At 62.6% G+C, this 52,616-nt stretch carries 47 protein-coding genes; 21 read left to right on the forward strand and 26 right to left on the reverse strand.

Going from position 1 to position 52,616, the window contains the following annotated elements:
• Window positions 1-448: 448 nt before the first annotated feature.
• Entirely contained in the window at window positions 449-5,347 is a 4,899-nt protein-coding gene (locus TU82_RS26870; RefSeq protein ID WP_057726343.1) for an alpha-2-macroglobulin family protein, read from the forward strand.
• A 136-nt stretch (window positions 5,348-5,483) separates the two neighbouring features.
• Here the strand turns inward: TU82_RS26870 and TU82_RS26875 are convergent, their stop codons facing one another.
• Window positions 5,484-5,777 carry a hypothetical protein gene (locus TU82_RS26875; RefSeq protein ID WP_057726345.1) on the reverse strand — a complete coding sequence of 98 codons (294 nt, stop codon included), beginning with the start codon at window positions 5,775-5,777 and terminating at the stop codon, window positions 5,484-5,486.
• Between the two features lie 90 nt (window positions 5,778-5,867).
• On the opposite strand from TU82_RS26875, the gene pbpC reads away from it, so the two are divergent.
• The 6 genes from pbpC to TU82_RS26905 all read left to right on the forward strand — a co-directional run bounded on the left by pbpC (window position 5,868) and on the right by TU82_RS26905 (window position 13,014).
• Window positions 5,868-8,198: a peptidoglycan glycosyltransferase PbpC gene (gene pbpC, locus TU82_RS26880; protein WP_057726347.1), complete on the forward strand. Its 2,331-nt coding sequence runs from the start codon at window positions 5,868-5,870 to the stop codon at window positions 8,196-8,198.
• Window positions 8,199-8,375: 177 nt separating this feature from the next.
• The gene (locus TU82_RS26885; RefSeq protein ID WP_057726349.1) at window positions 8,376-8,684 is read left to right on the forward strand and encodes a MazG-like family protein; all 309 of its coding nucleotides are present in this window, start codon (window positions 8,376-8,378) and stop codon (window positions 8,682-8,684) included.
• Window positions 8,677-9,426: a methyltransferase gene (locus tag TU82_RS26890; RefSeq protein ID WP_057726351.1), complete on the forward strand. Its 750-nt coding sequence runs from the start codon at window positions 8,677-8,679 to the stop codon at window positions 9,424-9,426. The genes TU82_RS26885 and TU82_RS26890 overlap by 8 nt, the downstream gene beginning before the upstream one ends.
• A 24-nt stretch (window positions 9,427-9,450) precedes the next feature.
• Window positions 9,451-10,053: a DUF4136 domain-containing protein gene (locus tag TU82_RS26895; RefSeq protein ID WP_057726353.1), complete on the forward strand. Its 603-nt coding sequence runs from the start codon at window positions 9,451-9,453 to the stop codon at window positions 10,051-10,053.
• A 44-nt stretch (window positions 10,054-10,097) separates the two neighbouring features.
• A complete protein-coding gene (locus TU82_RS26900) occupies window positions 10,098-10,655 on the forward strand; it encodes a DUF4136 domain-containing protein (RefSeq protein ID WP_057726355.1) in 558 nt (185 codons plus the stop codon).
• Between the two features lie 376 nt (window positions 10,656-11,031).
• Entirely contained in the window at window positions 11,032-13,014 is a 1,983-nt protein-coding gene (locus tag TU82_RS26905) for a pilus assembly protein TadG-related protein (protein WP_057726357.1), read from the forward strand.
• On the opposite strand, the gene TU82_RS26910 is transcribed toward TU82_RS26905, so the two are convergent.
• Together TU82_RS26910 and TU82_RS26915 are read right to left on the reverse strand one after the other, a co-directional pair.
• Window positions 13,011-15,743: an ATP-binding protein gene (locus TU82_RS26910; RefSeq protein WP_057726359.1), complete on the reverse strand. Its 2,733-nt coding sequence runs from the start codon at window positions 15,741-15,743 to the stop codon at window positions 13,011-13,013. The genes TU82_RS26905 and TU82_RS26910 overlap by 4 nt on opposite strands.
• On the reverse strand, window positions 15,740-16,180 hold the full coding sequence (locus TU82_RS26915) for a TadE/TadG family type IV pilus assembly protein (RefSeq protein ID WP_057726361.1): 441 nt from the start codon (window positions 16,178-16,180) through the stop codon (window positions 15,740-15,742). Before TU82_RS26915 ends, TU82_RS26910 begins: the two co-directional genes overlap by 4 nt.
• Window positions 16,181-16,252: 72 nt before the next feature.
• Here TU82_RS26915 and TU82_RS26920 point away from each other — a divergent pair, with 72 nt between their 5' ends.
• On the forward strand, window positions 16,253-16,726 hold the full coding sequence (locus TU82_RS26920) for a prepilin peptidase (RefSeq protein WP_057726363.1): 474 nt from the start codon (window positions 16,253-16,255) through the stop codon (window positions 16,724-16,726).
• A gap of 125 nt (window positions 16,727-16,851) precedes the next feature.
• Entirely contained in the window at window positions 16,852-17,634 is a 783-nt protein-coding gene (locus TU82_RS26925) for a response regulator transcription factor (RefSeq protein WP_057726364.1), read from the forward strand.
• Window positions 17,635-17,753: 119 nt separating this feature from the next.
• Here TU82_RS26925 and TU82_RS26930 read toward each other — a convergent pair whose 3' ends face one another.
• From TU82_RS26930 to cpaB, 8 genes are read right to left on the reverse strand one after another with little or no spacing between them, the layout of a single operon-like run.
• The gene (locus TU82_RS26930) at window positions 17,754-18,023 is read right to left on the reverse strand and encodes a DUF3613 domain-containing protein (RefSeq protein WP_057726366.1); all 270 of its coding nucleotides are present in this window, start codon (window positions 18,021-18,023) and stop codon (window positions 17,754-17,756) included.
• Window positions 18,024-18,025: 2 nt separating this feature from the next.
• A complete protein-coding gene (locus TU82_RS26935) occupies window positions 18,026-18,736 on the reverse strand; it encodes a tetratricopeptide repeat protein (protein ID WP_057726368.1) in 711 nt (236 codons plus the stop codon).
• Between the two features lie 10 nt (window positions 18,737-18,746).
• A complete protein-coding gene (locus TU82_RS26940) occupies window positions 18,747-19,640 on the reverse strand; it encodes a type II secretion system F family protein (RefSeq protein ID WP_082632106.1) in 894 nt (297 codons plus the stop codon).
• Between the two features lies 1 nt (window position 19,641).
• Window positions 19,642-20,523, reverse strand: coding sequence for a type II secretion system F family protein (locus tag TU82_RS26945; protein WP_057726370.1), 882 nt, complete (start codon window positions 20,521-20,523; stop codon window positions 19,642-19,644).
• Window positions 20,524-20,542: 19 nt separating this feature from the next.
• Window positions 20,543-21,805, reverse strand: a complete 1,263-nt coding sequence (locus TU82_RS26950) for a TadA family conjugal transfer-associated ATPase (protein WP_057726372.1) — start codon at window positions 21,803-21,805, stop codon at window positions 20,543-20,545.
• Window positions 21,802-23,001: a CpaE/TadZ family protein gene (locus TU82_RS26955; RefSeq protein ID WP_057726374.1), complete on the reverse strand. Its 1,200-nt coding sequence runs from the start codon at window positions 22,999-23,001 to the stop codon at window positions 21,802-21,804. Before TU82_RS26955 ends, TU82_RS26950 begins: the two co-directional genes overlap by 4 nt.
• Window positions 22,998-24,218, reverse strand: a complete 1,221-nt coding sequence (locus TU82_RS26960) for a type II and III secretion system protein family protein (RefSeq protein WP_057726376.1) — start codon at window positions 24,216-24,218, stop codon at window positions 22,998-23,000. Before TU82_RS26960 ends, TU82_RS26955 begins: the two co-directional genes overlap by 4 nt.
• Window positions 24,219-24,233: 15 nt before the next feature.
• The gene (cpaB, locus tag TU82_RS26965) at window positions 24,234-25,157 is read right to left on the reverse strand and encodes a Flp pilus assembly protein CpaB (protein WP_057726378.1); all 924 of its coding nucleotides are present in this window, start codon (window positions 25,155-25,157) and stop codon (window positions 24,234-24,236) included.
• 329 nt (window positions 25,158-25,486) lie between these two features.
• Here cpaB and TU82_RS26970 point away from each other — a divergent pair, with 329 nt between their 5' ends.
• A complete protein-coding gene (locus tag TU82_RS26970) occupies window positions 25,487-25,678 on the forward strand; it encodes a Flp family type IVb pilin (protein WP_057726380.1) in 192 nt (63 codons plus the stop codon).
• 31 nt (window positions 25,679-25,709) lie between these two features.
• Window positions 25,710-26,135 (forward strand): response regulator, encoded by a 426-nt coding sequence (locus tag TU82_RS26975; RefSeq protein ID WP_057726382.1) that lies wholly within the window; start codon window positions 25,710-25,712, stop codon window positions 26,133-26,135.
• 56 nt (window positions 26,136-26,191) lie between these two features.
• On the opposite strand, the gene TU82_RS26980 is transcribed toward TU82_RS26975, so the two are convergent.
• Window positions 26,192-27,040 (reverse strand): MaoC/PaaZ C-terminal domain-containing protein, encoded by an 849-nt coding sequence (locus TU82_RS26980; RefSeq protein WP_057726384.1) that lies wholly within the window; start codon window positions 27,038-27,040, stop codon window positions 26,192-26,194.
• 2 nt (window positions 27,041-27,042) lie between these two features.
• On the reverse strand, window positions 27,043-28,395 hold the full coding sequence (locus TU82_RS26985; protein WP_057726386.1) for a 3-oxoacyl-ACP reductase: 1,353 nt from the start codon (window positions 28,393-28,395) through the stop codon (window positions 27,043-27,045).
• A gap of 105 nt (window positions 28,396-28,500) precedes the next feature.
• Between TU82_RS26985 and TU82_RS26990 the strand changes: the two genes are divergently transcribed.
• The gene (locus TU82_RS26990) at window positions 28,501-29,778 is read left to right on the forward strand and encodes an acetyl-CoA C-acetyltransferase (protein ID WP_057726388.1); all 1,278 of its coding nucleotides are present in this window, start codon (window positions 28,501-28,503) and stop codon (window positions 29,776-29,778) included.
• Between the two features lie 216 nt (window positions 29,779-29,994).
• Entirely contained in the window at window positions 29,995-30,891 is an 897-nt protein-coding gene (locus TU82_RS26995; protein WP_057726390.1) for a PA4780 family RIO1-like protein kinase, read from the forward strand.
• A 204-nt stretch (window positions 30,892-31,095) separates the two neighbouring features.
• Here TU82_RS26995 and cueR read toward each other — a convergent pair whose 3' ends face one another.
• The 3 genes from cueR to TU82_RS27010 form a co-directional block, all read right to left on the reverse strand.
• Entirely contained in the window at window positions 31,096-31,497 is a 402-nt protein-coding gene (cueR, locus tag TU82_RS27000) for a Cu(I)-responsive transcriptional regulator (protein WP_057726392.1), read from the reverse strand.
• Window positions 31,494-33,686, reverse strand: coding sequence for a heavy metal translocating P-type ATPase (locus TU82_RS27005; protein ID WP_057726394.1), 2,193 nt, complete (start codon window positions 33,684-33,686; stop codon window positions 31,494-31,496). The genes cueR and TU82_RS27005 overlap by 4 nt, the downstream gene beginning before the upstream one ends.
• A 78-nt stretch (window positions 33,687-33,764) precedes the next feature.
• Entirely contained in the window at window positions 33,765-34,136 is a 372-nt protein-coding gene (locus tag TU82_RS27010; RefSeq protein ID WP_057726396.1) for a hypothetical protein, read from the reverse strand.
• 146 nt (window positions 34,137-34,282) lie between these two features.
• Between TU82_RS27010 and TU82_RS27015 the strand changes: the two genes are divergently transcribed.
• Together TU82_RS27015 and TU82_RS27020 are read left to right on the forward strand one after the other, a co-directional pair.
• Window positions 34,283-34,474, forward strand: a complete 192-nt coding sequence (locus TU82_RS27015) for a heavy-metal-associated domain-containing protein (RefSeq protein WP_057726398.1) — start codon at window positions 34,283-34,285, stop codon at window positions 34,472-34,474.
• A gap of 85 nt (window positions 34,475-34,559) precedes the next feature.
• Window positions 34,560-35,753, forward strand: coding sequence for a multidrug effflux MFS transporter (locus TU82_RS27020; RefSeq protein WP_057726399.1), 1,194 nt, complete (start codon window positions 34,560-34,562; stop codon window positions 35,751-35,753).
• A gap of 8 nt (window positions 35,754-35,761) precedes the next feature.
• On the opposite strand, the gene TU82_RS28965 is transcribed toward TU82_RS27020, so the two are convergent.
• The 3 genes from TU82_RS28965 to TU82_RS27030 all read right to left on the reverse strand — a co-directional run bounded on the left by TU82_RS28965 (window position 35,762) and on the right by TU82_RS27030 (window position 37,526).
• A complete protein-coding gene (locus TU82_RS28965) occupies window positions 35,762-35,935 on the reverse strand; it encodes a hypothetical protein (protein ID WP_164485079.1) in 174 nt (57 codons plus the stop codon).
• A gap of 145 nt (window positions 35,936-36,080) precedes the next feature.
• Window positions 36,081-37,094, reverse strand: coding sequence for a zinc-binding alcohol dehydrogenase family protein (locus TU82_RS27025; protein WP_057726401.1), 1,014 nt, complete (start codon window positions 37,092-37,094; stop codon window positions 36,081-36,083).
• A gap of 138 nt (window positions 37,095-37,232) precedes the next feature.
• Window positions 37,233-37,526, reverse strand: a complete 294-nt coding sequence (locus TU82_RS27030; RefSeq protein WP_057726403.1) for a putative quinol monooxygenase — start codon at window positions 37,524-37,526, stop codon at window positions 37,233-37,235.
• Window positions 37,527-37,643: 117 nt separating this feature from the next.
• Here TU82_RS27030 and TU82_RS27035 point away from each other — a divergent pair, with 117 nt between their 5' ends.
• From TU82_RS27035 to TU82_RS27045, 3 genes are all read left to right on the forward strand, one after another.
• On the forward strand, window positions 37,644-38,570 hold the full coding sequence (locus TU82_RS27035; RefSeq protein WP_057726405.1) for a LysR family transcriptional regulator: 927 nt from the start codon (window positions 37,644-37,646) through the stop codon (window positions 38,568-38,570).
• A 137-nt stretch (window positions 38,571-38,707) separates the two neighbouring features.
• A complete protein-coding gene (locus TU82_RS27040) occupies window positions 38,708-39,409 on the forward strand; it encodes an ArsR/SmtB family transcription factor (RefSeq protein WP_057726407.1) in 702 nt (233 codons plus the stop codon).
• An 84-nt stretch (window positions 39,410-39,493) separates the two neighbouring features.
• Window positions 39,494-40,864: an MFS transporter gene (locus TU82_RS27045; RefSeq protein ID WP_057726409.1), complete on the forward strand. Its 1,371-nt coding sequence runs from the start codon at window positions 39,494-39,496 to the stop codon at window positions 40,862-40,864.
• A 135-nt stretch (window positions 40,865-40,999) separates the two neighbouring features.
• Here the strand turns inward: TU82_RS27045 and TU82_RS27050 are convergent, their stop codons facing one another.
• A complete protein-coding gene (locus tag TU82_RS27050; protein WP_043051475.1) occupies window positions 41,000-41,953 on the reverse strand; it encodes an adenosine deaminase in 954 nt (317 codons plus the stop codon).
• Between the two features lie 193 nt (window positions 41,954-42,146).
• Here TU82_RS27050 and TU82_RS27055 point away from each other — a divergent pair, with 193 nt between their 5' ends.
• Entirely contained in the window at window positions 42,147-43,238 is a 1,092-nt protein-coding gene (locus TU82_RS27055) for a calcium:cation antiporter (RefSeq protein WP_057726410.1), read from the forward strand.
• 75 nt (window positions 43,239-43,313) lie between these two features.
• Here TU82_RS27055 and TU82_RS27060 read toward each other — a convergent pair whose 3' ends face one another.
• The 6 genes from TU82_RS27060 to TU82_RS27085 form a co-directional block, all read right to left on the reverse strand.
• Window positions 43,314-44,672, reverse strand: coding sequence for an 8-oxoguanine deaminase (locus tag TU82_RS27060; protein ID WP_057726412.1), 1,359 nt, complete (start codon window positions 44,670-44,672; stop codon window positions 43,314-43,316).
• Window positions 44,673-44,881: 209 nt separating this feature from the next.
• On the reverse strand, window positions 44,882-45,568 hold the full coding sequence (locus tag TU82_RS27065) for an SDR family oxidoreductase (RefSeq protein ID WP_057726414.1): 687 nt from the start codon (window positions 45,566-45,568) through the stop codon (window positions 44,882-44,884).
• A 57-nt stretch (window positions 45,569-45,625) separates the two neighbouring features.
• The gene (locus tag TU82_RS27070) at window positions 45,626-46,207 is read right to left on the reverse strand and encodes an IMPACT family protein (protein ID WP_057726416.1); all 582 of its coding nucleotides are present in this window, start codon (window positions 46,205-46,207) and stop codon (window positions 45,626-45,628) included.
• A gap of 12 nt (window positions 46,208-46,219) precedes the next feature.
• Window positions 46,220-46,879, reverse strand: a complete 660-nt coding sequence (locus TU82_RS27075) for a TetR/AcrR family transcriptional regulator (protein WP_057726418.1) — start codon at window positions 46,877-46,879, stop codon at window positions 46,220-46,222.
• 87 nt (window positions 46,880-46,966) lie between these two features.
• A complete protein-coding gene (locus TU82_RS27080) occupies window positions 46,967-48,361 on the reverse strand; it encodes a uracil-xanthine permease family protein (protein WP_057726420.1) in 1,395 nt (464 codons plus the stop codon).
• A gap of 87 nt (window positions 48,362-48,448) precedes the next feature.
• The gene (locus tag TU82_RS27085) at window positions 48,449-49,369 is read right to left on the reverse strand and encodes a LysR family transcriptional regulator (RefSeq protein ID WP_057726422.1); all 921 of its coding nucleotides are present in this window, start codon (window positions 49,367-49,369) and stop codon (window positions 48,449-48,451) included.
• A gap of 126 nt (window positions 49,370-49,495) precedes the next feature.
• Here TU82_RS27085 and aptA point away from each other — a divergent pair, with 126 nt between their 5' ends.
• Window positions 49,496-50,845 carry an omega-aminotransferase AptA gene (aptA, locus tag TU82_RS27090; RefSeq protein ID WP_057726424.1) on the forward strand — a complete coding sequence of 450 codons (1,350 nt, stop codon included), beginning with the start codon at window positions 49,496-49,498 and terminating at the stop codon, window positions 50,843-50,845.
• A gap of 39 nt (window positions 50,846-50,884) precedes the next feature.
• Window positions 50,885-52,378, forward strand: a complete 1,494-nt coding sequence (locus TU82_RS27095; RefSeq protein ID WP_057726425.1) for a CoA-acylating methylmalonate-semialdehyde dehydrogenase — start codon at window positions 50,885-50,887, stop codon at window positions 52,376-52,378.
• Window positions 52,379-52,616 lie beyond the last annotated feature (238 nt).

A 52,616-nucleotide genomic window follows, 5' to 3' on the forward strand; every position in this document is an offset into this window, starting at 1 on the left:
TTGCCCCACCACTCGGCACCTCGCCTAGGCTCGGTGTGCCCGAACGCAGGCTTGAATCCGTGGGCCGCCGCCACGCGCCATCCATGGCGCGGGGCGGCTAACCCGGCGTCCTGCCGGGTTACCCACGGATTCAAGCCTGCGTTCGGCCAGCGTGGTTTAACGGGGCGCCTGAGATCAAGATCAAAAGCGACTCGCTTCGCATCGTGGTTACGGTTGGGCTACAGCGTTGGGTAGATACGTCAGGCAACTGATTTGTTGCTGATGTAACGCTATCGGGGGCAAGCGCCCTCCCACATTTTGATCTTCAGTGGCTGTGGGATTTGGCTTGGTTCAAGCGCCCTTAGAAACCAACACTCCCTCCGTCGGTCAATGTGATCGGCGCCACAGCAGCTTGAGCGGCGCTGATATATAGTTCACCTCCCCGGTCCCCTCTGACTACGAGTGCCCCATGCTTAACAAAGGATTGTTCCTGGCCTGTGCGCTGGCCCTGCTGAGCGCCTGCGATTCTTCCGATAAACCGTCCGCGCCCTCTGCCCCGGCGGCAAGCGTGGCGCCCAAGCCGGCCAAGGCGGCGGTGGATGTGGCGGCGTTGAAGCAGCGTTACGCCGGGCGTGAGTTAAGCGTGGTGGATGTGTCCGAGGTGCAGTTGGACGGGGCCAGCACCTTGTCGGTGAGTTTCTCCATTCCCCTGGACCCGGATCAGAAGTTCGCCGACAAAGTCCATCTGGTCGACAGCAAGTCGGGCAAGGTCGACGGCGCCTGGGAGCTCTCGGATAACCTGATGGAATTGCGCCTGCGCCACCTGGAGCCGCAGCGCAAGCTGGTGCTGACGGTCGACGCCGGGGTCAAGGCGGTCAACGCCAACACCCTCGCCGCCGAGTACACCGCCCGCCTGGAGACCCGCGACCTGCAAGCCACCGTGGGTTTTGCCAGCCGTGGCACGCTGTTGCCGACGCGCCTGGCCGAGGGGCTGCCGGTGATCGCGCTGAACGTCGACAAGATCGACGTCGAATTCTTCCGCATCAAGGCCGAGTCCCTGCCGGCGTTCCTGGCGCAGTGGGGGCGCAATACCAGTCTGCAAAGCTACGAATCCCGCGAACTGCTGCCGATGGCCGATCTGGTCTACGGCGGGCGTTTCGACCTGAACCCGGCGCGCAACACCCGCGAGACTCTGTTGCTGCCGATTGCCGGCCTCAAGCAATTGCAGCAGCCCGGTGTGTACCTGGCGGTGATGCGTGCTTCGGGCACCTACAACTATTCGCAACCGGCCACCTTGTTTACCTTGAGTGACATCGGCCTGTCGGTGCACCGTTACGCCAATCGCCTGGATGTGTTTACCCAGGCGCTGGAAGGCGGCAAGGCGTTGAATGGCGTCGAACTGGAAATCCTCGATGCCGAAGGCCGTGTGCTCGGCCAGGGCAAGACCGAAGACGGTGGCCACGCCGAGTTGCCACTGCCGAAAAAAGCCCAGGTGCTGCTGGCCAAGCAGGGTGAACAGACCAGCTTGCTGCGCCTGGACAGTGCCGCGCTGGATCTGGCCGAGTTCGATATCGGTGGTCAGCCGTCCCATCCGCTGCAGTTCTTTGTGTTCGGCCCGCGTGACCTGTATCGCCCCGGCGAAACCGTGCTGCTCAACGCCCTGTTGCGCGACAAGGATGGCAACGCCGTCAAGCCGCAACCGGTGAGCGTCGAAGTGCGGCGCCCCGATGAACAGGTCAGCCGCAAATTCGTGTGGGAGGCCGACGCCTCAGGCCTCTATCAATACCCGCTGCAATTGGCCGGCGAAGCGCCGACCGGACGCTGGCAACTGGTATTCGACCTGGGCGACGGCAAGCCGCAGCTGTATGAATTCCTCGTCGAAGACTTCCTGCCCGAGCGCCTGGCGCTGGAGCTCAAGGGCAGCGACACCGCGCTGAGCCCGGCGGATGACGCGGTCATCCAGGTCAATGGCCGTTATCTGTACGGCGCGCCGGCCTCGGGCAATCGAGTCAGCGGGCAGGTCTATGTGCGCCCGCTGCGCGAGGCGGTAAAAAGCTTGCCGGGCTACCAGTTCGGCTCGGTCACCGAAGAGGAACTGAGCCAGGATTTCGAACTGGACGAAAGCACACTGGACGCCAAGGGTCAGGAAGCGCTGACCCTGGAAAGCAAATGGGCCGAGGCCAAGTCGCCCCTGCAATTGATCGTGCAGGCCAGTTTGCAGGAGTCCGGCGGCCGACCGATCACCCGGCGCCTGGTACAGCCGATCTGGCCGGCCGAGCAATTGCCGGGCCTGCGCGGGCTGTTTGACGGCACTGAAACCAACGGCGACGGACCGGCGGAATTCGAAGTGCTGGTGGCCAACCAGAACGGCCAGAAACTCGCCGCGCAGAATCTCAAGGTGCGTCTGGTGCGCGAGCGCCGCGACTATTACTGGAACTACTCCGACAATGACGGCTGGAGCTATCACTACAACGAGAAATTCCTCAACCTCGACGAACAAACCCTCGACATCAAGGCCGGCGACACTGCCAAGGTCAGCTTCCAGGTTGAATGGGGCCCGTACCGCGTCGAAGTCGAAGACCCGCAGACCGGCCTGATCAGCAGCCTGCGCTTCTGGGCCGGCTACCAGGCCCAGGACAACACCGAAGGCGGCGCCGTGCGCCCCGATCAGGTCAAGCTGGCTTTGGATAAACCCGCCTATGGCGATGGCGACACCGCCAACGTCACCGTCACGCCGCCGGCTGCGGGTAAAGGTTATCTGCTGGTGGAGTCCGCCGAGGGGCCGCTGTGGTGGCAGGAAATCGACGTGCCGGCCGAAGGCAAAAGCTTTGCCGTGAAGCTCGACCCGAAATGGTCGCGGCATGATCTGTACGTGAGCGCGCTGGTGATCCGTCCCGGCGAGCGCAAAGCCAATATCACCCCCAAACGCGCGGTGGGCCTGCTGCATCTGCCCTTGGACCGTACTCAGCGCAAGCTTGGCCTGACGCTGACGGCGCCGGAAAAAATGCGCCCCAAACAGCCGCTGACGGTGAAGATCGCCGCCAAAAACGCCGACGGCAGCGTGCCCAAGCAGGTGCATGTGCTGGTGGCCGCAGTGGACGTGGGCATCCTCAATATCACCGAATACCCCACCCCCGATCCGTACTCCAGCCTGTTCGGCCGCAAGGCCTACGGCGTCGACCAGTTCGACATCTACGGCCAGTTGATCGAAGCCGGACAGGGCCGTCTGGCCAGCCTGGCGTTCGGGGGCGATGCGGCACTGGCCAAGGGCGGCAAGCGCCCGGACACCAGCGTGACCATCGTCGCCCTGCAAAGCGCGCCGGTCACGCTCAACGAGCAGGGCGAGGGCGAAGTCAGCGTCAATATTCCGGATTTCAACGGCGAGCTGCGCCTGATGGCCCAGGCCTGGAGCGATGACCGCTACGGCATGGCCGAAGCCAAGACGGTGATCGCCGCGCCGTTGATTGCCGAGCTGTCGGCCCCGCGCTTCCTGGCCGGTGGTGACGAGACGACACTGGCGCTGGACCTGTCCAACCTGTCGGGCAAGGCGCAGAAGCTGCAGGTGCAACTGAGCGCCGAAGGGCAGTTGGAGCTGGTCAACGGCGGCGCACAAAACCTCGAGTTGAAACAAGGCCAGCGCACCACGCTGCGCATCCCGGTGAAAGCCTGGGGCGGCTTGGGCAACGGCAAGGTCAAGGTGACGGTAAGCGGCCTGGACCTGCCGGGTGAAAACCTGCCGCCGTTCAGCCGTGAATGGACCCTGGGCGTGCGCCCTGCGTACCCGGCGTTGCTCAAGCATTACCGCGCCGTGCTCAAGGACCAGCCATGGAGCCTGCCGTCGGGCACGCTGGATCAGTTCGACAGCTCGGGCCGCGAGGCGTTGTTGAGCCTGTCCAGCCGGCCGCCGTTGAACCTCGGCGCGCAGATCAGTGCGCTCAAGGCTTATCCCTACGGCTGCCTGGAACAAACCGCGAGCGGCCTGTACCCATCGCTGTATGCCGATGACGCCTTGCTTAAACGCCTGAGCATCAAGGGCGAGGCGGATGCCGAGCGTAAACGCAAGATCGAGCTGGGCATCGAACGCCTGCTGGGCATGCAGCGCTACAACGGCAGCTTCGGTTTGTGGGGCGCTGACGGCGAGGAAGAATATTGGCTCACCGCCTATGTCACCGACTTCCTGTTGCGCGCCCGCGACCAGGGGTTTGCGGTACCGGCCGAGGCGCTGAAGAAAGCCAGTGAGCGTCTGCTGCGCTATGTGCAGGAGCGCAACCTGATCGAAGTCGACTACAGCGACAACGCCGAACACACCCGTTTTGCCGTGCAGGCCTACGCCGGCATGGTCCTGGCGCGCAGTCAGCAGGCGCCGCTGGGGGCCTTGCGCAGTATCTTCGAGCGGCGCAGCGATGCGCGTTCCGGCTTGCCCCTGGTGCAGTTGGCCATTGCCCTGCAGAAAATGGGCGACCAGCCGCGTGCGGACCAGGCGCTGCTCGCCGGTCTGGCCGCGCAGCGCAGCGCCAAGGAATGGCTGGCCGACTACGGCAGCCCGTTGCGCGATCAGGCGATGATCCTGGCGTTGCTGGAAGAAAATGACCTGGCCAAGGGCAAGCGCGAGGAACGCCTGTTCACGCTCTCGGACCAGTTGGCGGCCAGCCCGTATCTGTCGACCCAGGAGCGTAATTCGCTGTTCCTTGCCGGGCGGTTCGGGCTCGCCCAGCCAGAGGCGAACTGGCAGGTGTCGCTGACCGGCAGTGGTGGTGTGCGTGAACTGAACAACCAGCAATCGACGCTGCAACTGGATGACAAGCTGCTGACCGGCGACTTGAGCCTGAGCAATCAGGGGGACACGCCGGTGTACCAGCAGATGACGATTTCCGGTTATCCGCAAGTGCCGCCGGCAGCGGGCGGCGAGAACCTGAGCATCCGTCGTGAATACCTGGGCATGAACGGCCAGCCGCTGAACCTGCATAGCCTCAACAGCGGCGACCTGGTGCTGGTGCACCTGGCGGTCAGCGCCAAGCAACGCGTGCCGGACGCCCTGGTGGTCGACCTGCTGCCCGCCGGCCTGGAACTGGAAAACCAGAACCTGGCCCAAAGCGCGGCGAGCCTGGAGAATGCGAGCAGCCAGGTGAAGGAGTGGCGCGAGTCGATGCAGAACGCGTCGCTCAAGCATCAGGAATTTCGTGATGACCGGTACGTGGCGGCAATGAACCTGGACGGTTACGGCGGCACCACGCACTTGCTGTACCTGGCACGGGCCGTGACACCGGGCACCTACCGCGTGCCGCCGCCGCAGGTGGAGTCGATGTATCGGCCGAACTGGCAGGCGGTGGGTGAAACCCCGGCGGATATGGTGATCAAGGGCCGCTGATCGCTGAAGTTGAAGGGAGATCAATGTGGGAGGGGGCTTGCCCCCGATGGCAGTGTGTCAGTCACCCGATACATTGACTGAGCAACCGCTATCGGGGGCAAGCCCCCTCCCACAGGAATGTGCGGTGTTGGTTGAATCAGTGCACAACCCAGCTCAGCAACCACAGGCCCAGGATCAGCCAGATGATCCCGATAATGACCGAGGCGCGCATAAAGGCACGCACCGCCGAGTACAGGAACAGCAGCCCGACGATCAGGGTGAGGATGCTGATGATCGAGGTGTCCATGCCCAGGGTGCGCGACAAGCCATCGATAAAGTTGCCGCCGGCGTGGGTCAAGGCTCCGAACAGGCCGCTCAGGCCATCGACGATAAAACGGATGACGGAGCCGAGCGCCTGGCCCAACCATTCGAAAAAGCTTTCTACCTGCATGTGCGTGTCCTGATAAGAAGGTGGGCGTAACTGTGCCTTTGGTCGTTGTTGCCACAGGCTAGTTCCCTGCAAGCATAGAGGTTTACCCGGTTGAATTTGCGTTTTGTTGCCCGCTGGACACTGGCGAGCCTGCTGTTGGTCATTGCCCTGCTATGGCTGGCCGACCGTATCTGGCCCTTGCCCTTGCCCCAGGACGACCTGGCCCGGGTGGTGCTGGCCGAGGATGGCACGCCACTGTGGCGCTTTGCCGATGCCAACGGCGTGTGGCGCTATCCGGTGCACACCCGCGAAGTCTCGCCGTATTACCTGGACGCGTTGCTGACCTACGAGGACCGCTGGTTCTACCGCCACCCCGGGGTAAATCCGTTGGCGCTGGTACGGGCGACGTGGCAGAACCTGACCGGCGCGCGGGTGGTATCCGGCGGCAGCACCTTGTCGATGCAGGTGGCGCGATTGCTCGACCCGCATTCACGCACCCTGCAGGGCAAGTTGCGGCAACTGTGGCGTACCGCGCAGTTGGAGTGGCACCTGTCCAAGGACGAAATCCTCAACCTGTACCTGAACCGTGCGCCCTTCGGCGGGACGTTGCAGGGCGTGGCGGCGGCCAGTTGGGCCTATCTGGGCAAATCCCCGGCGCAGCTGACCCACGCCGAAGCGGCCCTGCTCGCGGTATTGCCCCAGGCACCCAGCCGCCTGCGCCCGGACCGTCACCCGCAACGCGCCCAGCAGGCCCGGGATAAAGTGCTGCGCCGGCTTGCCGAGTTCCAAGTGTGGCCGCAATCGGCGGTTGATGAGGCGCTGGAAGAACCCCTGTTGCTCGCACCGCGCCAGGAACCGAGCCTGGCCCCGTTGCTCGCCCGCCGCCTGAACCGGCCGGACAGCCCGCCGCTGATCCGCACCACCGTGGACGCCACCCTGCAACGCCGCCTCGAAGACCTGCTGCTGGGCTGGCGTGCGCGTTTGCCTGAACATACCTCGGCGGCGATCCTGGTGGTGGAGGAGGACACCATGGCGGTGCGCGCCTACCTCGGCTCGGTGGATATCAACGATGCCAAGCGTTATGGCCATGTGGACATGATCAACGCACTGCGCTCGCCCGGTTCCACCTTGAAACCTTTCCTCTATGGCATGGCCCTGGACGAGGGCCTGATTCATTCCGAATCCCTGCTGCAGGATGTGCCACGACGCTACGGCGATTACCGTCCCGGCAATTTCTCCATGGGCTTTACCGGGGCGGTGCCGGCGAGCACGGCGCTGTCCAGCTCGCTGAACCTGCCGGCGGTGCAATTGCTGGAAGCCTACGGGCCGAAACGCTTTGCCGCGCAGATGCGCATCGGCGGCATGCCGCTGGCGTTGCCGGCGCTGGCCGAGCCGAACCTGGCGCTGATCCTGGGCGGTGCGGGCAGCCGCCTGGAAGAGCTGGTCAGCGGCTACAGTGCATTCGCCCGCGACGGCAAGAGCGCCACCCTGCGCCTGCAACCGGATGACGCGCTGCGCGAGCGCCCGTTGCTGTCGCCAGGGGCGGCCTGGATTGTGCGGCGTATTCTCAGCGGCCAGGCACGCCCCGACCGCGACCCGCGGGCCGAACTGGTGCAACGCCCGACGCTGGCCTGGAAGACCGGCACCAGTTATGGCTTTCGTGATGCCTGGGCGATAGGGGTCGGGCCGCGTTATCTGATCGGCGTCTGGATCGGCCGGCCGGACGGCACTCCGGTGCCGGGGCAGTTTGGCCTGGCATCGGCGGCGCCGTTGATGTTGCAGGTGCATGACGTATTGACCAACCGCGACAGCCAGCGCGGCATCAGCGCCCCGGTCAAACCGGTGCCGGCCAATGTGGGCGTGGCGGCCATCTGTTGGCCGCTGGGCCAGCCGATGAGTCGCAGCGACCCGAATTGTCGTCGCCAGCGGTTTGCCTGGACACTGGACAACACCACGCCGCCGACCTTGCAGGCATTGGATCAGCCGCTGAGCGTGGGGTTGATGGAAAACCTCTGGGTCAACGCCAAGGGTTTGCGCGTGGATGCCCATTGCCCTGGCGCCGAGCCGAAGAATATCGCCCTGTGGCCCGCGCCGCTGGAACCCTGGCTGCCCAGGGTGGAACGCCGTGAAGCGCGCATCCCGGCCGCCGACCCGGATTGCCCGCCACCGGCCCTGGCCGCCGCTTCGCCGTTGTCCATTGTGGGCGTGCGCGAGGGCGACCAACTGCGCTTGCCCGCTGCCAGTCAACAGGCGCTGCACCTGAAAATCTCCGCACTGGGCGGCAGCGGGCGGCGCTGGTGGTTTCTCAATGGTGCGCCGTTGGGGGATAGCGCCAACCAGGACAGCATCAATGCCAGTTTCGAGCGGTTGGGGCGCTATCAGCTCAGTGTGTTGGATGAGGCCGGGCAGACTGCCAGGCTTGAGTTCAGTGTTGTTGATTAGAGCCTCATCGGGGGCAAGCCCCCTCCCACATTTGAACAGTGTTCACAGCTCAAAATTGTGGGAGGGGCGGTGCGACGATTCGACTTGCCCCCGATGAGGCCCTCAAGATCAACACAGCTATTCACTTGCCTTCACTCCCCATCCCCCTGAAGCTATACCCATTCAGGAGCCCCACGCATGAACCTCGAACACCTCACAGAACGCCTGCACCGCATCCGCGATAGCAACGATTGGAAGCAGTTCCACAGCCCGAAGAACCTGGCCATGGCCGCCAGTGTGGAAATGGCCGAACTGGTAGAGATTTTCCAATGGCTGACCGAAGACCAGTCGCGCCAGTTGCCGGCCGATAAGCTCGCTCACGCCGGCCAGGAAGTTGGCGATATCGTGCTGTACCTGCTGTTGCTGTGCAGTGAGCTGGGCCTGGACATGAACGAAGTGGTGCGCGCCAAGCTGGCCGACAGCGAACGGCGGTTTGCCCATGAGTGACCGGCATTTCGACCAGTTGGCCACGCGCTTCGCCGAGAAAATTTATGGCGGCGCCAAGGGCGCGATTCGCCTGGCGGTGTTGCAGGCCGATCTTACCGAGGCATTGCCGGATCGCCCGTTGCGCGTGCTGGATATCGGCGCGGGGTTGGGGCATATGTCGTTGTGGCTGGCCGAACGCGGCCATCAGGTAACCCTGGCCGAGCCCGCCGCGCCCATGCTCGACGGCGCGCGCCAGCGTTTCGCCGACGCCGGGCAGAGCGCCACGTTCATCCATGCGCCCTGGCAAGACTTGCTCGGCCAGCTCACCGAGCCCTACGACCTGGTGCTGTGCCACGCCGTGCTGGAGTGGCTGGCCGAACCCCATGCGATCCTGCCGGTGCTGCATCAATTGACACTGCCCGGCGGCTGGTTGTCCCTGGCGTTCTATAACCGCGATGCGCTGATCTATCGCAACCTGCTCAAGGGTCACTTTCGCAAGATGCGCAAGAACGATATGGCCGGCGAAAAGCAGAGCCTCACGCCGCAACAGCCGCTGGACCCTCGGGAGTTGGCGGCGCAACTCGAAGGGCTGTGGCAGGTCGAAAGCCAAAGTGGCGTGCGCGTGTTCCACGACTATATGCCGGTGGAATTCCAGGCGCGCGCCGAGCTGCAGGATCTGTTGGAGATGGAACTCGCTCACCGTCGTCACCCAAGCTTTGCCGGACTTGGGCGTTATTTGCACTGGGTTTGCCGTCCGGTTTAAGCAGCCCAGTCTGCGGAGGTCGAAATGCGTCGTCTCTGTTTGATCCTGTTGTCTCTCGGGCTGGGGGCATGTTCGGGCCCTAACCCCTACGTGGCCGCTTCGGCGCCGATGCCGCCGGCCCCCGCCCAGGCGGCCAGCACCTTTGATGCCAGCGCCTACCCGGCGCCGGTGCGCGACTATGGCGCCTACCGCAATTGGGCCTGGCGTAATGGCCAACTGCCGGCCGGTACCGCCTGGGCGGATTCGGCCCAGGTGGCCGAAGCCGTGAGCGCTGCGCTGGACCAGCGCGGTCTGCGCCCGATACATGACAAACGTGCGCCCGACCTGCTGGTCAGCGCCGATGTGCGTCTGGAGAAACGCCTGCGCCAGGTCCAGGATGACTATGGCTACGGTTATGGCGGCTACAACCGCTATGGTAATGGCTACGGCATGTACAACTCGGTGCCGATGGTGCGTACCTATGAAGTGCAGGTCGTGGTGGTGCGGGTCAATCTGTTCGATGCCCGCAGCGGCCAGCCGGTGTGGAGCGCGAGTGCCGAAACGGGCAGCCAGGGCAGCCTCAGCGAGCGCGCCGATGCGTTGCGCCAGGCCGTGCAGAAGGCAATGACCGCGTATCCTCCGCGTTAAGCGCTATTCTCAACTGAAGCCGGACCGATTATCGGAGAACCCTCATGTTTCGTCGTATCGCCACGCTTGCCGTTGTCCTGCTGCTGGGCGGTTGCCAGAGTAACCAGGTCAACCATGACTTTGACGCCAGTCGCGACTTTGGCGCCTACCGTAACTGGGCCTGGAAAGATCCGGCGCTGCAATACCGCCCGGATGATCCGCGCATCAAGAGCGACCTCACCGAGCAGCGCATCCGCCAGGCCGTGGGCGAGCAGCTTGACCAGCGCGGTCTGCGCCCCGCCGCGCCCGGCAGCAAGGCCGACCTGAATGTGCAGGCCTATCTGATCGTCGAAGACCGCCAGCAACAAGTCACCACCAACTACGGCGGTGCCTGGGGCGGTCCATGGAATGGCTACTGGGGCGCACCGATGTACAACGAAACGCGCAACATCTCCTACAAGGTAGCGACCCTGCAGATCGACCTGCTCGACGGCAAGGATGGCAAACTGGTGTGGCGTGGCAGTGACGAGCAAATCATGGCCAGTTCGCCGAACCCGCAGGACCGCAGTAATGCCATCCGCAGCACCGTGGCGAAAATCCTCGCCAACTATCCGCCACGCTGACGGCTCACTCGGTCAAATGTGGGAGGGGGCTTGCCCCAATGCCGGTCTGTAGGAGCGAGCTTGCTCGCGAAAAACTCACAGGCACCGCGTTCATTCAGGAAGCACGCGTTATCGTCGACGTTTTTCGCGAGCAAGCTCGCTCCTACAAAAAGCCTTAAATGACTGGCATTGGGGGCTTGCCCCCGATGGCGGCCTCCGGGCCGACCAGGATGCCGGATCAGACCGAGTACATATCTGCTCCTGCGGTAACGGCGGCTATCGGCTGCGCCCTTCCGGCGTATCACATTCGCACGTTGTCAGCCGCCACTCTTGTCTACACTCATCCATACCCTCAGGAGCGTAAGCGCTCGGCGACTCGCCGGCACAGGAGTGCTCGATGTCTCCCCGATTTCATGGCAAGCAACGTGGCGCTATCGGCCTGATGGCGGCGGGTGTGTTGGCGCTGGTGCTGGCGTTTACCCTGCTGGCGGTGGACAGCGGGCGGCTTTACCTGGAAAAGCGCAAGCTGCAAGGGGTGGCGGATACCGCAGCGCTGGAAGCGGTCAGCCGCAGCGGTACCTGTGCGGCGGGTTTGAGCGCGGCGGCGTATGCGGCGCAAAGCGTGGCGCGCAATCACTTCGCCGTGGGTAACGGCAATACCTTGGTCACCCGCTGCGGCGCGGTAACCACCGCAGCTTCCGGCCGGCGTGTGTTCACCGCCAACCCGGCCCTGTCGTCAGCCATTGAGGTGGTGGTCGGCAAAACCGTCACCACGAGCGTGGCCGGTGGCGTCTGGTCGATGATGTCGGGCAACTCGGTCAGCCTCAATACCCAATTGAGCGCGACGGCAGTGGCGGCCAAACCCAGCCCGCCGATGGCGCAGTTGAGCATCAGGAGCACGTTGGTCAGCATTGATACCGCCAATGCCGGCATGCAGAACACACTGGCCGGCGCGCTGCTCGGCGGTGCGGTCAATGTTTCTGTGCTCGGCTGGAATGGCTTGCTTAACAGCGACATCAACATGCTCAGTTATCTCGACCAACTGGCGCTCGACCTGCACGTTAACGCCGGTGACTACACCCAGTTGCTCAACACCACGGTGACCGCCTCGCAGTTGCTCCAGGCTGCAATCACTGTGCTGGGTGATAGCCCGTTGACGGTGGATGCAGTGACCGCGTTGATCAATATCAAGGGCGCCGCGATCAACCCGCTGCCGCTGACGCTGGGCAAAATCCTGCAACTGCAGACGGGCATCACCGCCGCCGCGCTGAATGCCGATCTGCAACTCTTTCAGCTGGTTCAAGGCGTGGTGCAACTGGCAGGCAACCAGAGCGCGGCGGCGGTGACACTGCCTGTCAGCCTGCTGGGGCTGGCCAATATCACCACTCAGATCAAAGTCATCGAGCCGCCGCAGTTATCGGCCACCGGCAATCCGATGCTGGCGGCGGCCGATCCGTTGGGCCCGAATAAAATTTATGTGCGCACCGCCCAGCTGCGCACGCAGATAACCGTGAGTTTGCCGGTGCTCGGCAGCTTGTCCGGCTTGACCACTGCGGTAAATGACCTGGTGGGACCACTGACACCGGTCATCAGCGGCCTGTTGAGCTTGAATCTGGTCACCACGATCAACTCGACGCTTTGCCTGTTGGGCGCCGGTTGCCAACAGTTGGACATCCTGGCATTGCCGGGCAACCTGCCGCTGCAGATCGTGCTGGATGCCGGCGGCGCCAGCAGCTATGTCACCGCTTATAGCTGCCCAGCGGGAGGCGCGGGCACCAAGAGCCTGACGGCTTACACCACCACCTCGGCGGCATCGCTGAACGTGGGTAATATCACCAACGCGTTTTCATCCACACAGCCGATGACCGTGGCGCCGTTGGCCCTGATCGATTTCGGCATCAAGACGTGCCATAAGATCCTCGGCATCGGCAGTTGCGACCCGCGTATACCGTTTGCAGGGGGCGGCGTCGGGATCAAGGTGCAAAGCCCGATTGTGGGCAGCAACAGTACCCAGAGCCTGGTGTTTTCCAGCACCACGCCCTTTGCCACGCCCGCCGACATGGGGCTTGCCCCCAGCTATCAAACGGTCGCGCCGGCCACCAACCTGGTGAATGGCCTTACTACAGCCCTCGGTGGCGTCGGCATTACCGCTTATCAACCCGTGGGGAGCAACCCCTTGGGCAGCGTGATTGCCAGCACAGTATCGTTGCTCAGCGGCGTCAGCACGCTGGTGACGCCCGTGTTGAACAATGTGCTGAGCCCGCTGCTCAATCCGATCCTCAACAACCTGTTGAATAGCCTGGGCATCAGCCTGTCAAGCGTGACCGTGGGCGCCAACCTGAGATGCGGCCAGACCGGCGAAGCCTACCTGGTGATTTAAGCATCGGTGGCCCTGGGCAGTTCCACGCAGAACCGCGCGCCGTGTTCACCGTTGCTGACGCTCAGGCGTCCGCCCATGTTCTCAACGATGCCGTAGCTCACCGACAGGCCCAGCCCGGTCCCCACGCCGATCGGCTTGGTGGTGAAGAACGGCTCGAAGATGCGCTCCAGCAAACGCGGGTCGATGCCGCCGCCGTTGTCTTCGACCCAGATGCGCACGTGGCGGCTGTCGTGTTCGGTGTGCAGGGCGATCCACGGGCGCAGGTCCGGGTGCTTTTCCTTCAAGCCCAACAACGCATCGCGGGCATTGACCATCAGGTTGATCAGCACCTGCTCCAGCTGGTCGGCATAGCCTGTGACCTGCACCGCACTATCCGCCTGGGTCAGTTTGATCTCCACGCCTTTGCCGCGCAGGCCTTCGCTGAGCAGCGACAGGGTGCCTTCCACCGCGTGCGCCGGGTCGAAGGGCTGCTGCTCGACTTCCGAGCGGCGTCCGAACACGCGCATATGGTCGACCACCCGCGCCGCGCGTTGTACCTGCGCGTCAATGCGCTGCAGTTTCTCCGTCAGGTAGTCGATCTGCACGTTGCCACTGCCCAGGCGCTTGAGGACGTTGACGATGGCCATGCGCATCACGTTCAGCGGCTGGTTGATCTCATGGGCCAGGCCGGTGGCCATTTCGCCGAGGGTGGCCATTTTTGCGCTTTGCGTCAGTTGCTGCTGGGAGCGCCGCACTTCGGTGTTGTCGCGGCCCACGGCCTGCACTTCGAGCAGAGTGCCGTGCTCGTCGAACACGCCACGGTCCGACCACACCCACCAGGCATGCTCGCGCCCCGGCAGTTGCAGGCTGATTTCCGCTGTGCTCACGGGAAACTCCGGCGTCAGTTGCTCGATGCGCAGCATAAACGCCGCGCGTTGTTCGGCCGACAACCAATGCCCCAGGTTCAGTCCCGGCAATTGGTCGGCCAGGCATTCCAGGTAATTGGCCAGCGGCGTGTTGCCAAAGGTCAGGGTCAGGTCCGGACGGTAGCGGCAGATCATCGCCGGGGAATCTTCCACGAGGATGCGGTAGCGTTCCTCACTGTCCTTGACCTGTTGTGCGGCCAGGGTGGCCTCGGTGACGTCCAGCCACAGGCCGACCGCCTCCACTGGCAGGCCGAGGTCGTCGCGCAGCAACTTGGCCTCGTCGAGCAGCCAGTGGTAGTCGCCCTGTTTGTCCTGGACCCGGTAGCGGCTGCGCGCACCGCCTTCGCGCAACAGTTGGCGGGTGCGCTGGAAGTACAGGTCGCGGTCATCCGGGTGGATCCATTGCACCAGGCTGTCATGGCTGCATTCGGCGAGCGTGCGGCCCAGCAGCGGCAGCAGGCTGTCGCTGAAAAACACCGGCTGCAGCGCGCCGTTCACGTAGCGCTGCACATAGATCACCGCCGGCGAGCTGGCGATCAGGTTGTCCAGGCGGGCGTGGGCGGCGTCGGCTTGCAGTTGCTGGTTCTTGATGTCGCTGATGTCGAGCATGAAGCCGATCCAGCGGCGCTGCTCACCGGCGCCCAGTACCTGGCCCTGCACGCGGTACCAGGCGGGCGGTTGGTCGCTGTCGCCACGGTTCAGGCGCACGCTGGCGAGCAAGGGTTTGCCGAGCGCCTGCAGGTCGCGCAGGCGGCTGCGCAATTCCTGGCGATCGGCGGGGTGGATGAGGTCCAGCCAGGTTTCCAGGGCTTGCCGGGTCGGGCCGTCTTCGGGGCCCAGGTTGCGCATCAACTGCGGTGCAAGCTGGATCTCGCCGCTGGCGGGCAGCAGTTCCCACCAGCCGGTGCCCAGCAAGCCCTGCAGGGCTTCCTGGCGTTCCAGTTGCAGATGATGGCGCTGTTCGCGCAGACGGCCGAGCAGCGGGGCGGCGAGGGCGGCGGCGAGGTTCAGCCAGTCGCGCTCGCGGGTGTCGGCATTACCGCTGTAGGCCCCGCACAGCAGCCACGCGGCGACGCCCTGGCCATCGCGGTAGGGCACCAGGAAACCATTGGCATTGCCAAACACGCTGTGCAAACGCGGGTGTTCATCGCGACCGTAAGGGGCTTTCAGGCTCAGGGGAGTGGTGCCGTTCAGACTGTCCAGGCACGTCCCGAGGCGCTGCCCGGGGTGCCAGAACAGCGGCGCGTCATGGTGGGCGTACTGGCTGTAGATCACCCAGCCCTGGTCCTCCTGATCGAGCAGCGCCAGCGCGACACACGGGATTCGCCAGCGCTGCGCCACGCTGCACAGCTGTTCGTTGAACACATCGGGCAATCGGCCGAGGCTGCACACGCGCAATTGCTCGCTGACCTGACTGGCCAGTTGCTGATTCTGTTCACGCTGCTCGGCCAGTTGCCGCCCGTTGAGCAGATCGCCGATATCCACCGCATGCAGCCGCCACCCAGAGTCGTGCGGCTCGAGGGTGCCACGGGTGTGCAGCACCTGCCCGGCGACGCCCTGGAAATCCAGGTCAAGGCTATGGCGCTGCCAGTCGGCGGGAACGCCTTCCACCTCAAGGGCGCTATGGACTTGCAGCAAAGCACGCAGCGGCGCCGCCTCGGCATAGGGCGCCAATTGTGAGCGCAGTGCGCCGCTGACACCGAGCACCTGGCCTTGCGCATTCAGTTGCACCTGCAAACCGGGCGAAGGCGGCGCAGCGGGGGCGATTGCCAGCGCGGCGCCACGGCCGAGCAAACGCCCGAGCAGCTTGTCCCCCGAGGTCAAAACTGCAGGCTCGACTGGGCCTGCAGTGTCGCCGGCAACTGCGGCACGCTGCCAATGCCGGGCAGCACAATAAAGGGCATCACTGCGTGCAGATTGGCAGACGGATAGTTGATCTGCACCGACAGCAGGCCACCCACGAACGTGGTGTTGACGTGTGTCGCCGCATTGAAGTTAAAGGCACTGGGGATCCAGCGCAGGCGGTCGCTGATTGCGCTTCTGGCGGTGGTTTGCACGGCAGTGCTGTAACCCTGCATCGCCGGGTCGAGCCCCACGCTCAGGCGCACCGCTTCGGCGGTGGCCTGGTTGAACGACTGCAGTAACAGCAGCGGCAGGCTATAGCTGACCATGCCGTAGAACACCGCGAAAAAAATCACGAACACGGCCGCGAACTCGATCGCGGCCGTGCCTTTCTGCTGGTGGGGGAGGCTAGTTTTCATCACCGCGTCTACCCTGACGGCTACTACTTGATATCAGCATAGAATCAATCGGCGAAAAGGCAGGTTTTTTAAGTGATCCAGGGCGCGGTGGTGCTGTTGTGGCTGGTGGTATGTGCGGTGCAGGACACGCGGCAGCGATTGCTCGCCAACCGCCTGACGCTGGGGGTTGCGTTGCTGGCCGGGATCTACTTGTTCCGGACCGGCAGCACCTGGCTCGGGGCCTCGGTCGGCCAGGGGTTGTGGGCATTTGTCCTGGCGCTGCTGTTGACCTTGCCGGGTTACGCCCTGGGCCGCCTCGGCGCCGGGGATGTGAAGCTGCTCGCAGCCTTGGCATTGGTGTCGAACGCCGAGTATGTATTGGGGGCGTTTATTGGCGCTGCCATGGCGAGTGTGCTCTGGCTGTTGCTGGCGCCAAAGTTCTGGCCGCTTATGAGTCAAAGGCTTGCGGATTGTCTCCGGCACCTGGCACCCGAACCGTCAAGAAAACTGCCGTTTGCCCCCTTCCTGCTGGTGGGATTTACGCTTGTCTGGTTTTGGATCCATTGAGCGTTGCAAGGCACTCACGCTGTGTACAGAGTCGGGAAGTACGTCTACGTTTAATAAGGCGTTGTATAGGAATATTCGTGGTAAAGGATGGGTCAATCTTTGGCTTGCCAGGCATGGAGTAGCGCGTGAACAAGCTTACCTCTGCGGTAAAAGTGCTCGTGGTCGACGATCAGCCGCTGATCGTGGAAGAGCTGTGTGAGTTTCTTGAAAGCAGCGGGTTCCGTTGTGTCCCCTGCGAGTCCAGTCAGCAAGCCTTGCAGCGTTTTGGCGAAGACAGCGAAATCGGCCTGGTGCTGTGCGACCTGCACATGCCGGGCATGGACGGCATCGAGTTGGTCCAGGCGCTGCAAAAGATTGCCGGCAGGCAGCGGGTATTCGAGGCGATCATGCTGACCGGGTGCTCCGACAAGCAGGACGTGATCAAGGCCCTGCGCGCCGGAATCGCGGACTACTACCAGAAGCCGATCAATCTGGACGAATTGCTCGAAGGTTTGCAACGCCAGAAAGTTGCCTTGCAAGAGCGCAGGAAGGAGCTGCAACTGGGCAACCTGAACCGAAAGCTGCAATGTCTCTCCGAAACGATCAACGACCTCTACCAGGACCTCGATACAGTGCGGCGCAGTCCGGCGCGGCCGGACACTGAAGAGGCCTCGACGCCGAATGTTGGCCAGGTTGAAATCCCTGCGATTTTCAGCCAGCTGTCACCGCGCCAAATGGAGGTGGCCAGGCTGGTCGGAAAGGGGCAGACCAATTATCAAGTTGCCTGCGAACTGGGCATCACCGAAAACACCGTCAAGCTGTATGTGTCGCAGGTGCTGCGGCTGACGCATATGAACAACCGCACGCAGTTGGCCCTGGCGTTGTCGCCGGGTAGCTCGGCGATGCGCCAGCGGGTGACGGCGCACTGAGAGGCAACGGGTCAATGTAGGAGCGAGCTTGCTCGCGAAAAACGTCAACGTTAGCGCGTACTTGCTGAACGAACGCGGCGCCTGTGAGTTTTTCGCGAGCAAGCTCGCTCCTGCATTGTTCAGTTGTCCCCTTCGGTTTTTCCGCCGATTTTCTGATCGAAAAACTCCGGAATCTCATGCTTGAAGCTTTCCAGCCAGCGCTGCGCGGCCAGGTCGCGTTCGGTGGCGGAGGCTGCCTGTGGCGCGGTTGACGCCGCTTGCCCACTGATCTGCAACGCCAGCCAGTTCTCCGTGGCGACCTGCTGCGGGGAGTAGGGGCCAGGCTCGATGGCCATGACGCTGAGAGGCAAGGCCAGCACGGCCAGGCTGGCGAGACAGGGCACTTTCATCATCAATTCCTCGGGTTGCTGGTGGCGTCACTGACGGTGGCAATCTGGCCCTTGGCCTTGACGCGTGACGCCTTGAGTTTCTCGGCGCGGGCCTGGGCCTGGGTGACTTGTTCGGGGCCCAGGCCTATCTGGCTGACCACCTGCGCGGCCTGCTTCCAGTTGTCTTGATAGATCAGCAGCGTCACCAGGTTGATCGCCGCCAGCGGATCGCTCTGCTTGAGTTCCATGGCGGTCATGAATTCAAAACGCGCATCTTCCAGGCGCAGTTGGTTGAGGTACACCACGCCCAGGTCATTGCGGATTTTCTCGTCGGTGGGCGCCAGCCGCGCCGCGCGCTGCAAGTGGGTCATGGCCAGGCTGTTGTCGCCTTTGGCCGAGGCCAGTTGCCCCAGGCCGTGTTCGCCTTCGGCGGCCATGCAGGTGCCGAGCAGGCTGCGGTACAAGGGCTCGGCGTTGCGTCCGAGCAAGCGATACGCCTTGGCCTGGCGCAGGCGCACCTGGGGCAAACTGGCCGGCAGGGTGTGCAGGTTGGCCAGGCTGGCGTGCAATTTGCCGTCGTTGGCCATTTCATCGGCCAGGTTCAACGACAGCTCCTGTTCGGCGCTGGGCTTGGGGCAACTGCCGGGGGCCGTCAGGGCGCTCCAGGGGGGTTGACCATCAGTGGCGCAACCACCGAGCAGCAACAGGCTCAAACCGGCGATCAAGGCTTTCATCGAGCATTCCTCATAAGTTACTCAAGGCCCGGGTGATACCGATAAATGCCGGCCCCCCGAGCACGATCAGCAAGGCGGGAAACAGAAACACCATCATCACCACCGACATCTTCGCCGACATTTTTGACACAAACTCCTGGATGCGGGTCAGGCGCCGGTCGTCGAGCAATTGCTTGAGCGCCAGCAACGACTTCATTGCGCCTGCGCCCTGATGCACCAACTGCTGAAGGATGATGCAAGTGTCGGTGAACTCATCCACGGCGAGCAGCCTGGCGGTCTTGCCCAATTCTTCACTGAGCTCAAGGCCGGAGTCGACCCGGTTCAGGATCAGGCGCAATTCATGGGTCAGCGCCGGCAGCAGGCGCTGTGCTTCGACGCTCAACACGCGCAACGCCTGTTCGACCGCCATGCCCGATTCGAACAGGATGCGCAGCAGCGCAATGAATGTCGAAACCTCTTGGGAGACGCGCTGCTGACGGGCCTTGGCCACGCTGGCCAGGATGCGCTTGGGCAACAGGTAGCCGATGCCCAGCGCGATCAGGGGCACCAACCACGGCGAGCCGCCCTTGGGAAACAGCACCTGCTGGGCGATCAGGGCAACGATCAACAGCAGCACCGGCGTGCCGATCTGGAAGGCGGCGAACATCGAGCGCTGGCTGGCTTTGCGCCAACCGACGCGGTTGAGCAAGGTTTGGGTTTCGTTGTCCAGGCTGACCGAACGTTGCGCGAGCGGGCTGTTGCCCAGTTGCCGCATCATCGCACCGAGGCGATGTTCGCGGCCCATCTGCCCTTGCAGGCGCTGGGCAACCAGACGCTGACCACGCCGATGTTTGATCAGGTTGGCCAGCACCAGCGCCAGGGCGGCCAGAAACAACACCGCGCTGATCAGCAACGAAATAGCCATCTCATACGCTCCGCAACATGCGCCAGAGGGTGAAGCAGCCGAGCACCTGCATAATCAGGGCGACGAACAACAGCAGGCGGCCGGTGCCGTCGTTCCACATGGTCATCAGGTAGGCCGGGTTGACCGCCAGGAAATAGCCCACCATCGAAATGGGCAGTGCGGTGAGCACGTAGGCGGTCACGCGGGTTTCGCCGGTGAGGGCACGTAGCTGGCGCGCGGCCTGCTCGCGCTCGCGGATCATCTTGATCAGGTTTTCCAGCAACTCGCTGGCATTGCCGCCGTAGCGGTGATTGACCTTCAAGCCTAGGGCGAACAGACGGAACTCGTCGCGCTCGTAGAATTCGGCAAAATCGTGGGCGGACTCCGGGAGGCTGACGCCCAGTTGCACGTTGCGCCGGACCCGGCCCATGGCTTTTTTCAGCGGGTCTTCGGCCACTTCGATACCGCCCAGCACCGCGTCGGCCAGGGTGCGCCCGGCCTTGAGGCTGCGCACGGTGTGGTCAAGCAACGACGGCAGTTGCTCGATCATGCGTTTGATCCGGCGTTGGTAACGCCAGGCGATGTACAGGCGCAGCAGCACGGGCGGCAACAGCAGCATCACCAGCAGGCCGGCCCAGCCGGCGAGCACCAACCCCAGCACCGCGCCCAGGCCCCAGGCGGTCAGCCACAGGCCCAGGCTGTCACTGGGTTTGCCCAGGCCCGCGCGCAGGAACATGCGCTCCACGCCGCTCCAGGAAACACTTTCTTCGACGAGCTGCGGCTGGCCTTCGGCGAGTCGGTCCAGCACGCGTTCAGTCCGCGCGTGGCGCAAGCCGTTCTGGAATGAGCGGATCGACAGGCCGATCAGGATCAGGCAGAGGAGTAGCAGGATGGCCCCGGTCATGTTCGATTCCCCTCCAGGGCTAGGCTGATTCGCGGCGCAGTTTTTCGCCGGCCGGGTTGAGCGCCTCGCGCACGAAGCCGAAGCCGGTACGCCGGTCATGGCGAAACAGGGTATTGGTCACGTACACGTCTTCGCGGATGCCCACCACTTCGACCACCTCGCTGACGCACCGACGGCCGTCCGGCAGGCGGGTCAACTGGACCACCACATCCAGCGCCGCGCAGATCATCTGGCGCAGGGTCTTTTCCGCGACCACGCGACCGGTCAGGCCCACCAGGGTTTCCAGGCGCAGCAGGGCATCGGCGGCATTGTTGGCGTGCACGGTGCTCATGGATCCGTCGTGGCCGGTGTTCATCGCGGTGAGTACATCGAGCACTTCCACGCCGCGAATTTCGCCGAGAATGATGCGGTCGGGGCGCATGCGCAGGGCATTGCGGATCAGGTCGCTGGCCTTGACTTCGCCATGGCCCTCGGCATTGGGCGGGCGGGTTTCCAGGCGCACCACGTGGGGATGGCCCAGTTGCAATTCGGCCACGTCCTCGATGGTGACCAGGCGTTCATGGGGGTTGATCAACTGGCTGAGAATATTCAGCAGCGTGGTTTTGCCGGTGCCGGTCCCGCCGCTGATGAGGATGTTGCAGCGCTTGCCCACCGCCTCCTGAAAGAAGTCGAAAATGTTCTGGTCAATGGTCTGCATGGCCACCAGGTCGCTGCTTTTGAGCATGTCCTTGCGAAATTTTCGAATCGACAGGCACGGCCCGTCCAGGGCAATCGGCGGGATGATCGCATTGACCCGGCTACCGTCGGGCAAACGTGCGTCGACCATTGGCGACGACTCGTCCAGGCGCCGCCCCAGTGGCGCGAGGATGCGTTGCATGACGCGCTCCACATGGTGCGCGTCGATAAAGCGCAGGTCGCTCTGGTGCAGCAGGCCGTCACGCTCGATAAACACCCGATGCGGGCCATTGACCAGGATTTCGGTGATGGTGGGGTCGCGCAGCAGCACTTCCAGCGGGCCGAAACCGGTCAGCTCGTCGACGATTTCTTCGGCCAGGCGCTCCATCTCGTAGCGCGAGATCGCCAGGTGCATGCGGTTGATGTACTCGGCGACTTTGTCGATGACAAATTGCGCCAACAACTGGCGCGAGCCTTCCAGCAGGTTTTTCCCCGACTCTTCGATGGCATCGATGATGTAGCGGTGCAGCACCAGTTTCAGGCCGTCGTGGTCGGTGTTGCCACCCAGGCCGCGCGCGGGGGCGCCGAAGAGTTTTTCGCTGGTCATTTTTTATCGGCTCCCAACAAACGCTCCAGCCAACGGCTGGAGGATTTTCGGCGGGTGTCTTGCGAACGTTTCGCCAGGCGCTCGCCCAGGGTCTTGAGCGCTTGAGTCAGTGCTTCGCGCGGTGCCAGCGCAAACAGGGTTTGCCCCTGGTTCTTGGCGTTCAGCCGTACCTCCGGGCTCAAGGGCAACACGGCAAGCACTTCCAGGCCGAAGCTTTTGCTCAGGGCGTCGGCGTCCGGCGCGCAGCTTTTGATGTGGCGATCGATCAGCAATTTGGCATGGTCGAGCTTCATGCCTTTTTCGCGCCACAGGCCCAGTACGGCGAGGTTGCGCCGACAGTCCAGCACGCTCTGATCGGTGTACCACAGCAACTTGTCGCAATGGCTGACGAAGGTGCGCAGGGCTTCGCTGTCCGGCTGGCCGGCAAGGTTCACCACGATGTGCTGGAAGTGCTGGCGCAGCGCGCTGAGCAACATGTAGAGCTCCGCGGCGCTGGTGCGCTCCAGGGGCTCGTCGTTGGGCGCGTAGGCGAGAATGCGCAGGCCGTCTGCGACTGCGGTAAAGGCGCTGTTGATCAGGGTGGTGTCCAGCCGCCTCAAGTGGCGCAGGGCATCGCCGAAGTTGAACGAGCTTTCCAGGCCCAGCAGCGCCAGGCTGTCACCGCGTGGCAGGCCCAGGTCGAGCAACAGCGTCTGCTGGCCGCTCTTTTGTACCACCAGCGCCAGGTGGCAGGTGACCAGCGCGCCGTCGGAACTGCCCTGGGTGCCGTAGAGCACCGAGAGGCCGCCCAGTTGCGTGTTGGTCGCGACCGGCGGCAGGCGCTTGCTCAGGCGGCGTACCAGCCCGGCGACTTCGCTGGAGCGCGAGCCGTAGGCGACGAAATCCCGGGCCCCGGCGCGCATGGCATTGAGCACCAACTGGTTGTCCATGCCGTCACCGAGGGCGACGATGGCCAGCATCGGCTTGGCTTCCAGGGCGCCTTCGATCAGCGCGCTCTGGGCCACCAGGTGCTCGCGGTCAAGGCCGATGAATACAAGGCTGGCGAAGGTTACATCGACCAGGGCGAGCAATTCATCGAGCGTGCCGCTGCCGGCGCCGACCACTTGGCCCAGGGGCGCCAGCGCGCCCTGCAGCCATTCCAGGTCGGTGGTGTTACGGGTGATTGCCAGGTAGGTCTGGCTCAGGTTATCGCTCATTGGGACAGCCCGTTGAGACGGTCGAAATTGCCGTTTTCCAGGAAGAACAGGCGGTACCAGTTCGGGTCGTAGTTGCGCATTTTTTCACCGGGCAACGACGGCAGTTGGGCGTTGGCCGCCAGCGGTTGCACCAGGTGCGGCGTGACGATCATCAGCAGCTCCTTGTCTTCGCGCTTGACCGAGGAATCGCGAAAGAACGCCCCCAGGATCGGAATGTCACCCAGGCCTGGGAACTTGCCGATGTTGGTGGTGGTGTTGCTGCTGATCAGGCCGCTGATCACAAAGCTTTCGCCATCGGCCAGGGACACGCTGGTGTCGGTGCGGCGAATGGTCAGGGCCGGCACGCGGATATTTTCGATGACCACGGCGTTGGTGTAGTCGAGCTCGCTGACCTCCGGCGCCACCTTGAGGGAAATGCGGTTACGGTCGATCACGGTAGGGGTGAGGGTCAGGCGGATGCCGAATTCCTTGTACTCGATCGAGATGGCATCGCTGCCGCTGCTCGGCACCGGCACTGGTATTTCACCCCCGGCGAGGAAGGTTGCGCTTTGCCCGCTCATGGCCACCAGGCTTGGCCGCGCCAGGGTGTAGGCGAAGCCGCTGCTTTCCAGGGCGTTGATCATCGCCGAGACGCGGCCACCGCCAAAGCCGATGTTGAAGTTGTCCGAGCTCACCGGCAGCTTGAAGGTGCTGGGTGTGGGGAACAGCAAGTTCGGGCTGCCGAGGAAAAAGTTGTTGCCGATGCCGAGGATCTTGGTGCTGGCCTCCTTGAGCTTGGTACGGCTGACTTCGACAAAGCGGATGTCGGTCTGGACCTGGCTGGGCAGCAGCGGATCATCGCCCGGCGACAGCGACAAGCTGGTCAGGGCGGTGTTGGCCTTGCCCTTGACGAAGACCATGCTCTGGCGCGGCGTGGTCGAGCAAGCGGTCCAGACCATCAGGCTGGTGGTGCCGGGGCCGACGCCGGTGAGCAGGAAGGCGCGGTCGCCATTGAGATGAACGTCGGCGATTTTCGGATCGCCAATGGCCAGGCGTGTGATCGCCACCGGCGATTGCAATTCCTGTTGCAGGCCTTCGCCGACCGACAACGCGGCGGGCAGTTGTGCAAGGCCGGCGCAATTGCCCGTGGCCGCCGTGGCCAGTCCCATGCTCAGGTGCGACAGCAGCAGGGCACAGGCGATTTTCAGCGTGAACACCGGTATGAAACATCGGCTCATGCACAGCATCCTTGTTCAGTCGGGTGTTTGTTGGGTTGCCTGATTGCCACGGATCACCTCGACACCGGTGCGGCGTGGGGCACTGCTCTGGGCGATTTTCCTGGGGGCCTGGGCGAAGGCCAGTTGCGTGAATTGATAGAGGTCGCGGTTTGCGTTCTGCAGGTTGCCCGGCGCATTGCCTTCGCCGGCCCAGTAACGGCTCAGCAGGCGTTCGTCGGCGCTGCGTACGGCCAGGCGCAGGGTGCCGGCCTGGGTGGCCAGCATCAGCCGGCTCAACAGCTGTTCGGGCACGGCCAGCACCACCGTGCGCGAAGGGGCTTGGCGTTGAGCTCTCTCTTCGGCGGTGAGCGCGCGAGGAGACGCCGGGGTGCCGTCGTTGGTCAGGCCCATCTGGTCGCCGACGCTGAGCAGGCGCACGGCGGGGATCACCACTTGGGCCGACTGTTCAAGGTTGGCGGCGTCCTGGCGCAGGTACAGCAGCACGTCCACATAGTCGCCGGGACTCAACTGTCCGGCGGCGCCAATCACTTCATCGACGGCCACGGCCAGGGCGCGTTCATCGGCACGGATCATGCGCGCCAGCGGTCCGCCGGGAGTGAAGCTTTCGTCGTTCAGCCAACTGCCGGCGCTGAGTGCTCGCCACGGTGTACGGCCGATGGCCTGCTCGACAGTGGTCATACTGCCGGCCGGCGCGGTGCGCAGTTTTTCGATGCTCAGATCAGCGGCAACCAGGGGGACGAAGGGGGGCACATCGTGGGCCAGTACGACGACCGATTGACGGGTCTGGTCTTCCACCACGGCAACGGCTTGTTCGGCGGGAGCCGCCGCTGGTGGCGGAGCCGGGGCGGGCTCACGGCTCAGGACCAATCCCCAGTAACCGGCAAACAGCGCACCGACCAGCAACACACCGGCCAGTACCATGCTCAGACGCGTGTTCATGACGGCTCTCCCTTTCCTGTTGCACTACGGCCCGCGTATCCAACAGGCAAACTTCGCAACCCGGCTGCTATGAACGGTGACTAACTATTTTGCTATTTGACGGTAGTTCAGCTAGGACGAAATGCCATTACTGACAGAAAGATTTCTTAAGGGGGTAGGGCGTCTCCTTTGAAAACACAGATTTACGACGTCGTAAAACCCCCTACTACTTTATGACTAATCAGTTCTTACAGTTGTGAGGGTGGGCTTTGTTGTCAATGCTCAGGTGGCACATCGCAATTACCGTGCGGTACCGGAATTAAGGCGCCAATCGCCTGAGGAGAAGTGTTATGGTCCTTGCTCTGTTGATGAAGCTTTACGTTCAATTCCAATTGTTGTTTCATCGTAAAGACGGCGCGACAGCCATCGAATACCTTATTCTTGTGGCGATTGTAGCGCTGGTGATACTCGCCGCCGGGACAACGCTGGAGCCGCAGATCGCTGCCTTCTTTACCAGGATCGGTACAGCAATTTCCCCTTGAGTTCCCGTTGTTGATTGGTCAGGACGTGCCCATGAATGTTGCTGCATCTCCAAGCCAACTGACCCGCCAGCAAATCCTGCTGGTGGACGACGAAGAAGATGCCCTCATTGAGCTGGCGGAATCGCTGGAGGACGAGGGCTTCGTTTGTTTTACCGCCACCTCCGTGACATTCGCCCTGCAGGAACTCACCCTGCACCCCGACATCGCCCTGGTCATTACCGACCTGCGCATGCCCGAGGAAAGCGGTATCTCCCTGATCAAGCGCCTGCGCGAACACACCTCTCGCTCCCACCTGCCGGTGATCGTGATGTCCGGCCATGCCGAGATGGATGACGTCAGCGATATGCTGCGCCTGCAGGTGATGGACTTGTTTCGCAAGCCCATCTACCTCGCACGACTGCTCGATACGCTCAATAGTTTGTTTCCCTTAGCCGCAGCTAAAAATCTCAAGCTTTAAGCGACAAATGGCATTCCCCCTCTGGTAACTCAAAGCCAGCAGCGTGTAGCTGTGGTTCAGGCAATGGGTTGCCATCTCCCAAGCATATGCTCGATAGCCCCCGCGCCGTTCAATACGAACTCGCCACTTGAGCCGGCGCCGCTGGTCATTAAGGTCACTTCGCCGGGCAGGCGTACGGGTTTTTTGAATTCAACTTCAATGTCGACATTGGCGAGCGGCAGTTGCTCGCCCATTGCCGCCAGAGTGCGGGCCTTGTTCCACAGCCCGTGAGCGATGGCCTGGGGGAAGCCGAACAGCTTGGCCGTCGGTGCGCTGAGATGAATCGGGTTGTAATCGCCGGACACGCGGGCGTAGCGGCGGCCGATATCGGCGGGGGCTTTCCAGCGGGACAGTTCGCTGAGGGGCGTGTGCACAGACAACCCATTATCCATGGTCTCGCCCGCAAGCTTCGCACCCCGGCATAACATTGTGCTTTCGGCTTCCCAGAGCAACCCGAGGGCGTCCTCGACCACGGTCACCACATCGAAGGTCGCGCCTTTGGCGTGCGGCTTGAGATTGCACGTATACACGCCGACGGTCAGCTCGTTCACACTGCCCAGGGGCCGATGGATTCGGATGCGGTTGCTCAGGTGGATCAGCCCCAGCAACGGGAATGCAAACGCCTTGTCGGTCAGCAGTTGCATCTGCAGGCCGAACGCCAGGATATGCGGATAGGTCGGCGGCAACATCGGGCTGTCGGCAAACCCGCAGACCTTGCGGTACGCCGCGACAGCCTTGGGATCGACCCGCACCTGGCAGCGCAAGCCGTGTTCGGGCAGTGCGCTGCCGGTGATCTTGCGCTTGAGCGCCGCACGCCAGTACAGCGGTGGTAGAAACGGCGTGCTGTCCAACGTCTGCCATTGCATAGTCACGCTCCCAGAAGACTTTGCCCACACACCCGCAGCGCCTGGCCGCTGACGGCCCCCGAGCCCGGCTGGCTCAGCCAGGCCACGGCTTCGGCGACGTCCTGCGGCACGCCGCCTTGACCCAGCGAACTCATGCGCCGCCCGGCCTCGCGCAGGGCAAACGGGATATGCGCGGTCATTTGGGTTTCGATAAAACCGGGCGCGACGGCATTGATGCTGATCCCACGGGTTTTCAGCAGCGGTGCCCATGCCTGGGCCAAGCCGATCAACCCGGCCTTGCTTGCGGCATAGTTGGTTTGCCCGCGATTGCCGGCAATGCCACTGATGGAGGCCAGCAGCACTACGCGGGCATTGTCGTGCAGGGTGCCGCTGTCGAGCAGTGCCTGGGTCAGCACCTGCGGTGCGTTGAGATTGACCGCCAGCACGGCGTCCCAGTATTCCGGGGTCATGTTGGCCAGGGTCTTGTCACGGGTGATACCGGCGTTGTGCACCAGAATATCGAGGCCGTCGGGCAGGTGTTCGATCAACCGGGCGGCGGCGTCTTCGGCGCAGATATCCAGCGTGAGGGTCTGCGCGTTCAAGCGTGCCGCCAGGGCGTCGAGGTCGGCCTTGGCTTGGGGCACATCCAACAGGGTCACCTCGGCGCCGTCGCGCACCAGGGTTTCGGCGATGGAGGCGCCAATACCCCGGGCTGCGCCGGTCACCAGCGCCCTGCGCCCGGCCAGCGGGCGGGTCCAGTCTTCAACCGGCGTGGCGCAGGCTTCCAGGCGAATCACTTGCCCAGAGATATAGGCACTCTTGGGGGACAGGAAAAACCGCAACGCGCCTTCCAGCTGGTCCTCGGCACCGTCGCCCACGTACAGCAACTGCAGCACACCGCCGCTGCGCAGCTCCTTGGCCAGGGAGCGGCTGAACCCTTCCAGGGCGCGCTGGGCGCTGGCGGCGAACGGGTCGCTGAGGCTTTCCGGCGCGCGGCCAAGAATCACCAGGTGTGCGCTGTGAGCGAGGTTTTTCAGCAAGGGCTGGAAAAATTCGCGCAACTGCTTGAGCTGGTCGGTGTGTTGCAATTCACTGGCGTCGAACACCACGGCTTTGAGTTTGGGACCGTGCCCGGGAATCCACGCCGGCGCGTCCAGCGTTTGGGCACCATAGCTGTACAGCGCATCGGTGAGTTTGTTGGCAAACGGCAGGACCTTGCTCGCCAGCGCGCCGCCGCCCAGCAGCAGCGCCCCTTCCACCGGGCGCAGGCGCCCGGCTTGCCAGCGTTCCAGGCGTACCGGTGACGGCAGGCCAAGGGCGGCGACCAGGCGATGGCCGAGGCTGGAGTTGGCGAAGTCGATATAACGGTCAGACATGGAACGCTCTCCGAAGACTGGGGTTCAAAGGGTTGACCATCCCAGGGTAGCAGTCGTTCGACTAGGCTCAGTGATCAAGCCCATAACAGACAGAGGCAGCTTTCCATGACTCAATTGCGCCGTGTGGCGATCATTGGCGGTAATCGCATTCCCTTCGCCCGCTCCAACGGCCCCTACGCCACGGCCAGTAACCAGGCGATGCTCACCGCCGCTCTGGAAGGCCTGATCGAACGTTTCAACCTGCACGGCCTGCGCATCGGTGAAGTGGCGGCCGGCGCGGTGCTCAAGCATTCCCGCGACTTCAACCTCACCCGCGAATGCGTGCTGGGCTCGCGCCTGTCGCCACAAACCCCGGCCTACGACGTGCAGCAGGCCTGCGGCACCGGGCTGGAGGCGGCCTTGCTGGTGGCCAACAAGATTGCCCTGGGCCAGATCGAATGCGGCATTGCCGGTGGGGTGGACACCACTTCCGATGCGCCGATCGGGGTGAATGAAGGCTTGCGCAACCTGTTGCTGCAAGCCAACCGCAGCAAGTCCATGGCGGATAAGCTTAAAATCCTGTTACAACTTCGTCCGCATCACCTCAAGCCCCAGCTGCCGCGCAACGGTGAACCGCGCACCGGGTTATCGATGGGCCAGCACTGCGAGCTGATGGCGCAGACCTGGCAGATCCCCCGCGCCGAGCAGGACAAACTGGCACTTGAGAGCCACCAGAAAATGGCCGCCGCCTACGCCGAAGGCTGGCACAACGATTTGCTCACGCCGTTTCTGGGCCTTACCCGCGACAACAACCTGCGCCCCGACCTGAGCCTGGAAAAGCTCGCCGCGCTCAAGCCCGCGTTCGAACGCAGCGAAAAGGGCACGCTCACCGCCGGCAACTCCACACCGCTGACCGACGGCGCATCATTGGTGCTGCTGGGCAGCGAGGCCTGGGCCAGGGAGCGCGGCTTGCCGATCCTCGCCTACCTGCGCGATGGCGAAGCGGCGGCGGTGGATTTCGTCAACGGTGCCGAAGGCCTGCTGATGGCGCCGGTGTACGCCGTACCGCGTCTGTTGGCGAGGAATGGCCTGACGCTGCAGGACTTCGATTACTACGAGATCCACGAAGCCTTCGCCGCTCAGGTGTTGTGCACGCTCAAGGCCTGGGAAGACGCCGATTACTGCAAAACGCGCCTGGGCCTGGAGGCGCCGCTGGGCGCCATCGACCGCAGCCGTCTGAACGTCAAGGGCAGTTCACTGGCCGCCGGGCATCCATTTGCCGCAACCGGTGGGCGCATTGTCGCCAACCTGGCCAAGTTGCTGGAGGCGGCGGGCAAAGGGCGTGGCTTGATTTCGATCTGTGCGGCGGGGGGCCAGGGTGTGACGGCGATTATTGAACGATGAACGAGGCTTGACGAATCCCCCTTGCAGGAGCGAGCTTGCTCGCCAAAGATGTCACGGATAACGCGTGCATCCTGGATAAACGCGTTGCCTTTGAGTTCTTCGCGAGCAAGCTCGCTCCTGCAGGAAATTGCGGTAGCCTCTCCCTCCAACGAGTGGATTGCCGTATAACGAGTGCCACACGCGTGTTTGGTAATACAGGACCCACAATAAAAGCTGATGAAGACTCCTAAACGCATTGAACCCCTGATCGAAGACGGTCTGGTCGACGAAGTGCTGCGCCCACTCATGAGTGGTAAAGAAGCAGCTGTTTATGTGGTGCGCTGCGGCAACGAATTGCGTTGCGCCAAGGTTTACAAGGAGGCGAATAAACGAAGTTTTCGTCAGGCGTCCGAATACCAGGAAGGCCGCAAGGTCCGTAACAGCCGCCAGGCCCGGGCCATGGCCAAAGGCTCCAAGTTCGGCAAGAAAGAAACCGAGGATGCCTGGCAGAACGCCGAAGTGGCGGCGTTGTTCCGCCTGGCCGGAGCGGGCGTTCGCGTGCCCAAGCCGTACGACTTCCTTGAAGGCGTGCTGTTGATGGAACTGGTGGCCGATGAGTACGGCGATGCGGCGCCGCGCCTGAACGACGTGACGCTGGAGCCGGACCAGGCGCGCGAATACCACGCCTTCCTGATTTCCCAGATCGTACTGATGCTGTGTACCGGGCTGGTGCACGGTGACCTGTCCGAGTTCAACGTACTGCTCACGCCAACGGGTCCTGTGATCATCGACCTGCCCCAGGCGGTGGATGCGGCGGGCAACAACCACGCATTCAACATGCTGGAGCGGGACGTGGGCAACATGGCTTCCTACTTCGGGCGCTTTGCCCCGGAACTGAAGAAGACCAAGTACGCCAAGGAAATGTGGGCGCTGTACGAAGCCGGCACCTTGCACCCAGCCAGCATCCTCACCGGTGAGTTCGACGAGCCGGAAGAACTGGCGGACGTGGGCGGTGTGATCCGCGAGATCGAAGCGGCGCGGCTGGACGAAGAGCGCAAGCAAGCGATTCGTGCGGCGGATGATGCGCCAACGGCCAAGACGGCAGAAGAACCGCCGCCGCCCTGGATGCAGTGAACTTCGGGTAGATGAAGATCAACATGTGGGAGGGGCTTGCCCCCGATGGCGGATTGTAGGAGCGAGCTTGCTCGCGAAAAACTCACAGGCACCGCGTTCATTCAGGAAGCACGCGTTATCGTTGACGTTTTTCGCGAGCAAGCTCGCTCCTACAGACCGGTATTAGGGCCAGCCCCCTCGCACATGGGTTTTGTGTGCAGCCACTCAGGTGCAGCGCTTGCCTGACGCCAATTCCTTGAGAATCGGGCAATCCGGCCGATGGTCGCCGTGGCAGTGTTCGACCAGGTCCTGCAACGTGTCGCGCAGTTGCTCAAACTCGCGGATCTTCTGATTCAGCTCATCGATATGCTGGCGTGCCAGGGCTTTCACGTCGGCGCTGGCGCGCTGGCGGTCCTGCCACAAGGTCAGCAGCTTGCCGACTTCTTCCAGTGAAAACCCCAGGTCCCGCGAGCGTTTGATAAAGGCCAGGGTGTGCAGATCGTCGGCGCCGTAGAGGCGATAGCCACTCTCGCTGCGATGGGCTGCCTTGAGCAGGCCGATGGATTCGTAGTAGCGAATCATCTTCGCGCTCAGCCCGCTTTGGCGAGCGGCTTGGCCGATATTCATGGGTGTTGATCCTCCAGGTCCTTGGGTTTCCAGGTTTTGAGCAGCAACGCATTGCTCACCACACTGACGCTGGACAACGCCATCGCGGCGCCTGCCAGCACCGGGTTGAGCAGGCCGAAGGCCGCCAGTGGAATGCCGATCAAGTTATACACAAAGGCCCAGAACAGGTTCTGGCGGATTTTTGCGTAGGTCTTGCGGCTGATCTCAAGGGCCGCCGGCACCAGGCGCGGGTCGCCGCGCATCAGGGTGATGCCGGCGGCGTGCATGGCCACGTCGGTGCCGCCGCCCATGGCGATGCCGATATCGGCCGCGGCCAGGGCCGGTGCGTCGTTGATGCCGTCGCCGACCATGGCCACCACGCCGGTTTTCTTCAGCGCGGTCACGGTGGCGGCTTTGTCGGCGGGCAGCACTTCGGCGTGTACATCGTCGATGCCCAGCGCCTCTGCGACCACCCGCGCGCTGCCGCGGTTATCGCCGGTGAGCAGGTGGCTGCTGATGTGCTGCGCCTTGAGTTGCTGCACGGCGTGCAGTGCGCCAGGCTTGAGCGTGTCGCCAAACGCGAACAGCCCCAGCACGCGCGGATGTGCGCCTTGTTCGATCAGCCAGGACAGGGTGCGGCCTTCGGCTTCCCACGCCGTCGCACGCTGACTCAACGAGCCGGCGCCAAGGCCGGTTTCCTCCAGCAGACGCCGATTGCCCAGGGCCAGTTGCCGCCCGTCAAGGGTGCCGGCGATACCGCGTCCGGTCAGGGACTGGCTGGTACTCACATCGGCCAGCTTCAGCCCTTGCTCGTCACAGGCATCCAAAACAGCCTTGGCCAGCGGATGCTCGCTGCCACGCTGCAGGGCTCCCGCCTGTTGCAGCATCAGCGACACGTTGCCATCCACCGCCGCCAAATGGGCGATTTTCGGCGCGCCCGAGGTCAGGGTGCCGGTCTTGTCGAATACCACGGCGCTGACCGCGTGGGCATGCTCCAGCGCCTCGGCATCCTTGATCAGAATGCCGTGGCGCGCGGCGACGCCGGTGCCGGCCATGATTGCCGTCGGCGTCGCCAGGCCCAGGGCGCACGGGCAGGCGATCACCAGTACCGCCACCGCGTTGATGATCGCGCTCTCCAGGGGCGCGCCGTACAGCCACCAGCCCGCCAGGGTGAGCAACGCCACTACCAGCACCGTCGGCACGAATACCTGGCTGACTTTATCCACCAGTTTCTGGATCGGTGCCTTGGCGGCCTGGGCGTCCTCGACCAGGCGGATGATCCGGGCCAATACGCTTTCCGCGCCCAGGGCCTGGGTACGCACCAGCAGGCGACCTTCGCCGTTGATCGCGCCGCCGGTGACCCGGTCGCCCGGTTGTTTCGGCACCGGCAGGCTTTCGCCGCTGATCAGCGCTTCATCGGCATGGCTTTGGCCATCGACGACCTCGCCATCCACCGGGAAGCGTTCGCCGGGCTTGACCATGACCAGGTCACCGAGCTTGAGCGCGGTGATGGCGATCTCTTCTTCACGGCCCTCCAGCACGCGCACCGCCCGCTCGGGGCGCAAGGCTTCGAGGGCGCGAATGGCGCCGGCGGTCTGGCGCTTGGCGCGGCTCTCCAGGTATTTGCCCAACAACACCAGTGCGATCACCACGGCCGAGGCTTCGAAATACAAATGCGGAGCGGGCCGGGTGAGCCATTGATAGACGCTCAGGCCGTAACCGGCACTGGTGCCGATCGCCACCAGCAGGTCCATATTGCCCGCGCCGGCGCGCACGGCTTTCCAGGCGGCACGGTAAAAGCGCGCACCCAGGATGAATTGTACCGGCGTGGCCAGGGCGAACTGCACCCAGGCGGGAAGCATCCAGTGCAGGCCAAAGGGTTCGACCAGCATCGGCAGCACCAGGGGCAACGCCAGCACGATCGCCAGCATCAGCGCCCAGCGTTCGCGATGCAGGCGCCGGGCTTGATCGGCCTGGGTGATGGTTTCAGCCTGGGGCAGGGTGGCGGTGTAGCCGGCTTTGTCGACGGCGGCGATCAGGACGCCGGGGTCCATCTGGCCGAGTACTTCAATGTGGGCACGTTCGTTGGCCAGGTTGACGCTGACGCGCTGCACCCCCGGCACTTTGCCCAGCGCACGCTCCACACGGCCGGCGCAACTGGCGCAGGTCATGCCGCCGATGGGCAGGTCAAAGGTGATGGTTCCATTCATGGGGCAATCCTCCGCAAGACAATGCCCCTAGCATCAACCTTGACCTGTGGGTAAGGTCAAGCGTCTTGATTTACCGGCTTAATAGCCCAGCTCGGCGGCTTTGAGGTACATGCCGTCCGGACCTTGGGCGATACGCAGCTTGCGCACGTCACCGGCCTTGAGCGTGATGTTCTGCGCGGGCGGGGCGAGCAAGCCGGGCAGGCATCCCGGCGATTGCCCCGGCAACAGTTTCAGACGCAGTGACACATTGCCGGCAGGCAGGTTGAATGAAGTGGACTCCTCCTGAAACAGGCGGCCGGCCAGTTGATCCTGGATGTACAGGCCGATTTCACAGGTGGTCGGCACTTCCAGGCGCTCGCGGGAAATGATCAGCACCGCATAGTCTTCAGCGGCGGGCGCAACAGCAGAAAAACTCATCAGGCCGGCAAGGGCAAAAAACGACCAGCGCATGGCGAATGCTCCGTGGGTCACATCGATAAAGTTGAAGCTTGGCCGACGTCGCCGTCGAATACCAGCCCGGCCGTTTTTTTTGAAACTTGACCTTGCCATCATGGCAAGGTCGAGACTGGGTTCCACCTCATCAAAGGAGTCATGTCATGCAAGTATTCAACGTTGAAGGAATGACCTGCGGCCATTGCATTCGGGCGGTGACCCAGGCGGTGCAGAGCCAGGACGCAGGTGCCGAGGTCACCGTCGATCTCGCGGCAAAGCAGGTCAGGGTACAAAGCCAGCTGGAGCGCGAAGCCATCGCACAGTTGATCAAGGAAGAAGGCTACACCGTCGTCTGATTTTTAATAGTTAGCGAGCTATCTTAATGTTCAAGGCACCCAAGCGCGGCTAGACTGTCGGGCTGCCGACTCACTTGGGTGCCTGATGAACCTTCGCATAATTCTGATCCTTGGCGCCTTGAGCGCCTTCGCGCCGTTGGCGATCGACTTTTACCTGCCGGGCTTCCCGGCGATGGCGAGCGCCTTTGCTACCGACGAAAAACATATCCAACTGACCCTGGCGGTGTATTTCGCCGGGCTGGCCATCGGCCAATTGATCTACGGCCCGCTGGCCGACCGCTTTGGCCGGCGCGGGCCGCTGCTCAGTGGCGTCACGCTGTTTACCCTCGCGTCCTTCGCCTGCGCCTATGCGCCGTCCCTGGAATGGCTGATCGGTGCGCGTTTCGTGCAGGCCCTCGGCGGCTGCGCGGGCATGGTGATCTCGCGGGCGGTGGTGAGTGACAAATGCGACGCCGTGGGCTCGGCCAAGGTGTATTCGCAACTGATGCTGGTCACGGGCCTGGCGCCGATCCTCGCGCCGCTGGCGGGCGGGCTGATGGTGGGGCTGTGGGGCTGGCAGTCGATTTTCCTGGCGCTGTCGCTGTTCAGCGTGATGGCGGCCGTTGCGGTGGCGGTGGGCTTGCCGGAAACCTTTCCGGCGCATCAGCCGCGCCAGCCGTTGTCCGGCTCGTTGCGTCGCTACGGCGCGCTGTTGTCGGACCGGGTCTACCTGGGTTACGCCCTGACCGGCGGCATCTCGATTGCCGGGATGTTTGCTTATATCGCCGGTTCACCGTTCGTGTTCATCAAGCTGTATGGCGTCCCCGCCGAGCATTACGGCTGGCTGTTCGGCTCCAACGCCGCCGGTTTTATCCTGGTGGCCCAGTTGAATGCGCGATTGCTGGCCAAGCGTGGCCCGGCGTTTTTGCTCTCGCGTACGGTGTGGGTGTACGTGGCGGCGGCATTGACCCTGCTGGGGATTGCAGCGCTGCGCACCGAAGCCCTGTGGCCGTTGCTGGTGCCGCTGTTTATCTGTATCGCCAGCCTGGGTTGCATTCTGCCCAACACCTCGGCGTGTGCCATGAACGGGCAGGGCGCGCGCGCCGGCAGCGCGTCGGCGTTGCTCGGGTGCATTCAGTTCGGTGTGGCGGCGGGGGCGGCATCGTTGGTCGGTGTGTTGCACGACGGCACGGCGATGCCGATGGCAATGGTCATCAGCCTGTGCGGGGTGCTGGCGGTGACGATTGCGATGGCGACCGTGCGCCTGCAACGGGCCAGGGCCGCGCAGGCGCAGGCCTGAAGGGCCGATCAGCCGGCGGCGCGTTGCTGGCTGAGGGGAAAACGGTGGGGGGCCTGGATGCGGGCTTGCAAGGTGTCGACGAAAGCACGGGCCTCGGCCTCGGTGTGAAAAATAATCGACCTCTGGTCCAGGCGGACCTCCCATTGGGATTTTTTTGCTAACGCTTTTATCAGGATCTTCATTGCTGACTTCCTCACGTAAAAGAATCGTGGCAAAGGCGGCCAATATAAACCCGTATGCGCTCACAGAGATGACAAAGGTCAATTCTCGGACTAATGGTGTCGTCCATTACTTACATCAGTAACAGACGACACTGACAGCCGTTTTTTAGAACCCTTCCAACACGATCTTGCCCTTGGCCTTGCCGCTTTCCAGCAGCGCATGGGCACGGCGCAGGTTCGCCGCATTGATCACGCCGAAGTGCTCGCCGAGCGTGGTTTTCAAGGTGCCGGCGTCGATCAGCGCGGCCACGCGGTTGAGCAGGTTGTGCTGCTCGATCATGTCCGGTGTCTCGAACATCGAGCGGGTGTACATGAACTCCCAGTGCAGCGACAGGCTCTTGCGCTTGAGCGTGCTCACGTCCAGCGCCTTGGGGTCGTCGATCAACGCCAGCTTGCCCTGGGGCTGCAGGGCTTCCACCAGTTGGTCCAGGTGATGGTCGGTCTGGGTCAGGCTGGCGACATGGGTCACTTGCGGGTGACCGGCGTGCTTGAGTGCTTCGCAGAGCGGCTGGCTATGGTCGATCACCAAGTCGGCGCCCAGGGCCTTGGCCCATTCCTGGGTCTCCGGGCGCGAAGCGGTGCCGATGACTTTCAGCGCGGTGAGCTGGCTGGCCAGTTGGGTCAGGATCGAGCCGACGCCGCCCGCTGCGCCGACAATCAGCAGGCTCTGGCCCAGGTCCTGTTTGCCCTCGGGTATTTGCAGGCGTTCGAACAGCAACTCCCAGGCGGTGATGGCGGTCAATGGCAGCGCGGCGGCTTCGGCAAAGCCCAGGCTCTTGGGCATATGGCCGACGATGCGTTCGTCCACGGTGTGCAGTTGGCTGTTGCCGCCTGGGCGAACCAGGGAGCCGGCGTAGAACACCTTGTCACCGGCCGTGAACAGCGTCACTTCGCTGCCGACCGCCTTGACCACGCCGGCCACGTCCCAGCCGAGCACCTTGGCGGCGCCGTTTTCCGGGGCGACGTTCTGGCGTACCTTGGTGTCCACCGGGTTGACCGAGATGGCTTTGACTTCCACCAGCAGGTCACGCGGCCCGGCGACGGGTTCGGGCAGTTCGATGTCTTGCAGGGCGTTCACGTCGCTGATGGGCAGGGACGTGTAATAGGCGATGGCTTTCATGATGTCTCCGGGTAAATACGGTCAATGTAGGAGCGAGCTTGCTCGCGAAAATCGTTAACGATGACGCGATACTTCTGGTTAAACACGTCGTCCTTGCGTTTTTCGCGAGCACGCTCGCTCCTACAAAAAAGGGCGTAGTCAGGCGAGAAACTTCAGGCGCTTGAGTTCGAAGTGTTCGATCACCTCGGCGGCCTGGGCTCGAAACGCCTGGATATGCGCACTCTGGTCGTGGTCGGCCAGGGCCGCGTCGTCACTCCAGCGCTCGAGCATGTAAAAAGTCTCGGGATGTTGCAGATCCTGGTGCAGGTCGTACTGCTCGCAACCGGGTTCCAGGCGAGTCGGTTCGAGCAAACCGCGCAGCAGGGTTTCCAGAGTGGCCTGTTGGCCGGGCTTGGCAATCAGTGTGGCGATGACGTTAAAGGCGGTCGACATATCAACTCCGGGTCGATGGGAAACGGGATGGCTAGATGATTGGCTATTTCCAGCACAGATAAAAGCGGCTAAAACACAGGTCTGTTTCAATAAAAAATTGATAATTGGCGGAAATTGATGCTGCGCTTTGATGATTTGCAGTTGTTTGTCCGGGCCGCGGACCTGGGCAGTCTGTCGGCGGCCGCGCGGGTGATGGACCTGTCCCCGGCGGTCGCCAGCGCCGCGTTGAAGCGCATAGAACACCAACTGGGCACGCGCCTACTGGCACGCTCCACCCGCAGCCTGCGCTTGACCGCCGAGGGTGAGGGGTTTCTCACCTACGCCCGCGCCGCGTTGAATTCACTGGATGAAGGGCGGCGCCTGCTGGCCAGTGGGCAGGACCATGTCAGCGGCATGCTGCAGCTGTCGGCGCCTTCGGATTTCGGGCGCAATCAGTTGTTACCCTGGTTGGATGATTTCCAGCGTGAATACCCGCAACTGAGCGTGCGCCTGCTGCTGGGAGATCGCATCGCCGACCTGTACCGTCAGCCGGTGGACATTGCCTTGCGTTATGGCGAGCCCGAGGACTCCAGCCTGGTTGCCCTGCCCATTGCCCCTGACAATGTCCGGGTGCTGTGCGCGGCGCCCGGTTATCTGGCCCGGCACGGCGAGCCGCGGCAGTTGGAGCAACTGGCCCAGCACAATTGCCTGCTCTATATGCTCGCTGACCGCGTGCACGACCATTGGCGTTTTTTGGACGGCAAGCGCGAGGTCAGCCTGACGGTTTCGGGCGATCGCGTCAGCGACGACGCCGACGTGGTGCGCCGCTGGGCGGTGGCGGGCGTCGGCATTGCGTACAAGTCCTGGCTGGATGTGAGTACCGATGTCGTGGCCGGGCGTCTGCACTTGATCCTGCCGGAGCTGCGCGGTGAGCGCACACCGCTTAACCTGCTGTGCGCGCACCGTGCGCAGTTGAGCAAGCCCGTCAACTTGCTGCGGGAAATGCTCGTGTCCCGTTGTGCGACATTGACGGCGCAACTGTCGGAGCGATTCGCTGTGAAGTAACGGCCTCCAGCAAAGCAGGACATTTCGCTCAAGTGCTGTCCGTATCCAGGCTGTAAGACGTCATGGAACCGGCTGTTTTGGCCCCTATACTTTGGCGCCAACCGCAGCAGAAAAACGGTTCAACGGGGAGTCGAAAGATGGAACAGGCACCATGTATCAGTCGTATCGCCAGCTTGCTTGCCGAGCCTAAGCGCACCGCAATGGTGTGGGCATTGATGGACGGTTCGGCGAAATCTTCAGAGGAGTTGGCCAGGTTCGCCGGGCTGTCGCCGGCGTCGGCCAATGCCCATTTGGCGCGGTTGACCGGCAGCGGCCTGCTGCGGGTCGACGCGCGACGGGGCAAGCGGTTGTTTCGCGTGGCGGCGGCCGACGTCAGTGCCGCCATCGATGCGCTGGCGACGACAACCATGGCCAGTGCGACGCGCACAGCGCCAGATATTCAGCCTCCCGCGTTGCTGGCACCGCCGCTGTTGCGTCGCGCCCGCGTGTGCCACGACCACCTCGGCGGTGAACTGGCGGCCGGGCTGTACCAACGGATGACACAGGCTGGGTGGATCCAGCGCTACGAACAACGTACCGAAGTGACGGTCAAGGGCACCCGGCATCTGGCGGAGCTGGGTATTTTCATCCAGGCATTTTCGTCGCCGCTGGTCTGTGACTGTTTCGACTGGAGCCAGCAGCAACCGCATGTCGGCGGTGCGCTCGGCGCGGGGTTGTTGCGGCTGTTTTTGCAGTCGAACTGGGTGAGTGCCATCGACGAATCCCGGGCCTTGTCTGTCAGCGACGCCGGGCTTGCGCACATCAACCGATTGGCCGCATTGCCGGAGCGTCGCTCCTAGTTTCGGTCAGGTCGCATCCAGCCAGCGCCCGGGCAGGCGATGTCGCACACTCGCCCAAGGGTTTTTTCACGCGTGGGGTGGGGCATGGGGATGCAGGGCTATAGCGCAGCAGAGCGGTTGGAACGGTTGCCCGTCAGTGGTTACCACCGAATCATTTTCATCATCATTGCCCTGGCGTTTTTCTTCGACTCCATGGACCTGGCGATGATGACGTTTCTATTGGGCTCGATCAAAACCGAGTTCGGCCTGAGTACGGCCCAGGCCGGGTTGCTGGCCAGTTCGAGCTTTTTCGGCATGGTGGTCGGCGCTTCGCTCTCCGGAATGCTCGCCGATCGCTTCGGGCGCAAGCCGGTGTTCCAGTGGAGCATCGTGTTGTGGGGCGTCGCCAGCTACTTGTGCTCCACGGCGCAGACGGTCGAGACGCTGACGCTGTTTCGCATCCTGCTGGGTATTGGCATGGGTATGGAATTTCCGATTGCCCAGTCGATGTTGTCGGAGCTGATCCCGGCAAAGCGACGCGGGCGGTATATCGCGTTGATGGATGGCTTTTGGCCGCTGGGATTTGTCGCTGCCGGGGTGCTGTCTTACTTCCTGCTGCCGGTAGTGGGTTGGCGCGACATTTTCCTGGTGCTGGCGGTGCCGGCGGTATTTGTACTGGCCATCCGGTTTTTCATTCCGGAATCGCCGCGCTGGCTGGAACAGGCCGGGCGCCACGAGGCGGCGGACAAGGTATTGCTGGGCATTGAGCAAAAGGTGCGCGACGCCCTTGGCGGCGCCGAGTTGCCTGAGCCTGTCGCCTTGCCGCGGGTGGCGAGTACGCCGGGCACGTTCTTCTCGGCCTTCCAGCAGTTGTGGTCGGCCCGGTACCGTCAACGCACGATGATGATCTGGAGCGTCTGGTTCTTTGCCCTGCTCGGGTTCTACGGACTGACTTCGTGGTTGAGTGCGTTGCTGCAGCAGTCAGGCTTTGCCGTGACGCAATCGGTGTATTACACGGTGATCATTTCCCTGGGCGGGATACCCGGTTTCCTGATGGCTGCGTGGCTGGTCGAGCGTTGGGGGCGCAAGCCGGTGTGCGTGGTGACGTTGCTGGGCGGCGGGGTGATGGCGTTTTTATATGGGCAGAGCGCGGTGTTTGGCGGCAATGTCGGCCTGCTGATTACGACCGGCTTGTTGATGCAGTTCTTTCTATTTGGCATGTGGGCGGTGTTGTACACCTATACGCCGGAGCTGTATCCCACCTCGGCGCGCGCGACGGGGTCCGGGTTTGCCTCGGCGATTGGTCGCGTGGGGTCGTTGCTGGGGCCGCTGGTGACCGGGCTGGTGTTTCCGATAACCGGGCAGGGCGGGGTGTTTGCCCTGGGCGCGTTGTGTTTTGCGGTGGCGGCGCTGGTGGTGTGGGTGTTTGGAATGGAGACCAAGGGCAAGACGTTGGAAGAACTCACTGAAATCTAGGGTTACCGCAAAACCATGTGGGAGGGGGCTTGCCCCCGATCGCGGTGTATTAGTCAATACATGTCTGTCTGACAGACTGCAATCGGGGGCAAGCCCCCTCCCACATTTAGCCTCCATTCATTCAGTAACTGGCGGTCAAGGCTTTACCAGTCGCGCATCCAGGCTGTTCTGCGCCAGGCGTTTGGCCTGGTCCTGGGTCATGCCCAGGGAGGTGTACAGCGCGTGGAAGTTCTCGGTGACGTAACCGCCGAAGTAGGCCGGGTCATCCGAGTTCACCGTGACCTTCACCCCACGCTCAAGCATGTCGAGGATGTTGTGCTGGGCCATGTCGTCGAAGACGCACAGCTTGGTGTTGGACAACGGGCACACGGTCAGCGGGATCTGCTCGTCGATGATGCGCTGCATCAGGCGCTCGTCTTCGATGGCGCGCACGCCGTGGTCGATGCGCTGGATTTTCAGCAGGTCGATGGCTTCCCAGATGTACTCGGGCGGGCCTTCTTCGCCGGCGTGGGCGACGGTGAGGAAGCCTTCGTGACGGGCGCGGTCGAACACGCGCTGGAACTTGCTCGGCGGGTGACCCATCTCCGAACTGTCCAGGCCCACGGCGACGAACGCGTCACGGAACGGCAGCGCCTGGTCGAGGGTTTTCTCGGCTTCGGCTTCGCTCAGGTGGCGCAGGAAGCTGAGAATCAGGCCGCTGGTGATGCCCAGTTGCTGCTCGCCGTCCTTGAGCGCGGCAGCGATGCCGTTGAGCACCACTTCGAAGGGCACGCCTCGGTCGGTGTGGGTTTGCGGGTCGAAGAAGGGTTCGGTGTGAATCACGTTCTGGGCTTTGCAGCGCAGCAGGTAGGCCCAGGTCAGGTCGTAGAAATCCTGGGACGTGCGCAGCACATCGGCACCCTTGTAATACAGGTCGAGAAACTCTTGCAGGTTGTTGAAGGCGTAGGCCTTGCGCAGGGTTTCGACGTCGTTCCACGGCAACGCAATCTTGTTGCGTTCGGCCAGGGCGAACAGCAGCTCAGGCTCCAGCGAGCCTTCCAGGTGCAGGTGCAGTTCAGCCTTGGGCAGGGCGTTGAGCCAATCGTACATATCTAAAATCTCATCAGGTGCAATGGCGGCATTCTACAGGCCATGGCTGAAATAATCGGCAAAACCTGACCAGCAGGAGAGTATTTGATTTATTCGCACAAGTTCGATGTGAACTAAGGTGTAACGAAACGTTAGCGGCGTGGCGCAGTCTGTACCCCAACGATGACTGATTTGCCGTACATAAAGGCCCCCCATGCTCACTTCTCTCAAGCAAGAAAAATTCATGTTGGTGGCGCTGATTGCCGCCATTGCCGCCTACCCCTTGGAACACTGGATGCTCCACAGCGGGCAGGTAGTGGCGTTGCTCGCCGGCCTCGCCTTGATTGCATTTATCGTGATGGCGTCGATGCGCGTGGCCCACCACGCCGAACAACTGGCGGAAAAGGTCGGCGACCCCTACGGCACCATGATCCTGACCCTGGCGGCCGTGCTGGTGGAAGTGGTGATCCTGGCAATCATGATGAGCAACGAGCCTTCACCCACGCTGGTGCGCGACACCATCTATTCGGCGGTGATGCTCGATATCAACGGCATCCTCGGACTGGCCGCGCTGATGGGCGGCATCAAGCATGGCGAGCAGTCCTACAACGATGACTCGGCGCGCACCTACAGCGTGATGATTCTCACCGCCATGGGCGTATCGATGGTGGTGCCTGAATTTATCCCCGAGGCCGACTGGAAAATTTACTCGGCCTTCACTATCGGCGCGATGGTGGTGCTCTACACCTTGTTCCTGAGAATGCAGGTAGGCCCGCACAGTTATTTCTTCAGCTACAGCTATCCGGAAAAACGCCGCAAGAAATCAACCGAAGAAGAGCACGCGCAGCCCGTGAACCTCGCGTTTTCGATCGGCACCCTGGTGTTTGGTGTGATAGTGATTGGCGCGTTGGCCGAGGTGATGTCCAAGACCCTCGACCTGGGCCTGGAAGGCACAGGCGCCCCGCCGGTCATCACCGCGATCGTCGTGGCGGCTATTTCCGCAGCGCCGGAAATTCTTACGGCATTGCGCGCCGCCCTGGCCAATCGCATGCAGTCGGTGGTAAATATCGCGCTGGGTGCGTCGCTGTCGACGGTGATTCTGACGGTGCCGGTGATGGAAGCCATGGCCCTCTATACAGGCCAGCCGTTCCAGATGGCAATGACGCCGGTGCAGACGGTGATGGTGTTTATTACGCTGATTGTCAGTGCGATCAACCTCAATGATGGCGAGACCAATGCCATCGAAGGGATGACCCATTTCGTGCTGTTTGCGACCTTCATCATGCTGTCGCTGCTGGGGCTGTAACCCGATTTCAAGCACACCATAAAACCAAATGTGGGAAGGGGCTAGCCCCCTCCCACATTTTGGACTGTGTTGGGCTCAGGTTCCGGCGATCAACTGCCGGGCCGCCTGGGTGTGATCGGCGATCAGGCCTTTCAGGTCGAGGCCTTCCACCTGTCTGTCGATTACCCGCCATTGACCCGCAATCATTACGCGGTCCGCTCGGTCAGCGCCGCACAGCAGCAGCGCTGAAATCGGGTCGTGGCTACCTGAGAAGCGCAGCTCATCGAGTTTGAACAGCGCTAGATCAGCCTGCTTTCCTACAGCCAACTCTCCGATATCCGTACGCCCCAGCAACTGCGCCGAGCCTTTGGTCGCCCAACCCAACACACCTTCAGGGGTGATTTTTTCGGCGCCGTAACGCAAGCGCTGGATGTAAAGGGCCTGGCGCGCCTCCAAGATCATGTTCGAGGCGTCGTTGGAAGCGGAGCCGTCCACGCCCAGGCCGATGGGGGCTCCGGCGGCGAGCAGGTCGAGGGTCGGGCAGATTCCGGAGGCCAGGCGCATATTCGAACTCGGGCAATGGCAGATGCCCGTGCCGGCAGCGCCCAGGCGTGCGATTTCATCCGGGTTGAAGTGAATGCCGTGAGCCAGCCAGGTGCGCGGGCCGAGCCAGCCGACGCTGTCGAGATAGTCCACGGTGCGCAGGCCGAAACGCTGGAGGCAGAAGTCTTCCTCGTCGAGGGTTTCGGCCAGGTGCGTGTGCAGGCGCACGTCGAGCGTGTTGGCCAGTTCGGCGCTGGCTTGCATGATTTCGGGTGTGACGGAAAACGGCGAGCAGGGCGCCAGGGCAATCTGGATCTGCGCCCCGTCGCCGCGCTCGTGGTATTGGCGGATCAGGCGTTGGCTGTCGTCGAGGATCACCTGGCCCTGTTGCACGGTCTGCTGCGGCGGCAGGCCGCCGTCGGCTTCGCCCAGGCTCATGGAGCCGCGGGTGAGCATGGCGCGCATACCCAGCTCGCGCACGCTGGCGACCTGCACATCAATGGCGTGTTCCAGTCCGTCGGGGAACAGGTAGTGGTGGTCCGCCGCCGTGGTGCAACCGGAGAGCAGCAATTCGGCGAGCGCCACTTTCGATGCCAGGGCCAGTTTTTCCGGGGTCAGTCGGGCCCAGACCGGATACAGGGTTTTCAACCAGGGAAACAGCGGCTGGTTGACCACCGGCGCCCAGGCGCGGGTCAGGGTCTGGTAGAAATGGTGGTGCGTGTTGATCAGCCCGGGCAGGACGACATGCTCGCGTGCATCGAACACCTGCGCACAGGGTTGTGCAGGTGCTTGCCCTTGGGCCAGTACTTCGCTGATGACGCCGTCTTGCAGCACCAGGCCGCCACGGGCATCGAGGCCATTGGCGGTGAAGATCGCGAGGGGATTTTTTAACCAGATACGGGTCGCAGGCATTGGCCGGCTCCTCTGAATGATGGGTTCAGGTTTGCCAGCTCAGTGTTGCCCTGTCTGCTGATCCAGGGTCGCCGGTAAAGGCGAGGTGGCAGTCTAACGCTGTAGGAGCGAGCTTGCTCGCGAAAATCGTCAACGATAACGCGGGCGGTCTGGTTTAACGCGGTGCCTGGGCGTTCTTCGCGAGCAAGCTTGCTCCTACAGTTGGGCCATTACCAGGCTATGGTGTCGCCCTTGTAGTCCACAAAATGATGACCGCCTTTGCCGGTGTACGCATTTACCTGATCCACCAGCCCACGCACGCTGGTCTCGACATCGATGTGCGCATTTTCGCCGCCCATGTCGGTTTTCACCCAGCCCGGGTGCAGCGATAACACCGTTGGTTTGTGCTCGCCCAGTTGGGTGATAAAGCTGTTGGTCATGGAGTTGAGGGCCGCCTTGCTGGCCTTGTACAGCGCCATGTCCGAACCGTCGGGAATAGTGACGCTGCCCAGCACCGAACTCATGAAGGCCAGCACGCCGGTGTCCTTGCGGATCTGCCCGACAAAACGCTGGGCCAGGTTGATCGGGGCCACGGCGTTGGTGAAAAACAGTTGGCCGACTTCGGCCAGTGTGGCGTGACCAGGCTCCTGGTTCGCGGGGCCCTTGACGCCGGCATTGACGAACAGCAGGTCGAAGGTACGGTCTTTCAGGCGCTGGGCCAGGGCGATCACGGCTTGCTGATCGTCCATGTCGAGTTTTTCGATCTGCACCGGGCCTACGGCTTTCAGCGCGTCGGCCTTGTTCGGGTCACGCACGGTGGCGGTCACGTCCCAGCCGTCCTGCAGCAGTTGCTTGACCAGGCCGAGGCCCAGCCCGCGCGAGGCGCCGATGATCAGTGCGGTTTTTGGCGTAGACATGAAAAGCTTCCTTTAGAGTCGCGGTTCAGGGAGTTGCGGTGAGCAACAGTAGCAGCTTCAGCGTTGCAGCAGGATACGTCCCCGGCTCAGGTCGGCGAGCTGGGTTTGCAAGGTGTCGATGTGGGCTTCGCCCAGGGCCAGTTGCAACTCCACGCCGTTGGCGGTGAAGGTCTCTTCCACGACCAGCCCGTCCAGTTCGGCAACGCGCAGCTTCAGCAGGTTCAATTCGGAGAAACCGCAGGCGCACCTCAGCGGTACACGACTGATCAGTTCAATGCGCTCGGCATTCTGCAGGCACTTATTCGCGCCGCCGCCGTAGGCACGGGCCAGACCACCGGTGCCCAGTTGAATCCCGCCGTACCAGCGGATCACCAGCACGACGACTTGATCAAAGCCTTGCGCCTCGATGGCCGCCAGGATCGGTCTCCCGGCGGTGCCGCCGGGTTCGCCGTCGTCGTTGCTGCGGTATTGGTCGGCCAGTTTCCAGGCCCAGCAGTTGTGCGTCGCGTTAAGGTCGCTGTGCTGCTCGATAAACACTTGGGCGTCGTGCGCGCTGGTAATCGGCGCCGCCAGGGTGATAAAGCGGCTTTTGCGTATTTCTTCACGAAATTCGCACAAGCCTGTCAGCGTGAATGGCATAAGTCGCTTCGTTTATAGGGCTGGCTTGATGCCGCAGCCTTTGAGAATGATGTGGATCAGATTGGTACCGGCGTCCTCCATATCCTGCTTGGTCAGCCTGGTGCGACCGGTGACGCGGCAGATCTGGGTGGCGAAGTCGGCATAGTGCTGGGTGCTGCCCCACAGCAGGAAGATCAGGTGCACCGGGTCGATGGGGTCCATCTTGCCGGCATCGATCCAGGCCTGGAACACCGCCGCACGGCCGCTGAACCAGGCGCGGTAGTCCTGGCTGAAATATTCGGTGAGGCATTCGCCGCCGCTGATGATCTCCATGGCGAAGATCCGCGAGGCCTGTGGCTGGCGTCGCGAGAATTCCATCTTGGTGCGGATGTAGCGGGAGAGGGCCACGGCCGGGTCGTCCTCAGCGGTCAGCGCGTTGAACGTGCTGTCCCACAATTCGAGAATGTTGCTGAGCACCGCGATATACAGGCCCAGCTTGTTGGTGAAGTAATAGTGCAGGTTGGCTTTGGGCAGCCCGGCACTGGCTGCGATGGTGTTCATGCTGGTGCCCTTGTAGCCATGGCGCGCGAATTCATCCTCAGCAGCCTGGAGAATCGCTTGTTCGTTCTTTTGCCGAATGCGGCTGGCGGGTTTACCGGCGTGGTTGCTGTGGGCAGGAACTTCGAGGCTCATGGAGGTTTCCGTGCTGATCGATGGAGGCGACGTGTGCACAGATAACCCACCCTCAAGCCTCAGACAAGTGTTGATGCAATAAAACCGTCAAAGCGATTCCAGGGAGTCGCTTTCGGGCGTGTGGTTTGCAACGGCGTGGGCGGTTTTCGCCTCGGGTAACAGCAGGCACAGCACAATGGCGGTCAGGCCGCCGCTGGTGATGGCGGAGTCGAACAGGTTCTGCACCAGGGTGGGCATCAAGTGCAGCAGATTGGGCTGGGCGGCGATGCCCAGGCCGACACCGAAGGAGGTGGCGATGATCAGCATGCTGCGCCGGTCCAGTGGTGCCTGGGCCAGGATGCGCACACCGGCTGCGGCGACGCTGCCGAACATGACAAGGGTCGCACCGCCCAGCACTGGTTTGGGGATTTGCTGCAACACCGCGCCGATCATGGGAAACAACCCGAGGCACACCAGCACTACGCCGATGTACAAGCCGACATAGCGGCTGGCCACGCCGGTGAGTTGGATCACCCCGTTGTTTTGCGCGAAGGTGGTATTGGGGAAGGCGCTGAACGTGGCGGCGATCATGCAACTGACGCCATCCCCCAGCACGCCGCCTTTGAGTCGACTTATATAAGACGCACCGCTGATGGGTTGGCGCGCGATCATGCAGTTGGCGGTGAGGTCTCCGACGGTTTCGATGCTGCTGATCAGATAAATCAGCGCGATTGGCAGGAAGGCGCTCCAATCGAAGTTGAAACCAAAGCGAAACGGCACTGGCAGGCTGATCAGAGGCACCTCGGGTAAGGCCTGGGGCACCAGCTTGCCAGTGAACCAGGCGGCCAGGCTGCCGAGGGCCAGGCCGATGATGATGGCCGAAAGGCGCACCCCGGGCGTGTTCGAGCGGTTGAGCAGGATGATCGTCAGTACCACGAACAGGCCCAGGGCCAGGTTGATGGGGGCGCCGAAGTCGGGGGCGTTGAAGCCGCCGCCGAGATCGGTGATGCCGACTTTTATCAGGCTGATGCCGATCAGCGTAATCACGATCCCGGTCACCAGGGGTGTGATGACCCGGCGCAGTTGGCCGATAAACCGGCTCAGCACGATCTGCACCAGGGCGCCGAAAAAGCACACGCCGAAAATCATCGCCAGGATGTCCTCAGGGCTGCCGCCGCGTTGCTTGACCAGGAAACCGGCGGACAGCACCGCGCCCAGGAACGCAAAGCTGGTGCCTTGCAGGCAGATCATTCCGGCGCCGATACCGAACGGCCTGCGCGCCTGGATGAACGTGCCGACGCCGGAGACCATCAGCGCCATGCTGATCAAGTAGGGCAGGTGCGCGGTGAGGCCCAGGGTGGAACCGATGATCAAGGGCGGCGTGATGATACCGACGAACGCGGCCAGCACATGTTGCAGGGCGGCCAGCAGGGCGGGCAGTGGTTTCGGGCGATCATCGAGGCCGTAGATCAAGTCGTTGGGGCTGGAGGATTCTGGCGGCATGGCGGGTCAACTCGGGGCGGACGGTTCAAGGTCCTTGTGCCTTGCAAAAAGCTGTCCATCTGCTCAGCTTTTTGCGCAACGTCCGAATTAGCGCGTTGCCGCCAGGCTTTGCAGAAAGCTTTCCAGCACCAAATGGGGGCGGCGGCCCTTGCGCGTGACCGATGCCAGGCTCAAATCGTAAAACCGTGTAGCCGGTTTCAGCGCGCGCAGTCGGCCTTGCTGTACCCACAGGCTGGCGTAATGGTCGGGCAGGTAGCCGATATAGCGTCCGGTGAGGATCAGGAACGCCATGCCTTCGCGGTCGGAGGCACTCGCCGTGCAATTGAGTGCCTGGTAATGAGCCTGGATCTCGGCGGGCAGGCGGAAGGTGGGTGCGATGGCGTCCTGGCTGTCGATCCGCATATCGTCCAGTTGTTTGTCGTCGGCATAAAACAGCGGATGGCCGACCGCGCAGTAAAGCAGCGAGCGTTCGCTGTACAGGGGTTGGTACTCCAGGCCCGACAACGCGCTGGCCTGGGGCACCACGCCGACATGCAGGCGGCCGTCGAGGACACCTTGCTCGACTTCATTGGGGGCGATCATGCGGATCTGAATCTGCACGTCCGGGCCGCGCTCCTTCAACTGCGCCAGGGCGTGGGTGATGCGCATGTGGGGCAGGGTGACGAGGTTGTCGGTGAGGCCGATGATCAGCTCGCCGCGCAAGTGCTGGTGCAGGCCGTTGACTTCGGTGCGGAAACTTTCCAGGGCACTCAAGAGCTGCAGGGCCGACTGGTAAACCTCCCGGCCCTCTTCGGTCAGGGAAAAACCGGCGCGGCCGCGTTGGCACAGCCTTAGTCCGAGGCGCTGTTCAAGATCACTCATTTGCTGGCTGATGGCCGAGCGGCCTATGCCCAGCACGGTCTCCGCCGCCGAAAAGCCGCCGCATTCCACCACACTGCGAAAGATGCGCAGCAAGCGGATATCGAAGTCGCTGACTTGGGCCAACGGATCGGGTCGACGGCTGCTCATAGTTTAGTGAAGGCCTGACTGAAGGTTATAAAAGTTGGATTTCATCGACTTTATCGCCGTGGCAACTTAGCTGCAACAACGCTTTTTCAATCCCGACGCTGCCTTTTGCCTTGCGAGGTTTTGCTGATGAATATGCCGGAAAACGCCCCATCATCCCTGGCCAGCCAACTCAAGCTGGATGCGCACTGGATGCCTTATACCGCCAACCGTAACTTTCAGCGCGATCCGCGCCTGATCGTCGCCGCCGAAGGCAGCTGGTTGACCGATGACAAGGGGCGCAAGGTCTATGATTCGCTGTCGGGCCTGTGGACCTGCGGCGCCGGGCATACGCGCAAGGAAATTCAGGAGGCGGTAGCCAGGCAGTTGGGTACCCTGGACTACTCTCCGGGCTTCCAATACGGTCATCCGCTGTCCTTTCAACTGGCGGAAAAGATTACCGACCTGACCCCAGGCAACCTCAACCATGTGTTCTTCACCGACTCCGGCTCCGAGTGCGCCGATACCGCGGTGAAGATGGTGCGCGCCTACTGGCGCCTGAAGGGCCAGGCCACCAAGACCAAGATGATTGGCCGCGCCCGTGGTTACCATGGTGTGAATATCGCCGGCACCAGCCTGGGCGGCGTCAACGGTAACCGCAAGATGTTTGGCCAGGCGATGATGGACGTCGACCATCTGCCGCATACGTTGCTGGCGAGCAATGCCTTCTCCCGTGGCATGCCGGAGCAGGGCGGTATTGCGTTGGCCGATGAGTTGCTCAAGCTGATCGAACTGCATGACGCGTCAAACATCGCTGCGGTGTTTGTCGAGCCCATGGCCGGCTCCGCAGGCGTGTTGGTGCCGCCACAGGGCTATCTCAAGCGCCTGCGCGAAATCTGCGATCAGCACAATATCCTGTTGGTATTCGACGAAGTGATCACCGGTTTCGGCCGCACCGGTTCGATGTTCGGCGCCGACAGCTTCGGCGTGACCCCGGACTTGATGTGCATCGCCAAGCAGGTCACCAACGGTGCGATTCCAATGGGCGCGGTGATTGCCAGCAGCGAGATCTATCACACCTTTATGAACCAGGCGACGCCGGAGTACGCAGTGGAATTCCCCCACGGCTACACCTACTCGGCGCACCCGGTGGCCTGTGCGGCCGGCCTCGCGGCACTGGACTTGCTGCAAAAGGAAAACCTCGTGCAGAGCGTAGCCGAAGTCGCACCGCATTTTGAGAATGCGCTGCATGGCTTGAAGGGCAGCAAGAACGTGATTGATATTCGTAACTATGGCCTGGCCGGTGCGATCCAGATTAACCCGCGTGACGGTGATGCGATCGTGCGTCCATTCGAGGCCGGCATGGCCTTGTGGAAAGCCGGTTTCTACGTGCGCTTCGGCGGTGACACCCTGCAGTTCGGGCCAACCTTCAACAGCAAGCCCCAGGACCTGGATCGCCTGTTCGATGCGGTCGGTGACGTGCTGAACAAGATCGACTGATTTCTCCTTCTATATAGAACAACGTTTCAGGAGTCCTGCATGAGCCTTATCCAGCATTTGATCAACGGTGAATTGGTCAGTGACAGCGGTCGGAGTGCCGACGTGTTCAACCCGTCCACTGGTCAAGTGATTCACCAGGTACCGTTGGCCAGTCGCGAAACCATTCAACAGGCGATCGATTCGGCCAAGGCGGCATTCCCGGCCTGGCGTAACACGCCTGCGGCCAAGCGTGCGCAGGTGATGTTTCGTTTCAAGCAGTTGCTGGAGCAGAACGAAGCCCGTATCTCGCAATTGATCAGCGAAGAACATGGCAAGACATTGGAGGATGCCGCCGGTGAGTTGAAGCGCGGGATCGAGAACGTGGAGTACGCGTGCTCGGCGCCGGAGATTCTCAAGGGCGAATACAGCCGCAACGTGGGCCCGAACATTGATGCCTGGTCGGATTTCCAGCCATTGGGCGTAGTGGCGGGTATTACGCCGTTCAACTTCCCGGCAATGGTGCCGTTGTGGATGTATCCACTGGCGATTGTGTGCGGTAACTGTTTCATCCTCAAACCGTCGGAGCGCGACCCCAGTTCAACGTTGCTGATCGCACAATTGCTGCAGGAAGCGGGACTGCCTAAAGGCGTGCTGAGTGTGGTGCATGGCGACAAGGGCGCGGTGGATGCATTGATCGAGGCGCCCGAGGTAAAAGCGCTGAGTTTTGTAGGATCCACGCCAATTGCCGAGTACATCTATTCCGAAGCCACCAGGCGTGGCAAGCGCGTGCAGGCACTGGGTGGGGCGAAGAACCACGCGGTGCTGATGCCGGACGCGGACCTGGATAACGCCGTCAGCGCCTTGATGGGCGCGGCGTACGGTTCCTGCGGTGAACGTTGCATGGCGATCTCGGTGGCGGTGTGCGTGGGTGACCAGGTGGCGGATGCGTTGATTGCCAAGCTGGTGCCGCAGGTCAAGGCGCTGAAGATCGGAGCGGGCACCACCTGTGGTCTGGATATGGGACCGCTGGTGACGGGGCCGGCGCGGGATAAGGTCACTGGATATATAGAAGAGGGTGTGTCGGCGGGGGCCGAGCTGGTTGTTGACGGTCGTGGCTTGAGCGTCGCCGGGCATGAAGAGGGCTTCTTCCTCGGTGGCAGCCTGTTCGATCGCGTGACCCCAGAGATGCGCATCTATAAAGAAGAGATCTTCGGGCCGGTGTTGTGCGTGGTGCGTGTGGCCAGCCTGGAAGCGGCGATGCAGTTGATCAACGATCATGAGTACGGCAACGGTACTTGTATCTTCACCCGTGACGGTGAGGCGGCGCGTCTGTTCTGTGATGAAATCGAAGTGGGCATGGTGGGAGTTAACGTTCCACTGCCGGTGCCCGTGGCTTATCACAGCTTTGGTGGCTGGAAGCGGTCGCTGTTTGGCGACTTGCACGCCTATGGGCCGGATGGGGTGCGTTTCTATACCCGGCGCAAGGCGATCACCCAGCGCTGGCCGCAGCGGGCCAGCCATGAAGCCTCGCAGTTTGCTTTCCCGAGCTTGTAAGGATGGAGAGGTAGAAGGCCGGCCCCTTGGGGCCGGCCTTCGCGTTTTCGGGCATTTTTGACTTATATGACAGAAATGTGAAAAAGAAGGTTGACGGCAGATTCTGGGCGCCTATAATTCGCCCCACTTCCGGCGCAGTCGAAACGGAAAACTCCTTGGTAAACAATGAGTTAAGTAGGTTTCGACAGCAGGTTGCTTCAGTTCATCGAAGCCAAAAGGAAGTTGAAAAAGAGGTGTT

Source organism: Pseudomonas orientalis (assembly GCF_001439815.1).
In the GTDB taxonomy this organism is placed as follows: domain Bacteria; phylum Pseudomonadota; class Gammaproteobacteria; order Pseudomonadales; family Pseudomonadaceae; genus Aquipseudomonas; species Aquipseudomonas orientalis.

Bases quoted from the DNA above. Each gene is read 5' to 3' on its own strand.
- TU82_RS26870 (WP_057726343.1), top strand. From the start codon at position 449: ATGCTTAACAAAGGATTGTTCCTGGCCTGTGCGCTGGCCCTGCTGAGC.
- TU82_RS26875 (WP_057726345.1), bottom strand. From the start codon at position 5,777: ATGCAGGTAGAAAGCTTTTTCGAATGGTTGGGCCAGGCGCTCGGCTCC.
- TU82_RS26885 (WP_057726349.1), top strand. From the start codon at position 8,376: ATGAACCTCGAACACCTCACAGAACGCCTGCACCGCATCCGCGATAGC.
- TU82_RS26890 (WP_057726351.1), top strand. From the start codon at position 8,677: ATGAGTGACCGGCATTTCGACCAGTTGGCCACGCGCTTCGCCGAGAAA.
- TU82_RS26895 (WP_057726353.1), top strand. From the start codon at position 9,451: ATGCGTCGTCTCTGTTTGATCCTGTTGTCTCTCGGGCTGGGGGCATGT.
- TU82_RS26900 (WP_057726355.1), top strand. From the start codon at position 10,098: ATGTTTCGTCGTATCGCCACGCTTGCCGTTGTCCTGCTGCTGGGCGGT.
- TU82_RS26905 (WP_057726357.1), top strand. From the start codon at position 11,032: ATGTCTCCCCGATTTCATGGCAAGCAACGTGGCGCTATCGGCCTGATG.
- TU82_RS26915 (WP_057726361.1), bottom strand. From the start codon at position 16,180: ATGAAAACTAGCCTCCCCCACCAGCAGAAAGGCACGGCCGCGATCGAG.
- TU82_RS26930 (WP_057726366.1), bottom strand. From the start codon at position 18,023: ATGAAAGTGCCCTGTCTCGCCAGCCTGGCCGTGCTGGCCTTGCCTCTC.
- TU82_RS26935 (WP_057726368.1), bottom strand. From the start codon at position 18,736: ATGAAAGCCTTGATCGCCGGTTTGAGCCTGTTGCTGCTCGGTGGTTGC.
- TU82_RS26940 (WP_082632106.1), bottom strand. From the start codon at position 19,640: ATGGCTATTTCGTTGCTGATCAGCGCGGTGTTGTTTCTGGCCGCCCTG.
- TU82_RS26945 (WP_057726370.1), bottom strand. From the start codon at position 20,523: ATGACCGGGGCCATCCTGCTACTCCTCTGCCTGATCCTGATCGGCCTG.
- TU82_RS26950 (WP_057726372.1), bottom strand. From the start codon at position 21,805: ATGACCAGCGAAAAACTCTTCGGCGCCCCCGCGCGCGGCCTGGGTGGC.
- TU82_RS26955 (WP_057726374.1), bottom strand. From the start codon at position 23,001: ATGAGCGATAACCTGAGCCAGACCTACCTGGCAATCACCCGTAACACC.
- TU82_RS26960 (WP_057726376.1), bottom strand. From the start codon at position 24,218: ATGAGCCGATGTTTCATACCGGTGTTCACGCTGAAAATCGCCTGTGCC.
- cpaB (WP_057726378.1), bottom strand. From the start codon at position 25,157: ATGAACACGCGTCTGAGCATGGTACTGGCCGGTGTGTTGCTGGTCGGT.
- TU82_RS26970 (WP_057726380.1), top strand. From the start codon at position 25,487: ATGGTCCTTGCTCTGTTGATGAAGCTTTACGTTCAATTCCAATTGTTG.
- TU82_RS26975 (WP_057726382.1), top strand. From the start codon at position 25,710: ATGAATGTTGCTGCATCTCCAAGCCAACTGACCCGCCAGCAAATCCTG.
- TU82_RS26980 (WP_057726384.1), bottom strand. From the start codon at position 27,040: ATGCAATGGCAGACGTTGGACAGCACGCCGTTTCTACCACCGCTGTAC.
- TU82_RS26985 (WP_057726386.1), bottom strand. From the start codon at position 28,395: ATGTCTGACCGTTATATCGACTTCGCCAACTCCAGCCTCGGCCATCGC.
- TU82_RS26990 (WP_057726388.1), top strand. From the start codon at position 28,501: ATGACTCAATTGCGCCGTGTGGCGATCATTGGCGGTAATCGCATTCCC.
- TU82_RS26995 (WP_057726390.1), top strand. From the start codon at position 29,995: ATGAAGACTCCTAAACGCATTGAACCCCTGATCGAAGACGGTCTGGTC.
- cueR (WP_057726392.1), bottom strand. From the start codon at position 31,497: ATGAATATCGGCCAAGCCGCTCGCCAAAGCGGGCTGAGCGCGAAGATG.
- TU82_RS27005 (WP_057726394.1), bottom strand. From the start codon at position 33,686: ATGAATGGAACCATCACCTTTGACCTGCCCATCGGCGGCATGACCTGC.
- TU82_RS27010 (WP_057726396.1), bottom strand. From the start codon at position 34,136: ATGCGCTGGTCGTTTTTTGCCCTTGCCGGCCTGATGAGTTTTTCTGCT.
- TU82_RS27015 (WP_057726398.1), top strand. From the start codon at position 34,283: ATGCAAGTATTCAACGTTGAAGGAATGACCTGCGGCCATTGCATTCGG.
- TU82_RS27020 (WP_057726399.1), top strand. From the start codon at position 34,560: ATGAACCTTCGCATAATTCTGATCCTTGGCGCCTTGAGCGCCTTCGCG.
- TU82_RS28965 (WP_164485079.1), bottom strand. From the start codon at position 35,935: ATGAAGATCCTGATAAAAGCGTTAGCAAAAAAATCCCAATGGGAGGTC.
- TU82_RS27025 (WP_057726401.1), bottom strand. From the start codon at position 37,094: ATGAAAGCCATCGCCTATTACACGTCCCTGCCCATCAGCGACGTGAAC.
- TU82_RS27030 (WP_057726403.1), bottom strand. From the start codon at position 37,526: ATGTCGACCGCCTTTAACGTCATCGCCACACTGATTGCCAAGCCCGGC.
- TU82_RS27035 (WP_057726405.1), top strand. From the start codon at position 37,644: ATGCTGCGCTTTGATGATTTGCAGTTGTTTGTCCGGGCCGCGGACCTG.
- TU82_RS27040 (WP_057726407.1), top strand. From the start codon at position 38,708: ATGGAACAGGCACCATGTATCAGTCGTATCGCCAGCTTGCTTGCCGAG.
- TU82_RS27045 (WP_057726409.1), top strand. From the start codon at position 39,494: ATGGGGATGCAGGGCTATAGCGCAGCAGAGCGGTTGGAACGGTTGCCC.
- TU82_RS27050 (WP_043051475.1), bottom strand. From the start codon at position 41,953: ATGTACGATTGGCTCAACGCCCTGCCCAAGGCTGAACTGCACCTGCAC.
- TU82_RS27055 (WP_057726410.1), top strand. From the start codon at position 42,147: ATGCTCACTTCTCTCAAGCAAGAAAAATTCATGTTGGTGGCGCTGATT.
- TU82_RS27060 (WP_057726412.1), bottom strand. From the start codon at position 44,672: ATGCCTGCGACCCGTATCTGGTTAAAAAATCCCCTCGCGATCTTCACC.
- TU82_RS27065 (WP_057726414.1), bottom strand. From the start codon at position 45,568: ATGTCTACGCCAAAAACCGCACTGATCATCGGCGCCTCGCGCGGGCTG.
- TU82_RS27070 (WP_057726416.1), bottom strand. From the start codon at position 46,207: ATGCCATTCACGCTGACAGGCTTGTGCGAATTTCGTGAAGAAATACGC.
- TU82_RS27075 (WP_057726418.1), bottom strand. From the start codon at position 46,879: ATGAGCCTCGAAGTTCCTGCCCACAGCAACCACGCCGGTAAACCCGCC.
- TU82_RS27080 (WP_057726420.1), bottom strand. From the start codon at position 48,361: ATGCCGCCAGAATCCTCCAGCCCCAACGACTTGATCTACGGCCTCGAT.
- TU82_RS27085 (WP_057726422.1), bottom strand. From the start codon at position 49,369: ATGAGCAGCCGTCGACCCGATCCGTTGGCCCAAGTCAGCGACTTCGAT.
- aptA (WP_057726424.1), top strand. From the start codon at position 49,496: ATGAATATGCCGGAAAACGCCCCATCATCCCTGGCCAGCCAACTCAAG.
- TU82_RS27095 (WP_057726425.1), top strand. From the start codon at position 50,885: ATGAGCCTTATCCAGCATTTGATCAACGGTGAATTGGTCAGTGACAGC.